At 60.9% G+C, this 57,671-nt stretch carries 45 protein-coding genes (1 of these 45 running past the window's edge); 20 read left to right on the forward strand and 25 right to left on the reverse strand.

Translation table 11 applies throughout. The features are described from left to right. The coding region (locus JJJ17_RS19465) for an exosortase C-terminal domain/associated protein EpsI (RefSeq protein ID WP_200689450.1) at window positions 1-514 on the forward strand (514 nt) is incomplete at its 5' end. Between the two features lie 79 nt (window positions 515-593). Here the strand turns inward: JJJ17_RS19465 and JJJ17_RS19470 are convergent. The 8 genes from JJJ17_RS19470 to JJJ17_RS19505 form a co-directional block, all read right to left on the reverse strand. Then, entirely contained in the window at window positions 594-1,070 is a 477-nt protein-coding gene (locus JJJ17_RS19470) for a serine O-acetyltransferase (protein ID WP_200689451.1), read from the reverse strand. An 8-nt stretch (window positions 1,071-1,078) separates the two neighbouring features. Further along, window positions 1,079-1,993, reverse strand: a complete 915-nt coding sequence (locus JJJ17_RS19475) for a VirK/YbjX family protein (RefSeq protein ID WP_200689453.1) — start codon at window positions 1,991-1,993, stop codon at window positions 1,079-1,081. After that, complete coding sequence (locus JJJ17_RS19480) at window positions 1,990-2,886, reverse strand: hypothetical protein (protein ID WP_200689456.1); 897 nt, start codon at window positions 2,884-2,886, stop codon at window positions 1,990-1,992. Before JJJ17_RS19480 ends, JJJ17_RS19475 begins: the two co-directional genes overlap by 4 nt. Next, window positions 2,883-3,449 carry an acyltransferase gene (locus JJJ17_RS19485; RefSeq protein ID WP_200689457.1) on the reverse strand — a complete coding sequence of 189 codons (567 nt, stop codon included), beginning with the start codon at window positions 3,447-3,449 and terminating at the stop codon, window positions 2,883-2,885. Before JJJ17_RS19485 ends, JJJ17_RS19480 begins: the two co-directional genes overlap by 4 nt. A 9-nt stretch (window positions 3,450-3,458) precedes the next feature. Beyond that, a complete protein-coding gene (gene rffA / locus JJJ17_RS19490) occupies window positions 3,459-4,601 on the reverse strand; it encodes a dTDP-4-amino-4,6-dideoxygalactose transaminase (protein ID WP_200689458.1) in 1,143 nt (380 codons plus the stop codon). Between the two features lie 136 nt (window positions 4,602-4,737). Then, entirely contained in the window at window positions 4,738-5,724 is a 987-nt protein-coding gene (locus tag JJJ17_RS19495; protein ID WP_200689459.1) for a glycosyltransferase family 2 protein, read from the reverse strand. A gap of 100 nt (window positions 5,725-5,824) precedes the next feature. Further along, window positions 5,825-6,406, reverse strand: a complete 582-nt coding sequence (locus tag JJJ17_RS19500; protein WP_200689461.1) for an isopropylmalate isomerase — start codon at window positions 6,404-6,406, stop codon at window positions 5,825-5,827. Then, the gene (locus JJJ17_RS19505; protein WP_234464227.1) at window positions 6,406-7,413 is read right to left on the reverse strand and encodes a replication initiator protein A; all 1,008 of its coding nucleotides are present in this window, start codon (window positions 7,411-7,413) and stop codon (window positions 6,406-6,408) included. The genes JJJ17_RS19500 and JJJ17_RS19505 overlap by 1 nt, the downstream gene beginning before the upstream one ends. A 520-nt stretch (window positions 7,414-7,933) precedes the next feature. Between JJJ17_RS19505 and JJJ17_RS19510 the strand changes: the two genes are divergently transcribed. Further along, window positions 7,934-9,307, forward strand: a complete 1,374-nt coding sequence (locus JJJ17_RS19510) for an AAA family ATPase (RefSeq protein WP_200689462.1) — start codon at window positions 7,934-7,936, stop codon at window positions 9,305-9,307. 42 nt (window positions 9,308-9,349) lie between these two features. Beyond that, window positions 9,350-10,327: a ParB/RepB/Spo0J family partition protein gene (locus JJJ17_RS19515; protein ID WP_200689464.1), complete on the forward strand. Its 978-nt coding sequence runs from the start codon at window positions 9,350-9,352 to the stop codon at window positions 10,325-10,327. A gap of 29 nt (window positions 10,328-10,356) precedes the next feature. Here JJJ17_RS19515 and JJJ17_RS19520 read toward each other — a convergent pair whose 3' ends face one another. Beyond that, window positions 10,357-13,722: a right-handed parallel beta-helix repeat-containing protein gene (locus JJJ17_RS19520; protein ID WP_200689466.1), complete on the reverse strand. Its 3,366-nt coding sequence runs from the start codon at window positions 13,720-13,722 to the stop codon at window positions 10,357-10,359. A 1,446-nt stretch (window positions 13,723-15,168) separates the two neighbouring features. On the opposite strand from JJJ17_RS19520, the gene JJJ17_RS19525 reads away from it, so the two are divergent. Continuing rightward, entirely contained in the window at window positions 15,169-16,191 is a 1,023-nt protein-coding gene (locus JJJ17_RS19525; protein WP_200689468.1) for a hypothetical protein, read from the forward strand. A gap of 514 nt (window positions 16,192-16,705) precedes the next feature. Here the strand turns inward: JJJ17_RS19525 and JJJ17_RS19530 are convergent. Further along, a complete protein-coding gene (locus JJJ17_RS19530) occupies window positions 16,706-17,011 on the reverse strand; it encodes a hypothetical protein (RefSeq protein ID WP_200689469.1) in 306 nt (101 codons plus the stop codon). Window positions 17,012-17,034: 23 nt separating this feature from the next. Here JJJ17_RS19530 and JJJ17_RS19535 point away from each other — a divergent pair, with 23 nt between their 5' ends. From JJJ17_RS19535 to JJJ17_RS19555, 5 genes are all read left to right on the forward strand, one after another. Next, entirely contained in the window at window positions 17,035-20,580 is a 3,546-nt protein-coding gene (locus tag JJJ17_RS19535) for a glycosyltransferase (RefSeq protein ID WP_200689471.1), read from the forward strand. Between the two features lie 16 nt (window positions 20,581-20,596). After that, window positions 20,597-21,661: a capsular polysaccharide export protein, LipB/KpsS family gene (locus JJJ17_RS19540; protein WP_200689473.1), complete on the forward strand. Its 1,065-nt coding sequence runs from the start codon at window positions 20,597-20,599 to the stop codon at window positions 21,659-21,661. Between the two features lie 157 nt (window positions 21,662-21,818). Beyond that, window positions 21,819-22,652 carry a 3-deoxy-8-phosphooctulonate synthase gene (gene kdsA / locus JJJ17_RS19545; RefSeq protein ID WP_200689474.1) on the forward strand — a complete coding sequence of 278 codons (834 nt, stop codon included), beginning with the start codon at window positions 21,819-21,821 and terminating at the stop codon, window positions 22,650-22,652. Next, window positions 22,649-23,464 carry a 3-deoxy-manno-octulosonate cytidylyltransferase gene (locus JJJ17_RS19550; protein WP_200689476.1) on the forward strand — a complete coding sequence of 272 codons (816 nt, stop codon included), beginning with the start codon at window positions 22,649-22,651 and terminating at the stop codon, window positions 23,462-23,464. The genes kdsA and JJJ17_RS19550 overlap by 4 nt, the downstream gene beginning before the upstream one ends. A 71-nt stretch (window positions 23,465-23,535) precedes the next feature. Beyond that, complete coding sequence (locus tag JJJ17_RS19555; RefSeq protein ID WP_200689477.1) at window positions 23,536-24,519, forward strand: KpsF/GutQ family sugar-phosphate isomerase; 984 nt, start codon at window positions 23,536-23,538, stop codon at window positions 24,517-24,519. Between the two features lie 24 nt (window positions 24,520-24,543). Here JJJ17_RS19555 and JJJ17_RS19560 read toward each other — a convergent pair whose 3' ends face one another. The 5 genes from JJJ17_RS19560 to JJJ17_RS19580 all read right to left on the reverse strand — a co-directional run bounded on the left by JJJ17_RS19560 (window position 24,544) and on the right by JJJ17_RS19580 (window position 31,201). After that, complete coding sequence (locus tag JJJ17_RS19560) at window positions 24,544-27,627, reverse strand: efflux RND transporter permease subunit (RefSeq protein ID WP_200689479.1); 3,084 nt, start codon at window positions 27,625-27,627, stop codon at window positions 24,544-24,546. Next, window positions 27,624-28,730 (reverse strand): efflux RND transporter periplasmic adaptor subunit, encoded by a 1,107-nt coding sequence (locus JJJ17_RS19565; RefSeq protein WP_200689480.1) that lies wholly within the window; start codon window positions 28,728-28,730, stop codon window positions 27,624-27,626. The genes JJJ17_RS19560 and JJJ17_RS19565 overlap by 4 nt, the downstream gene beginning before the upstream one ends. 200 nt (window positions 28,731-28,930) lie before the next feature. Continuing rightward, a complete protein-coding gene (locus JJJ17_RS19570; RefSeq protein ID WP_200689481.1) occupies window positions 28,931-29,938 on the reverse strand; it encodes a hypothetical protein in 1,008 nt (335 codons plus the stop codon). Window positions 29,939-30,106: 168 nt separating this feature from the next. Beyond that, window positions 30,107-30,571 carry a carboxymuconolactone decarboxylase family protein gene (locus tag JJJ17_RS19575; protein WP_200689482.1) on the reverse strand — a complete coding sequence of 155 codons (465 nt, stop codon included), beginning with the start codon at window positions 30,569-30,571 and terminating at the stop codon, window positions 30,107-30,109. Window positions 30,572-30,976: 405 nt separating this feature from the next. Beyond that, window positions 30,977-31,201, reverse strand: coding sequence for a hypothetical protein (locus tag JJJ17_RS19580; protein ID WP_200689483.1), 225 nt, complete (start codon window positions 31,199-31,201; stop codon window positions 30,977-30,979). Window positions 31,202-31,691: 490 nt separating this feature from the next. Here JJJ17_RS19580 and JJJ17_RS19585 point away from each other — a divergent pair, with 490 nt between their 5' ends. The 4 genes from JJJ17_RS19585 to JJJ17_RS19600 all read left to right on the forward strand — a co-directional run bounded on the left by JJJ17_RS19585 (window position 31,692) and on the right by JJJ17_RS19600 (window position 37,408). Next, window positions 31,692-34,220 carry an SdrD B-like domain-containing protein gene (locus tag JJJ17_RS19585; protein WP_200689484.1) on the forward strand — a complete coding sequence of 843 codons (2,529 nt, stop codon included), beginning with the start codon at window positions 31,692-31,694 and terminating at the stop codon, window positions 34,218-34,220. A 138-nt stretch (window positions 34,221-34,358) separates the two neighbouring features. After that, on the forward strand, window positions 34,359-34,574 hold the full coding sequence (locus JJJ17_RS19590) for a hypothetical protein (protein ID WP_200689485.1): 216 nt from the start codon (window positions 34,359-34,361) through the stop codon (window positions 34,572-34,574). 101 nt (window positions 34,575-34,675) lie between these two features. Then, window positions 34,676-36,298, forward strand: a complete 1,623-nt coding sequence (gene xrtE / locus JJJ17_RS19595) for an exosortase E/protease, VPEID-CTERM system (protein WP_200689488.1) — start codon at window positions 34,676-34,678, stop codon at window positions 36,296-36,298. A 54-nt stretch (window positions 36,299-36,352) separates the two neighbouring features. Beyond that, entirely contained in the window at window positions 36,353-37,408 is a 1,056-nt protein-coding gene (locus tag JJJ17_RS19600) for a glycosyltransferase family 4 protein (protein WP_200689490.1), read from the forward strand. Here the strand turns inward: JJJ17_RS19600 and JJJ17_RS19605 are convergent. The 4 genes from JJJ17_RS19605 to JJJ17_RS19620 all read right to left on the reverse strand — a co-directional run bounded on the left by JJJ17_RS19605 (window position 37,392) and on the right by JJJ17_RS19620 (window position 42,913). Continuing rightward, window positions 37,392-38,744 carry a PorV/PorQ family protein gene (locus tag JJJ17_RS19605; protein WP_200689492.1) on the reverse strand — a complete coding sequence of 451 codons (1,353 nt, stop codon included), beginning with the start codon at window positions 38,742-38,744 and terminating at the stop codon, window positions 37,392-37,394. The genes JJJ17_RS19600 and JJJ17_RS19605 overlap by 17 nt on opposite strands. A gap of 5 nt (window positions 38,745-38,749) precedes the next feature. Further along, entirely contained in the window at window positions 38,750-39,361 is a 612-nt protein-coding gene (locus tag JJJ17_RS19610) for a polysaccharide biosynthesis/export family protein (protein ID WP_200689494.1), read from the reverse strand. Between the two features lie 198 nt (window positions 39,362-39,559). Continuing rightward, on the reverse strand, window positions 39,560-42,112 hold the full coding sequence (locus JJJ17_RS19615; RefSeq protein WP_200689495.1) for a tetratricopeptide repeat protein: 2,553 nt from the start codon (window positions 42,110-42,112) through the stop codon (window positions 39,560-39,562). 132 nt (window positions 42,113-42,244) lie between these two features. Further along, window positions 42,245-42,913, reverse strand: a complete 669-nt coding sequence (locus JJJ17_RS19620) for a sugar transferase (protein ID WP_325168844.1) — start codon at window positions 42,911-42,913, stop codon at window positions 42,245-42,247. Between the two features lie 406 nt (window positions 42,914-43,319). On the opposite strand from JJJ17_RS19620, the gene JJJ17_RS19625 reads away from it, so the two are divergent. Genes JJJ17_RS19625 through JJJ17_RS19635 form a run of 3 tightly spaced genes read left to right on the forward strand, consistent with a single transcriptional unit; the run spans window position 43,320 to window position 46,648 of the window. Further along, window positions 43,320-44,258 (forward strand): ExeA family protein, encoded by a 939-nt coding sequence (locus JJJ17_RS19625; protein ID WP_325168843.1) that lies wholly within the window; start codon window positions 43,320-43,322, stop codon window positions 44,256-44,258. Beyond that, the gene (locus JJJ17_RS19630; RefSeq protein ID WP_200689499.1) at window positions 44,255-45,769 is read left to right on the forward strand and encodes a GumC family protein; all 1,515 of its coding nucleotides are present in this window, start codon (window positions 44,255-44,257) and stop codon (window positions 45,767-45,769) included. Before JJJ17_RS19625 ends, JJJ17_RS19630 begins: the two co-directional genes overlap by 4 nt. A 27-nt stretch (window positions 45,770-45,796) precedes the next feature. Continuing rightward, window positions 45,797-46,648, forward strand: a complete 852-nt coding sequence (locus tag JJJ17_RS19635; RefSeq protein ID WP_200689501.1) for a CpsD/CapB family tyrosine-protein kinase — start codon at window positions 45,797-45,799, stop codon at window positions 46,646-46,648. 10 nt (window positions 46,649-46,658) lie between these two features. Here JJJ17_RS19635 and JJJ17_RS19640 read toward each other — a convergent pair whose 3' ends face one another. Further along, window positions 46,659-47,483 (reverse strand): glycosyltransferase family 25 protein, encoded by an 825-nt coding sequence (locus tag JJJ17_RS19640; RefSeq protein WP_200689503.1) that lies wholly within the window; start codon window positions 47,481-47,483, stop codon window positions 46,659-46,661. Window position 47,484: 1 nt separating this feature from the next. Next, a complete protein-coding gene (locus JJJ17_RS19645) occupies window positions 47,485-48,669 on the reverse strand; it encodes a glycosyltransferase (RefSeq protein WP_200689504.1) in 1,185 nt (394 codons plus the stop codon). 212 nt (window positions 48,670-48,881) lie between these two features. Between JJJ17_RS19645 and JJJ17_RS19650 the strand changes: the two genes are divergently transcribed. After that, window positions 48,882-50,264: an oligosaccharide flippase family protein gene (locus JJJ17_RS19650; protein WP_200689506.1), complete on the forward strand. Its 1,383-nt coding sequence runs from the start codon at window positions 48,882-48,884 to the stop codon at window positions 50,262-50,264. Window positions 50,265-50,269: 5 nt separating this feature from the next. Here the strand turns inward: JJJ17_RS19650 and JJJ17_RS19655 are convergent, their stop codons facing one another. The 3 genes from JJJ17_RS19655 to JJJ17_RS19665 form a co-directional block, all read right to left on the reverse strand. Next, window positions 50,270-51,289 (reverse strand): glycosyltransferase, encoded by a 1,020-nt coding sequence (locus JJJ17_RS19655; RefSeq protein WP_200689508.1) that lies wholly within the window; start codon window positions 51,287-51,289, stop codon window positions 50,270-50,272. A gap of 45 nt (window positions 51,290-51,334) precedes the next feature. Next, complete coding sequence (locus JJJ17_RS19660; RefSeq protein WP_200689510.1) at window positions 51,335-52,792, reverse strand: hypothetical protein; 1,458 nt, start codon at window positions 52,790-52,792, stop codon at window positions 51,335-51,337. A gap of 241 nt (window positions 52,793-53,033) precedes the next feature. Continuing rightward, window positions 53,034-53,867 (reverse strand): hypothetical protein, encoded by an 834-nt coding sequence (locus JJJ17_RS19665; protein WP_200689511.1) that lies wholly within the window; start codon window positions 53,865-53,867, stop codon window positions 53,034-53,036. Between the two features lie 258 nt (window positions 53,868-54,125). Between JJJ17_RS19665 and JJJ17_RS19670 the strand changes: the two genes are divergently transcribed. Beyond that, the gene (locus JJJ17_RS19670; protein ID WP_200689513.1) at window positions 54,126-55,352 is read left to right on the forward strand and encodes a glycosyltransferase family 4 protein; all 1,227 of its coding nucleotides are present in this window, start codon (window positions 54,126-54,128) and stop codon (window positions 55,350-55,352) included. A gap of 82 nt (window positions 55,353-55,434) precedes the next feature. Here JJJ17_RS19670 and JJJ17_RS19675 read toward each other — a convergent pair whose 3' ends face one another. Continuing rightward, window positions 55,435-56,388 carry a glycosyltransferase gene (locus JJJ17_RS19675; protein ID WP_200689515.1) on the reverse strand — a complete coding sequence of 318 codons (954 nt, stop codon included), beginning with the start codon at window positions 56,386-56,388 and terminating at the stop codon, window positions 55,435-55,437. 314 nt (window positions 56,389-56,702) lie between these two features. Here JJJ17_RS19675 and JJJ17_RS19680 point away from each other — a divergent pair, with 314 nt between their 5' ends. Then, on the forward strand, window positions 56,703-57,299 hold the full coding sequence (locus JJJ17_RS19680) for a VPLPA-CTERM sorting domain-containing protein (protein WP_200689523.1): 597 nt from the start codon (window positions 56,703-56,705) through the stop codon (window positions 57,297-57,299). A gap of 213 nt (window positions 57,300-57,512) precedes the next feature. After that, on the forward strand, window positions 57,513-57,671 hold part of the coding region annotated (gene xrtD, locus JJJ17_RS19685) for a VPLPA-CTERM-specific exosortase XrtD (protein ID WP_200689525.1) (this coding region is incomplete at its 3' end). The annotated region continues 1,056 nt past the right edge of the window; 159 of 1,215 annotated nt are visible.

The following is a 57,671-nucleotide window of genomic DNA, read 5'->3' on the forward strand; positions in this document are numbered from 1 at the left end:
GCGCGGCCCCGAAGAGCGGCTGACCCCCGATATCGCGAAAAGCCTTGGAGCGGACGATTATCGGCAGGTCACGCTGACCCTTGACCGGGAAACCCCGCCAGTGGGGCTGTTCATGGCCTTCTACAACGACCAGTCGCAAGGCGGCGTCCATTCGCCCGAGATCTGCCTACCCTCGTCAGGCTGGGAGATCGCCAAGCTCGAACGGACCGATATCTCGGCGAAACTGGGACAAGATCAGGCCTTCCCGTTGAACCGCGCCATCATCCAGCGCGGTGAACAGCGGATGATGGTCTATTACTGGTTCCAGCAGGGCGAGCGCCGCGTCGCCTGGGATTTCGCTGCCAAGTTCTATCTGCTGGCCGACGGCATCCGCACCGGCCAGACCGATGGCGGGCTGGTACGACTGACCACGCCTATAAATGAAGGTGAATCCGAAGATGCGGCCGAGGCCCGCCTGCTGGAGTTGACCCGGCAGTTAAGTGGCGAGCTCCCGCGCTTCATTCCTGCGGACTGACCGGCAGCGGCCCGGTCAGTCGAAACGACAAGGCGCCGTGGCTATTTCTGTCGGCTGTGTTTGCGGGCGTTCCAGCGCGTTACAAACCGCTTTCGCCCTGCTCTTTCCCGTGGCCAACAATCCGGGCAGGAATGCCGACTGCCGTCGCCCCTGCCGGGACATCCTCCAGCACCACTGCATTGGCACCTATCCGCGCCCCTGCCCCGATCCGGACCGGGCCCAGAACTTTCGCACCCGCACCGATATAGACGTCACGCTCAAGGTAAGGCACGCCGCCATTCGCCAGTTGGCCCAGTGTCACCTGCTGCATGATCAAACAGCCCGGCTCGACCACCACACCGGCATGGATCACTATACCCGAAGGATGCGGCATTCGGGTTCCTGGGTCAATCTTTGCATCACGGCTGATATCGGAAGCCCCGAGCAGCGACCAGATCAGGTGCCCCAGCTTGCCTGACAGGCATTTCAGCCGCGACAAGGGATCGCGACGATCACGGTATCGCTGATAGCGGGCCATCGCGCGCAGCAGTTTCCGGTCACGATCCGCGTTCAGCATTCTGCCCCCTAGCGATCACTGAACCGCACCGGCTGCAGTCGCGGCAGCATATCCGGAATATCCGCCTCAAGCCGATCAAGGAAACGGTATCTGCGCCGGTAAAGAGAGCGTTTGTTCGGTTTCATCTCGGCTTCGTCCCGGCGCTCGGGCGAGATCGGCAGGCGATAGAAATGAGCATCTTCCAGATGCCCGCCGCGATCCTGCCAGATCGCATCATAATCCTGAGGTGCGATCTTCTTGCCGCCGAAATAGGGATGACGGTGATGCCGCTCGCTGTCACGCACCGCCAGAAGGTTGCCGATATTCCAGTGCCGACAGAGAATGCGGCAGATTTCGATCAGCAGGTCGCGCGGGCGCAGGCCATGAGCGGCCTTGGTCAGGTCGCGATACAGTTCTTCAGCCTCGTCGGTATTGCGGCCCTGAATGGCACCGATCAGGCAGGCAGGATCGCCGCTACTGGTCTCGGAGAAGGAAAAGGCCAGCGAATAGGCGCGAAAATCATCGACGAAGAGATTCAGCGTCAATCCACCCTCGCGCATGAACCATTGCGGCTGATCCAGCACCACGCGCAGACCGGGATGGATGTCGTCCAGTTCGGCCAGAACCAGCCGCTCATCGGCGGAAAAGGGAAAGGGCGGGCCAAGGCGGTCCAGCATCCGGTAATGAGCGCGGAGACGGTCCAGGCATTCGTCCGCTGTCCAGCCGGCACAAAGGTAGGGCCAGACCAGCGGGCCCAGAAGAACCTCGGGGCGCTCATCGGCGATCTGGCGCAGCGCGGGCGAAGGCGCAGCCGCGATTGCCGTAACCCGGCCCCGATGACGCAGTGCCGAGGCCAGAACCCGCAGCCGAAGCCGCAGATTTCCGCGTTCAGCGATCCGTGGCATGGCACGGCCCAGCAATCTGGCACCGGCAGCGGACATCATTTCCCACTTCCGAAGCGCTGCCGGGTCAGGCCCACGAAATTGCGGACCGTATCGATCCCCTCCGCCTCGCGTGCCTGCATGTCCCGGATCATCAGCGGCGCGGTGGCGCGGGCATGTTCAAGCTCGGACGGGGCGGTGCCATAGGCGACCCCATAGCGCCCGTTCGGATGTTGCGCCGCCCATTCCTCGCGCGAGGCGAACAACCCCGGCACAACAACGCTGGTGCAGCCCGCAATCGCTGCGAATTGCGAATACATTGTCGCCTCGTCATAGGAATAGAAGGTATGGCAGCGGTTGAAGACCTCGTTCATCTGCTGGTGCTGCATGCCATCGACCTGGATGGCATCGGCCGCCTCGGTCTCGGGGATGCGGGGTTTCGCCTCGCCCTTGCGGACCAGATAGCAGACGCCTTTGCGGTCCGGCCGGTTCTCGTTGCGATAGGCCGGGTTGATCTTCCACAGATACAGATCCGGTGCGCCGCCGGTCAGTTCGGGAAGATCGGCCATTTCCCCGGCCTTGAAGAACATCTCGTCCCGGCCAAATTCATAGGGGTGCCGCAAACCCGGCTTGTAGAGCAGCCAGCGCACGACGTTCCGCCCCTTCAGCGGGTTGCCCGGCACCCGCTCGGGATAGATGATGATCGATTCCGGGGTCAGGTCGCTACGCCGTGCCACAGGGGTGTTCAGATCGGGGTTGGTGGTCATCGGCTCGCGATTGAGGCGATAGCGCAGCCAGCCCCGGGGACCCAATTTGACGATCGGCCCGGTTCGCCACAACAGGGCGCGCTCGCCAAGCTGATTCAGCTCATGCGCCAGATGATGCATGAAGATGATCCCGCCCGAGCCTTCGGACCAGGGCCAGGTGTAGATGATGTAATTCGTCTTGCCCGTCATGCCGGTCCTTCTGCGGCAAGATAGGCCTGTTCCTGCGCCAGCAAATTGCGGGATCTGTCGCGCAACCTGCGCGCCGGGTTTCCGACATAGATCGACCAAGGCTCGGTCGGGCGTGTGATCAGTGCCATTGCCCCGACTGCCGTGCCTTCGCCCAGAACCACGCCGGGGGCGATCACGCTGCCGGTGCCGACGATGGCGTGCCGTCCGATCTCGACCCGTTCGAACCGCTCGGCCTTGTATTCGGCGGGCACGGTCGGGTTGGTCATCGTCTCACCGCTATAATCATCGGATTGGGCAAAGGCCTTCACGCCATAGGCAAAGCCCGAAAAATCCCCGAAGACGATCCCGGGTTTGCCCCCCGCGACGAGGCAGAGCGGTGCGATATGAACGTTCCGCCCGATCTCGACCCGGCCAGAGACGACGCAGAAATCGTCGATCCGGCTGTTATCGCCAATCCGCATCTGTTCGGCACCGTAGATCGCAGCCTTGTCGCTGATCTTCACATTGCGGCCCAGAGCCGCGAAACCCATGCGTCGCAGGTCTTCGTCGCTGAGATAGGCCATGCTTCTTCCTCAAGCGTTGGCGCCAAGCCAGGCACGGGAAACGTCTATGACACGGTCGATCTGGTTGCCAAGCGTATAATAGAGCGGCAGGCGCACCAGCCGTTCATAGGTGTCATCGGTGACGGGCAAGGCCCGCTCGGCCGATCTGCCGAAGCGCTGGCCGCCCGGCGCGCTGTGCAGCGGCACGTAATGGAAGGGCGCGACGATGTCGGACTGACGCAGATGCGAAATGAAGGCGTCGCGGTCGTCGATATCGCGCATCAGCAGATAGAACATGTGACCATTGCCGGTCGTGTCCTTCGGCTGGCGCGGCAAGGTCACCCGCTCGCGTGCGGCCAGATCCGAAAAGGCATCGTTGTAATGATCGAACAGCCCCAACCGGGTCTTTCGGATCTGCGGTTCTTCCTCAAGCTGACCATAGAGGAAAGCCGCCACCAACTCGCCCGGCAGGAAGGACGAACCGATATCGACCCAGGTATATTTGTCCACCTGCCCGCGCAGGAAGCGCGAGCGGTTGGTGCCCTTTTCGCGGATGATCTCGGCCCGCTCGATCAGGTCGGGGCGCATGACCGTCAGCGCGCCGCCTTCGCCGCTGATGATATTCTTGGTCTCGTGGAAGCTGAAGGCTGCCATGTCGCCCAGACTGCCCGCCAGCCGCCCCTTGTATGTCGAGCCAAGCGCCTGCGCCGCATCCTCGACCAGCAGCAGCCCATGGGCGCGGGCGATCTGGGCCAGCGCATCCATGTCAGCAGGAAAGCCCGCATAATGAACGGCGAAGATGGCGCGGGTTTTTGGGGTAATGGCCGCCTCGATCCGGGCAGGGTCGATGTTCAGCGTCTCGGGGTCGATATCGACGAAAACCGGGACCGCACCGCGCAAAGCCACGGCATTGGCGGTCGAGACGAAGGTGAAGGAGGGCATGATCACCTCATCCCCCGGTGCGAGGTCGCACAGGATCGCCGCCATCTCCAGCGCGGCGGTGCAGGAATGGGTCAGAAGCGCGGCAGGTGATTGCGTCATTTCGGCAATCGCGGCGTTGCAAAGCTTGGTGAAATGACCGTCGCCCGAAAGCTGGCCACGCTTCAGCGCCTCTTCCAGAAGGGCGAATTCGCGCCCGACAAGCGACGGTTTGTTGAATGGAATACGATCCATGACCTTAACCTTGCACTCTCAAAATCTGGCGCAGAATAGACCGGCCAGCACTATTTCAACCAGATAACCTATAGAATGCGATACAGAAAGTTGTGCTTATCGCAGGTAGCACGTCTTGCAGGCGATCTATGCCAGTTCATTGTCCGCCCCTCCGCCCGGTCAGCAGCGGCATCATCACCAGCCGGGTGAAATCGCGGAAGAAATGTTTCGGCATCGACATCCGGTTTCGCCGCAGAACCGCAATCGGCGCATTCAGCACTGCCCCCGCCATCCAGCCGAGTCCAGCCATCAGCGCATGCAGACGCCCGCCGGTTTTCAGATGATAGAACCGCCAGGAATCATACCAGTAGGCCGGTTTAGGCTTGCGCAAAGGTTGGCCGCTTTTCACTTGTGTCGCCGCCCCCTCGACATGCTGGATGTGGGCTGCGGGCACATAAAGGATGTCGTATCCCACACGGCGGATACGGTGCATCAGTTCGACCTCTTCGTAATAGAGGAAGAAATCCGGATCGAAGCCGCCCAGCTTCAGCACCACGGCAAGCCGCATCATCACCGCTGCCCCTGAAACCCAATTCACCGGCCCGTCCGGCTGATCGGGCGGCAAAGGGACCACCCGGCTGCGAAAGAGGCGGCTGATCGGGCCGAAATTCACCGCCTGCACGAATTCCCCGAAGGCCGAAGGAAACCGGAACGCAGCAGTGACCCCCTGCCCCGAAGGCAGAGAGATCGCCGCTCCGGCAACGGCAGCCACTGGCGTCCGGTCCAGCCGATCGGCCAGGATCGCCAGCGCATCATTCCGAAGCGCCGCATCGGGATTGAGCAGGAAGATATAATCGGGCGGTATGCCCCGTTGGCCAAGCGCATGGATGACGACATTGTTGCCGCGCCCGAAGCCATGGTTTTCCCGCTCGGGCCACAAGGTCACGCGGTCGCCCCAGTTCCGCTGGGCATGCGCTGCCGCGAAAATCGAGGCGTCATCCCCGGGCGATGCATTGTCCAGAAGGTGGATCTCGACCGGGTGGGTGCCATGATCCCGCGCCAGCACACTTTCAACCGCGGCGATCGACAGATCCGCCGTGCCGTAATTGACGATGATGACCGCGATGGAGGTGTGGCGCGTCACCCTTTATTCTCCGAACTCTGAAACTGTACCGGAATGCGTTCCGGCAGATTGAGAAAAAAGGCAACTCTTATCGTGGTAAAGGGCCGAAAAAGACAGGCGCTCAGCGACGATTTCCACGTCCCAGCCAAAGCGCGCTGCCCATAATCAGCAGCGGTCCGGTCCATTCCAGCGCCGTATTGGCCCGCAGACCGACAACCGGCATTCCCAGAATCCGGTCGAAATGGTGAAAGCCCACTGCCCGCATGAGAACGAAGCCGCAGGTGAAAGCCAGTCCAAGGGCAGGCACGGCGCTGCGCCGCAGGCTGTGGCGCATCAGGGCAAGCATCGCGAGCAGGAAGACCAGCGCCATCCCCGCCAATACGATCAGAAAGGCGAGCTGCACATATCTGCGGTCATTATACCAGCCCTGTGCCCGGGCAAGACAGCGACCAAGCGCGGTCAGGGCCGATTGCAGATCCAGTTGCTTGTTGACGGCCAGCGCCGCCATCAGGACCGCGATCAGCAGCCAGAAAAGCCGCTCCCTGCCCCGGCTGGCCGTCGGGAAAGGCGCCAGCAGGGTCACCCGAAAAGCCAGAATTGAGGTCAGCAGATAAAGCAGCACCGTGCTCCAGCCCTGCCAACCGGGATCGCCGATGACCGGGCGCCAGTATTCGGTCACGCAATGCAGCAACCCAGTCGGCATTACCCTTCCCGCCGGGTGCGGACCCATCCAAGGAAGGCCTTGTCGGCGCTGCGCAATCGGGGCCGCCCGGTGGCCGCCCACCAGCTGCGCCATTCGCCTTCGAGCGCATAGATATCGGCCCCCGGCATCAGGGCACGGGCCTGTTCCAGTGTCTCGGCCCGCAGATGCGGCCCCTCGCCCGGCTCGATCACCGCTGCGCGTGGGGTCACCCGCAGGATATCGCCCGGCTCTTCCGAGAGCAGATAATCGGGCAGACGGTTCTCGCGGATCATCTCGCGCAGCATGGCGCGGAAGACGCGGACCGGACTGGCCGAGCCGGTTTTCTTGGCAAGGACCGCGACGGAGACATTCCATTCCGGCTGCCGCCCGCAATGTTTGCGGGCCAGTTCATAGATCCGCCGTTCAAGCGGTTTGCGCATCTGAAAGTAATCGCGGCTGAGCGTCAGCACCGATCGCGAGACGACCGCATTGAAGAGCCATTCCGACAGGGTGATCGCAACGGCAACCATCCGACCGGCGCGGGTCTTCCTGACGATCTCCCAGCTTTCGATCAGACCAAAGCCCGAGGTGATCTCATGCTCGCCGGTGACGATATTGGTGGTGATCCGCGTGCCGGCAAGACGCTCGAACGCGTCGCGCAGCCGCTTGTAGCCATCGCCCGAAGTCTCGCGATTGGTCGCCTGCAGAAGATCATGCGCGGTCAGGGTCAGACGGCGCGACACCGCCCGGCCGACATTCAGCGCGGCCATCAACTGGCTGATGCAGAAGATCAGAATATCGGCATCAAAGATCGTGGCGCGACCCTTGACGCTGGGCGTCACCGTCAGCGTAGCGCCGTTGTGATCGTAGCTCACCACACGCCGGTCAGGCCGGGTCGAGAGCGAAAAGATCGGATGCTCCATCGACGCCAGGTCGTGCTTGGGCACGGCAGCGAAGAAATCGCACACGAAGAAATCCTGCATCAGCCGCGTCTCACCTGCGGCCATTGCCGGAGATGATGAGACCATCCCCTGCCCTTTCCTGTCCCTCCCCGCCGCCGGTCTTTGCCAGTCTTGTCGGGGCGCTGCTCAACCTCTGATCCGGCTTCCGGGCGTTTTGGCGCCTCGTGCCGGATTCGTCGTTTCATTGACACCCATCCTACTTATCCACAATTCGACCGTCCAGCGATGCCTGCAAAGCGGTGACGGAAGTTTCGGGGGATCAGAGTCATCCAGACGTGGGTTCAGAGTCGCATTATCGTGGGATCAGAGTCGCCTTCTGTTTCACGGCAGGTCATATAATGACATGATATCAACGATCTAAGTCAAAACATAGCGCATGACAGGGTCCCGTAACTATTAAATAACTGGATTCTAACAAGACAGGCTGACCAAAAGGCCACAGAAGCTCCGGGGAAAGCTGCAGAATTTGCTGAGAAAAACAGATAGATGTAGCGCGAACTATCGCATGTAGCGTATTTTATGATATGATACATAAAAGCTGTTACATGAAGACGGCCCAAGAACATCAGGCAAGCGGCAGGCTAGAATGAGCAATCAGGACACTCCTCCCTATTTCAACATCTCGCCGGATCGGGCGCTGTCAATGCTGGGAGATCCGACCAGCACCGTCGGCCTTGCTGAAATCGCCGGAAACTATCGCCGGGGACGTCAGGATCTGGTCGGGCGCGGGCTTGAGGAAGGTGGTGAGCGAAAGCTGCGCCTGTTCTCGACCTGGGAGATCACCAAATACCTGATCCCGATCGCGCCCCAGCATTTCCGCAGAGTGTTGCGCCAGCGGCCGGATCTGCCACAGGGCCTGTCCGAGACCGAGGGCGGGGCCAAGTGGTTCACGCTGGACGAGGTGTTGCGGCTGCGGGCGCATTTCGGGGCGGAAGGGTCGAAGTCAAAGGAATACCTGCCCTACCGGCCGAAAGGTCTGTCGGCAAAGATCGTGGCGGTGGCGAATTTCAAGGGCGGGGTCGGCAAGACCTCGACCTGTGCGCATCTGGCGATGTCGGCGGCGCTGGACGGCTACAAGGTGCTGATGATCGATCTGGACAGTCAGGGGTCGCTGTCGTCGATCTTCGGCGCGCAGGTCGAGGATGAATGGCAGACGATATTCCCGCTCTTGGCACGTCATTATGCCGAGACCTTGCGCAGCGACAACCAGCGCCGCATCGACCGGGGCGACCCGCCGGTCGCGATGGATGACAGCCTTGCCGATGCGCTGAAGATCAAGGCAGGCGATCTGATCCGCCCCACCCATTGGCCGAATATCGATCTGATAGGGGCGCAGCTCAATCTTTACTGGGCCGAGTTTCAGATCCCGGTCTGGCGGATGGCGGCGCGCGGATGGAAGCTGTGGGACGCGCTGACCGAGACACTGGCAGCGGACGGGGTGCTGGACCAGTATGATCTCATCTTCCTCGATACCCCCCCTGCCCTCGGCTATCTGACCATCAACGGACTGGCTGCGGCAGATATTGTGCTGGTGCCCTTTGGCGCATCCTTTCTGGAGTTCGACTCGACCGGGCGTTTCTTCGACATGCTGCATTCGACCTTTGCCAGTATCGAGGACAGCGAGAACATCGCTGCACGCGCCCTTGGCCGGGAAGAGCTTCATTTCGAATGGGATGCCGTTCGTGCGGTGATGACCCGCTATGATGCCAGCCAGCAGGCCGAGATGGCCGGATTGATTCAGTCCTATCTGGGCAGCACGCTGTCGCCGCACAGACAGGATTTCACCGCTTTGATTGGTCAGGCCGGTGAACAGGTCCATGGCATCTATGAGGCGGATTACCGGGATTTTAATCGCGAAACCTATGCCCGCGGACGCGAAACCTTTGATCGGACCTATGCGGCATTCAAGTCGTTGCTTCTGGGGATCTGGCGTCGCGAAGAACGGGAATCTGGTATATGATGTTTCGCATGCGAAAATCATTGAAGCAGAGGAGGGTCGGATATGGCCAAGCGTAAGCGGTTGAGTGCTTTCGGTATGATGGCCGATACAGAGCATGAGACACCGCCTCTGCAGCGGATACCGCCAGTGGCGCGCATTGCCGCAGATGCCGCGGCGCAGGCAGCGCTTGACGATCTGGCGGATGAGTTGCGCCAAGCCCGTGATACGGGGCGGATGGTGGTGGAGTTGCCGCTTTCTGCCATCGATGCGGGGCATCTGCGGCGCGATCGCATGCGCATGGACCCAGAGGAAATGGACGTTCTGAAAGCCAGTATCGCTGATCGGGGTCAGCAGGCCCCGATCGAGGTGGTGGCGCTTGACGAAGGCCGTTTCGGGCTGATTTCCGGCGCTCGTCGTCTTGCAGCGCTTGAGGGGCTGCATCGGGAAACGGGCGATGCGCGCTTCGGGCAGGTCAAGGCGCTGCTGCGCCCCTTTGAGCGGGCGCCCGAGGCCTATCTGGCGATGGTCGAGGAGAACGAGATCCGGGCGGATCTGTCCTTCTATGAACGGGCCAGACTGGCCTATGAGGCGGCACGGATCGGAATTTTTGGCTCTCCCGCTGCGGCGGTCAAGGAACTGTTCGTCCATGCCGCGCCGCCCAAACGATCCAAGATCCTGAATTTTGTTGCTCTGCACAAGGCAATTGGCCCGGCACTGCATTTCCCCGAGGCTATCCCGGAAAAGCTGGGATTGGCGCTTGTCAGGGCACTGGAGCTTGATCCGAAACTGGCCAAAACCGCCTCAACCCGGCTTCGCGAGGCTGCGCCGGCAACTGCCGCCGAAGAACGTGCCGTGCTGGAAGCGATCCTGCGTCCGGCATCGCGGAAGGATGAGGCGCAGGACGGCGCTGATGATCCGGATTTTCAGCTTGGCGATGGATTGCACCTGAAGGGCAGGGCAGGGCGTGCGGTTCTGTCCGGACATGCTGTCACCAATGACTTGCTGCGCGATCTTGCCGAGTGGCTGAAATCGCGCAGCTAGAATTTGGAATGGTGTGAAGGCCTAATGCCTCACAGCATCAGCGGGTCGTTCACGGCAGACAGCGCCTGATCGTGCAGGATATCCCAGAGAGCCTTCAGGCTGGCGTCATGCGTGTAGTTGTCGAAATTCGCATCGCCATTCGTCGCCGAGCGGATCTGCCCGCTGCCTTTGCCTTCTTCTCCAAGGACCAGCACAACCTCGTCCCTGACATAGTCGATCCGGATCAGCGCATCGCGGGTCCGGCCCAGGCCGGTGATCTGGATATTGTCGAATGAACCGATGATCTGATCGGCATCGATCAGCGTCCAGTTCGTCGCCTGCTTGTTGCTGGCCCATGCGCCCAGATCAACGCGCAGGTTGCCGTCCAGCGCAACGCCGGAGGTAACGTTCGACCTTTCACCAAAGGCACCCGAACGGAACTCGGCGATCTGTCCGAAGCCGGTATTGGTGGCGACGAAATTCAGCGTGGCGCCGTCATTCAGACGCAGCACCGCCGCATCGCCATCACGACCGTCAAACCCGACCTTGGCCGCCGTGCCGGTGATATTGATCGTGCTTCCTCGGTTCAGGTCCATGCTGCTGTCTTCGGTTGCAAGCAGGGCCTGACCGTTATTGCTGACGCTGATTTCGGCCTTGCCAACGAAGTCGCCGGTATTGGCAAAGCGTCCGCCTTCTACCGCAATCTTCAGCAGATCGCTGTCGCGATAGCCGGACATCCAGACCTGACCGGCATTTCCGATCTGCAATTGGTTGCCGCTATCGCCGACCGAGGTCTGGCCTGTGATGTCCAACCGCCCCGAAGTGACCTTCAATGCGCCGAAATCACGGAAGATGAAATCGTCGATCGCGACCGTCTGCGCCCCAAGAAGAACCCGGTTGCCGCCCAGATCGACGCTGTCGCCATCCTGCGTTCCCGGCAGATCGCCGGTTGACCAGTTCAGCCGGTTGTCCCAACGGATACCGTCGCCCCGATCGTCTGGCACGAAACGAAGGGTAGTCGCGTCGTCCCGGATCTCGGTTTCCAGACCGAAGCCCGCGCGGAAGAAGGCGTTGATCACATCCGCATCGACGACCTTGTCGAGTTTGCCATTCGCCTGATCGCGCAGGTAGTCGGCCAGATCGGCAATCGTTGCCGTCGGCTTGTCCAGTAACTGAGCGGCATATTTCTGGATCGTGGTTTGGTTCAGGACGTTCGGCGACAGGCCATCGGTATTGGCGTTGGAAACCCCTGATTTGCTTCCTTTCCAATTGTAGATGATAGTGTCGTTGAAGTAGGTGTTTTGGCCGGGGTTGTAGGCGAAATGTACAACGCCTTTAACTGCCTGCTCCGCCGCGTTATTTGGATCAGCCAGATGAGCGACGATATTCTCAATAAGTGAGGCCTGACGCGATCGATCTTCGATTCCGTAGGAGAGAGCTCCCTCCGAATGCGAAACACGCTTGTGCCCTGCGGATGTCACGATGTTGCCCAATAACAGCGTATAATGGCCGACCGGGCCCGCTTGCAGGTAATCACCACCAAGGAAGTTGATTGCCGCATTATTGTCGATGATCGCGTTATCTTCGATATAGCCGCCAGAACGGACCTGCACGCCGAAGGATGCACCCCGCATGGTGATGTTGTCGCGGAAGGTCAGATCTCGATTTCCTGCATCCAGATAGAAATTGTGGCTATACATGCTTGGAGGCATGGGGCTGTCACTGGAAAGATTGTAGTCATAGCCGTCTGCCCAGCCGTTATGGTCGAAGAAGTTGTTTTCGAACAGAAGACCTTCACCGCCATCGACATACATGCCACCTTTGCGATTCAGGTGCGCGTGCCAGACGTCTGAACCGTCGACCGGTGACTCGTAGATAACGTCGTAGACACTGCTGTTGCGCAATGTGAAACGATCGACACCTTGGGCCGCCATCTCGCCATCCGTCGCGATGATGTTGTCGAGCATGATATTTTCGCCCAACAGCGCTAGGAAGCCACCCTCTATATGGATGTCGCGAATGACAACATGTTTGCTTTCTTCTTGGAAGATGCGGATCTGGTCACTGACTGTAGGTGCGGCCCCTTGACCATAAGCACCGATGACTACGGGATGCAGAGCGCTTTCACCATTGGCACCGCGATTGACCAGCTGATTCATCTTGTCGTAGTCGTATCCGCGTTCCATCAATAGCCAGTTCGAGGTTGGGCCATTGCTGCCTTTGGTAACTTCATACCAAAGCTTGATTCCCAGATCCGCAGCCAGTGCCTTGTCCTCTGACCCGCCATATTCCGGGTGCTTTGCCAGCCAGGCCGCTGTGATGGATTCTGCCTTGAGGCCCTCGGCCTGGGCAATTTCCGCAGCGGTCAGGCCATCGTCCGATTGGGTGATATAGACCTTGCGGTGATTGTCGCCATGTTCGATCACCAAACTGCCGTTGTCAGCTTCTTCCAGCATATAGACATTGCCAAGAGACCAGCCGGCTTTCTGCTGACCTTCGGTCACAGCGACTTCGGTATCCACCTTGCGGGTGTCACCGTTTTCATAGGTGATCTCGTAGCTGAACTTGATTGCGCCGGTATTACCGGGTTCTTCCGAAAGGACGAGAGCGAGGCTGTTGTCAGGGTTGACGCTGACATTGCCATGCGACCCCTGCGACAGGATGCGGATACTGGAGATATCGTCGGCATCGGACAGCGAGATGGTTTCAACCCGGCCCGATTCCGCGGTTGCTTTTTCAAGCCGCAGCGGAAGCTCTTCCCCGGCTGGCAAAGTGGGTGGTGTTACCGGAGGCGTCGGATGGGTAGGGACCGGATCGACAGGTGTCGGTTCAGGAGTGGTGCCGGGCGGTTGCGTGAAATGCGCGGGAAGCTCTTTCAGAGCATCCTGAATCGTTTCGACAAATTTTTGTATCGTGGCGCCAGGAACCTGCACGCCGCCGATGATCGTTCCCGGAATGGGCGTGGACGGAGAGCCGCTGCCGGTGTTTCCCGCCCTGTCAGCCCAAAGATTCAGGAACGTCGTGAGCTGGTCAGGCTGAGCGGTCATGTTTTGCTGCGCGGCGGGGCCGCCGGCGGAAGGGAGGCCCTGAGCGGTCCCTGACAGGGGCGCTGCGACAGCGCTGCTGCCTGAAAGGGAGGCTTGTTTTTCAAGAACCAAGGGCCGTGGGTCGCTTTCGGCAGCGCTAGCGGCATGATCACTGACAGACGAGCCGGATCTTACCGACCCGGAAGCTGTCGTTGTCAGCAACAAGGGCATGACCGACGCGCCTGTCTGGATCTCTGGCATGAGCGACGGTTTCGCTGCAGTCACCGGAGCAGAAAGAAGGCTGGCCAGTTCAGAATCATTCGCACGTGAAGGTGACGAGATCGGGCTGATCAGTCCGGGGAGAGCGAGAAGGAAGTCCCGAAACAGCATTCCTGTATCCTTTATACGTCTGAGATCGCCGAAGGTGCGAATGCGCTATCATCGCGGAAATTCTTTAACTTTTTATTGCGCCATTACTCGGACTTTTTGTCCGGTGATAGGCCCAGTGTCCATAACGCCCATTCGTCGGCGGATATGCGCCTCGGATTGTCGCAAGAACAAAGGCAACTATCATTTCGCACGCGAAAAGATGCCGTAAAAACGGTGTGCCGTGAACTGAGAGGGGATTTTAAAAGTGTGGTAGATCGTCCGCCAAAACATTGCCAACGGATACTGGCGGGCTGACAGTCTTACCAAGAACGAAATAAGCGAAAGCTTTTGTCATCAAGGTCTCTTTAGACAAGAACTGTGTCGGCAGACGACGAACATGCTCTCTGATGACACCATCATCTTATAATGGGCGGCGAAAACTGTAAAGCCGCCGCGTGGGAAAGCGGAATAGTGCGCAAAAAATAGACTCTTAAGCCGCGAGGTGAGGCGGCATACACATTCTGAAGTAAGGTAGAAAAACAAAAAATAGAATTTTTACCATTCAAAAGCATATATTTGCATGAATATTTGAGTTTCAGTCCTCGATGAGGAAAAGCCTGCTATCAAGGAAGGCGCGGATTCCGCTGGAATTGATCTTCCTTAGGTTGAGCAAATTTCCGCTAAAACAATCTGAAGCATAATCTCCGCCGATCTTCTCAAGAGCGGAGCGGCGATTCGGTAGATTGGGCTGGTGCTCTAGCAACATTCTCAACCTATTCGATAAGGGAACATTATCGGATAGGTTTGAAAGGAAAAAATTGATCGATGTGAGCCTCAAAATTCTTCCGATATGCGGCCTAATTTGTATATCACATTGATTAAAAGAATTTTTATGACTGCTGCCTGGTCGAGATATGGGTATCTGAGTGAGCGTATACGCTCGGTCCGACCTCATCTCTTGCGATTAGCGTTCACGTTGTCATTGCCGGATTCAGCGACAGTCCGTCTCGTGAGTTCTGATCTCTGTCGTCGCGACAAATGATGTTGCTGAACGATCTAGGCCAGCTTGACGAGCGAGCTTCTGCACTGAGCTGGACGAGGGGTTCGGCATATGCGGCGCCTGAGCAGGCTCTTCGCTCAGGGTAGGCCAGATCCAGAAGTCGAACCGGAGACAGAGATCAGGCAGCGGATGTGAGCGGCGTGGTCATGCTGAGGGGAAGTTGTCGCACGGCAGGAAAGCCGGGCCAGAGCTCTGGGTCGCGCATGAATGACGGAGATCTTCGGTATCTCGAATTTATACTGTAATTGAGCAAGTAATAAAATACCTCGAGTTCGTGCACGTAAAATTATATGCATAGTTTGTTTTGTACTGGTGCGCTTGACAAAAATTAGCATTTCCTGCTATTAAATAAAAATAACATTCGGCGGTGAATTATATGACTGCCGCTCAAGAGAGAACTTCGTATCATGACATCACTGCCCGACACGCCGTTTTTTGTTGTTTCTGGCGGGTCAAATTCTTTGTTAAAAGATGGCTGGGTCGATAGTCTGAAGAAAAAATATTCCGCTGATGGATCTGTTAATAATTTGAGCATTGGCGCCGCTACAACGGCTATGGGAATGTATCGTTTCCTGTCCGCTCCTGCCATGCCAGATAAATCTATCGTTGTTTGGGAATATTCCTTGAACGAATCTAATTACTTTGAGAACGGGCAGTCGGTTGAGCTTCTGCTGTCTCATACGAGATGGTTTTTTGAGGTCTGTGCAAGGAGGGGGTTCAAGGTTATTCCGCTGATTTTATTTAATAAATCAGAAATGGAGGGGGCTAAAAAGAACAGGTATAGAGCGGAATTATTCGATCTTCTGAATGATTTGAAACTTCCGTATCTTGATGCCGAAAAAATATGGAAGGACGAATTTCCTCATATCGACCTGAACGATCTTTATAAGGACAATCCCCACTATTCGACGACCACAGGTTTTTTGGATGCATTGGCCAAAAAGATAGTAGAATTCTCTCCTGTAGCAAAGGTCCCTCGCTCCGATCCGGCATTTGATGGAAAAGATATTGCGGTATTTTATCCGAATTCGGAGGCAGGACGGCCATTCGTCAACAGGATAATTAATTGCAAAATTCATGCGTTGGAAGATGAAATCAGAGTGGATATGAAAGGGCGACTTCTTGCGTGCTTTTTCATATCATCTCGTTGCGAACCCGCCATTACATTCTCGTCTGAGCGAGGTGAGATCGGGCCATATTCCGTTCAGATCAATCCGAAGGACACTGCTCCGGCACGACAGTTGAAGCATTTGTTGCTTTGGTCTCCGCAGTCGCGACCGCTTCAGGTGAACGGTACTTTGAGGGTCGTGCCGTCAAAGCCAACCCGGCAGAAGCCGATCGTGCAGCACACCATGAGCTGGAGGCCCGTCGAAGACACCGAGGGTGACAGGGGAGGATTGATCGCCGTTCTGGCCGAGATCGACACGTGAAAACCACAACAGGTCAATGCTTTTGACAGCTTAATGTTGTCGCTACGTCAATCACAACAGGATCAGACAATGCCGTTCAGCGGCAAGAATCCGCACAACGATAGGCTGCGCATATGCGAAGTCATGCCCTCAGGTGAAGAATGGGCATGAGCGCTTGTCGGATGTTCATGTGCTGATCGTGGTTTTTGTATCTGGCTGATCGACGCAGTCGAAATATTACATAACATATTGAAAAAATTAAATATCTACCGCAGATCAACCTGACCATCCTTGGCGCCTCCGCACTGCTGAGGGGCAGGGGCATTCGTCTGAGAAGGCCAGCGATCAGCTGACCAATGCTTTCCTCCTGATCACAAACGCAAAAACCGCGTTTCTGGTGAGCAACATGAGCAAGTTACTGCGACCCCCATATGCCTACACCCCTTGCGGCCTCGACAAGCCGGTTCTCTAGGGCTATCTGCGACGGAAAATCGGCTCGGTGTCCGAGAAGCGGCATGCCCCGAAAATCATGTGTCTAAGCTGATATGGCGAGAAAAACATACGCTTTATATCTCTTGGCGCTTGATATGATCATGCCAAATTGATGGTCGGGAATTCGATTAAAAACAGGGATCGGCGAGAGTGACGAGCGGAAATAAGAAAAACACGAAAAATGCCGCTGAAGCTGATCTTTATCGGCGTTTTCTGGCTCTGCTGGGACGGCCGGGCAGTCAGGATACGGACGATTTTCGTCAGAACTTGCTGGATCAACGCCTTCAGGCGCATCGGGTAGGCTTTCGGCGACACAATCTGGAAACCGCATTTTCAGCAAACCTGCCACGCCTTTTTCCAAATCTTGTGGCGGTGGATGAAGAGGCGATCGACGACACTACGCCGGTCTTGATGTATGGTGCGATACTTGACGACATGTCGAAGTCTCACGACAGCACCAAAAACCTGCTGCCGCATGTCAATCCCGATGATCCCGTCATCTTTTTCGAAATGGGCTTTCTGGCCTCGACCACAAGCTGGTCCGAGGCCCTGGCATCCCGCGATCCGCGTCAGACCTGTCTGGGTTATATATTCGATGACCGCGCCCAATATTACATGTCGGATTACGAAACCCGGCTGGACGAAAAACTGAATGGCGATTTCGAACTGAGCGACGAAGAGCGTGCCCGCGCCGAACGGGTCATGCGCCGCATCGTCGAGGCCCGGATTTCGAAATACAATTCCCAACCGTTTTTCCGCCCGGTGATTTCCCCCGGCTATAAGCGTCGCGTGCTGGTCGTCGATCAGAATTTCTCGGATGCTTCGACCTTTTATGGCCGCGCGTCCGAGCGTGAATTTTCGGCCATGCTGAATGCGGCGATTGCCGAGAACCCCGACGCGGAAATTCTGGTCAAGACCCACCCCGATCTCAACTGGGTAAAGGGCGGTAAGCGAAGCGGCTATTTCGACCAGATGCAATCCTCGGGGCGTGTCCGCTTGATGCGCGACAGCGTCAATCCGTTCGAACTGTTCGATCTCGTGGACAAGGTTTATGTCGGCACCAGCGGGATGGGGCTCGAGGCCCTGTTGGCCGGAAAGCAGGTCGTGTGCTTTGGCGCGCCTTGCTATGCCGGGTGGGGTTTGACCGATGACCGTGTGCCGGTGCCGCATCGCCGCCGTCAACGCGATCTGGCCGAACTGTTTTACGCTTTCTACATCTGGTACACGATCTATCATCTGCCCGAAGGTGAGGTTCCGGCCGAGATCGAGGATGTTCTCGACTATATCGAGAAATATCGCCCCGTGCGCCCGATCCCCGAAACCGTCTCGCCCGAGCCGCTGCTGTCCATTGTCATCCCGATCCATGGGGTCGAGCGTTATGTGGCCGAATGTCTGGCCTCGATCCAGCGGCAGAGCTTTCAGGATTACGAAGTCATTCTGGTCGATGATGTCAGCCCGGACCGCTCGGCAGAGATCATCGAGGGCTATTGTCAGCGCGACCCGCGTTTTCGGCTAATCCGGTTCACCGAAAATATCGGCCCCGGCTTCTCTCGCAATCACGGTGTCGAAGAGGCCCGTGGCCGCTATGTGCTGTTCATCGACCCCGATGATTACATGCCTGACCCGAACCATCTGGCGCGCGTCGTCGGTATGGCCGAGGAAGACGCCGCCGACATGGTGCGCTACCGCAAGCGTTTCGAGCAGATCGAGAACGAAGACGGCAGCGTCGAACAGATGCGGAAGGACAAGACCGAAAGCTACTTTCCGCAGGAAGTCAGGAAAACCACGGCGGCGGGCTATCCGCAGATCGCCCATTCCCGGCATTTCTGGAACTGGCTCTATCGTCGCGATTTCCTGAACCAGCACAATATTCGTTTCCTGACCACCTATCGCGAAGAGCGTGCCTTCCTTTTGCAGGCCTATATGGCGGACCCGCTGATCTCGGTCTGTGACAGCGATGGTGTGGTCTATCGGATCCGGCAGGACTCTGCCGTCCGCCGCGCGCAATCCATGGCTGATGTGAACGACCAGTTGCAGAACTTCGATCTGGTCGTCCGTCATCTGCAGGACAGTGGCGCGCTTGAACCGGGTTCCTCGCATCGCTGGCTGGCGCGGTTCCAAGTGTCGCAGTTCCTGCACTATCTCTATTTCGGCTTCGCCTGGAAGACCGCCCTGACCGAGGGTGAGGAAGAGCTTTTCATCGACCGCCTGGCCGAGACGCTGAACAGGGCAGGGATGGGGGCGCAGGATCTGATCGATGATCCGTCGCAACTGTCGCGACCGCATCTGCGCGCCGGGGCTTATGGTCTGCTGCTGATGGCGACGCGGATGAAGCGGCGCGATCTGATCGAGGGTGCTTTGGCCCTGAAGCCGATCAATGCCAATGATCTCTATCGCAGCTTCCTGCAGGAGCCTGCGGATATTGCCGAGCAGGATTTTCAGCGGGCGTTGAACCGCTATGCGCGCAACGATCTTGTGGTGTCCACCGGGCATGCGGCGTTGCCGACCGGAACCCGCCCACGTCTGATCATCCATCTTGGCGCGACAAAAACGGGCAGTACCTTCATTCAGCATATTCTGGACGACAGCCGCCCGGCACTGCTGCGCGAGGGGATCTGGTATCCCGAAGTCGGTTTGTTCTGGCAGGCCGACCGGCCGCACAAGCAGGCCGGCCATGCGCATTTCGTCGATGAGGCCCGCAAGGGTGGGCAGGCGTTGCGCAATCACCTGCTGAACGGACTGGCTGCGATGCAGGGGCAGGTTCACACCATCATCCTGTCCTCCGAAGCCTTCTTCCTGAATTCGCAATCGGCCAAGCTGGCCCAGCATTTTCATGATTTCGATGTCGAGATGGTGGTCTATCTGCGCCGGCAGGATGAATGGGCGAATTCCCAATATGCCGAATTCGTTGCCGGAGGGGCGATCAACTCGACCACGCTGACCTTTGCGGAATGGATCGCCACGCCGCGGGTCAAAACCCTGCTGAATTACGATATCCTCGTTCGGGACTGGGAGCAGCATCTGCCGAGAGAGGCGATCCATCTGCGGCGCTATCTGCGCCAGCCGGGCAACCAGTGGGACATTCTGACCGATTTCGCCGAGACGACCGGCCTGCCGCAGATTGCGGAACTGCCTGCGCCGGTTCAGGAAAAGGCCAATAACGCCCGACTGTCGACCATTCATGTCGATCTGATCAGGCTGTTCAACAAACGGTCTTTCCCCAGCAAGAAGGCCTATCTGAACTTCATCGAGAAGGTCGGATCGCGCCTTGGGGCCTGGCGCCGCGACAACGGTCTGCCGATGCATGCGCCGTGGTTCCTGACCGACGGCATTGCCGACAATCTCATGGCAACCGCCGCCGCCAGCAACGACCGGCTTGCGCAGGATTACTTTGGCCTGCAGGGGGACGAGTTGTTCCCGCCCCGCAGCGCGCCGCCTCCGGAATGCACCCTTCACATGGCCGAACTCGATATCGTCGAGGCCGCCTATGCCGAAAGCAAACCGCGCGAGAAATTCAGCAATGACAGCAGCCCATCCGGTCGCAAGCTGGTCAATTACGGCATTTTCGCGTGGCGGCTCTGGATCTCGGTGCCGCTGCTGGCACTGATGTATCGCCGCCGCGGTCGCCCGGATCTGGCCGAGCAGTTGCAAAGCAATCCGGCCGATTTCGCCCGCTCGCATTGGGTCGGGCGGCATCCGCAGTTGCGCTGGCTGGCCTATTCCAAGGGGGGAACACTGGGCCCGCGGCGGATTCTGCGGGTCTGGTTGCCGGTGCTGAAGCCGCTGGTGCGGAAATACCGGGACAATTCCGCCGCAAACAGGTTCGCCAACAATCCGGTGCTGTTCGTGCGCAATCTGCGCAATCCGGTCGCCCGGCTGATCGGCAGATTGCTGTTCCCGATGGGGGAAAAGTGCTGAAGAGGCCGCCCCTGAGATGACCGCCCGCCGGAAGGTCGTCACGCTTGAGGTTCCAGAGGCCTGGTTTTCAAACCCCGAAGACGGGGACCGGCACCGGCTGTTCTACAGCTCGGTTCTGGCCGCGCTGGCAGAGCTTGGGGTTCTGATCGATCCGGTCTGGCTGCCCCGGGGGGCTGAGCGTGCGCCCCGGCCCGGACGTGGCGAGAATTTTACGATCAGCTTTCATTCCTATGGGGATGCTTCGGGCAATGTGCTGCGCTGCAAAGAAGCCTATATTCCGCCCTATTACAGCTTCGATCCGATGGGCTATGCCTGCTTCTCGCAGCTTGCCGCCAGCCCTGATCTTTACCGGCAAGCGATCGAGCGGCAGGACCCCGAGCAGGCGTCCCGCTTTGTCCGGCAATTGTCCGGGGATCTGATCCACGGCAACCGCTCGAAATATGCGCAGCCTGATCCCGGTGAGGAACTGCACGGTCCCTATGTCTTTGTGCCGCTGCAGGTGCAGAACGACTCGGTTGCCGCAGGGAACTGGATCGATACCGAAGAGGCTGTCACCGCCATTGCCGAAGCGGCGGCGGCGCGCGGCCTGAAAACGGTCGTGAAACGCCATCCGCGCTGCAAAAGCGCCAGTGTGGCGCGGTTTCTGGACCGGCTGGGGCAGCGAGACGATGTTCTGTTCTCCAGCGGATCGATCCACACCCTGATCGTCGGGGCCGATCTGGTGGCCGGGGCGAATTCCGGCGTTCTCTTCGAGGCGCTGATCCACGGCAAGCCGGTCGTCAGCTATGCGGCATCGGATTTCGGGGCGGCCACGCAGCAGGTCCGTGATCGCGATGCGCTGATGCGCGCCATCGCCGCGCCTGCGGTGCCCGACCTGGAATGGCGCGACCGATTCCTGTTCTGGTATCTGACCGAATATTGCGTGCGCGCCGACGATGTTCCGGCCATTCGCCGAATGCTTTCCGAGGCTATTCACGCAGCACCAGAGGCTATTTCGGCGGCAGAATGGCGTCGTCCGGCATATATTCGCCGACTCTATCTCTATTCCCTGCTTGATCGGATCAAACGCAGGCTTTTCTGAGTATCAAGATACCGACAGAGGTGTTGCCCATCCCCTATACAACTGCGGGAATTAGTGCCAATGACTGGCTCTCGCAAAGCAACCGTGCTGGCCGGGATCGGGTCGGCATCCGACAGATCTGCCGCCGGCTTTCCGGTGTGCCCGAGGACTGAATTTCATGACGCATATCGTAACCGTCGGCGACTTCCAGATTGGGGGAAACAACCCGATTTCATTGATTCTGGGGCCCTGTCAGCTTGAAAACCGCGATCATGCCCGGATGATGGCCGAGAAAATCGCCGAGGCCTGCGCCCCGACCGGCACGAAATTCATCTTCAAGGCCAGCTATGACAAGGCGAACCGGTCATCCCTGTCCGGCACCCGGGGTCTGGGCATGGAGAAGGGTCTGCAGATCCTCGCCGACATCAAGGCCGAGTTCGGCGTTCCGGTGCTGACCGATGTGCATGAGGCCGCGCATTGCGCCCCGGCGGCCGAGGTCTGCGATATCCTGCAGATCCCTGCCTTCCTCTGCCGTCAGACCGATCTTCTGCTTGCAGCCGGGGAAACCGGGCGGGTGATCAACGTCAAGAAGGGGCAGTTCCTTGCCCCCTGGGACATGGCACATGTCGCCGCCAAGCTGGAATCGACCGGCAACCGCAACATCATGCTGTGCGAGCGCGGCACCTCGTTTGGCTATAACACCCTCGTCACCGATTTTCGCGGCCTACCGGTCATGTCGCAGACCGGCTGGCCGGTCGTCTTCGACGCCACCCATTCCGTGCAGCAGCCGGGGGGGCGTGGCGGCTCTTCGGGCGGGCAGCGGGAATTCGCGCCGGTTCTGGCCCGTGCGGCCTGCGCTGTCGGCGTCTCGGCCCTGTTCATCGAAACGCATGAGGATCCCGACAACGCGCCCTCGGACGGTCCGAACATGATCCCGATCACTCAGATGGCGGCGCTGATCGCCGAGCTTCGCGCCTATGACGCCCTTTCAAAGCAACGGATCGCAGCATGACCGACGCCTGCATCATCATTCCCGCCCGCTACGCCTCGTCGCGCTATCCGGGCAAGCCGCTTGCCACGCTGACCGGGGCCAGCGGCACGCCGCGCAGCCTGCTTGAGCGTTCGGTCATCGCCGCCCGCAAGGCCAGCGAGGATGCCGGTGGCGCAATCCCGGTTTTCGTGGCGACCGATGACGACCGGATCGCCGCCGAGGCGGCGCGGATCGGGGCAGAGGTCATCATGACCGATGCCGCCTGCCGCAACGGGACCGAGCGGGTCGCACAGGCCGTCGAACGCGCGGGCCTGTCCTCCGAGATCGTGGTCAACCTGCAGGGCGACGCGCCGCTGACCCCGCCGGGCTTCGTGACTGCGCTGCTCGACGCCATGCGCAGCAATCCCGAAACCGGCGTTGCTACCCCGATCCTGCGCTGCGATGTCGAGGCGGTCGAGAATTTCATCGAGGATCGCCGCAATGGTCGTGTCGGCGCGACGACGGTGGTGACCAACCGGCTGGGGCAGGCGCTGTATTTCTCGAAAGAAGTGCTGCCCTTCACCAATGGCAAGGGTGTGGTGGACGGGATTGTGCCGGTTTTCCACCATGTCGGGCTTTACGCCTATCGCCAGCCCGCGCTGGCCGCCTATCAGCAATGGGAGCCGGGCCCGCTGGAAGAGCTGGAGGGGCTGGAGCAGTTGCGCTTTCTGGAGAACGGCCATCCGGTCGGTGCCGTCGAGGTCCATGCACCCGGCGCCAAGTTCTGGGAACTGAACAATCCTTCCGACGTGCCGTTGATCGAACGCTATCTCAGCCAGATGGGATGGGACTGACCTTTCTACAGATGCGCCGGGAACAACCCGGCGCATCTGATTTCAAAGACATTAAAAACAGGTATATGATCATGACCGCGCAGACCTCCATCAGGGACGACGCTTTCAGCCCGGAAGCCACCGCCTCTCGCGTTCTTCGTCAGGAAGGCGAGGCGCTGAACCGCTTCGCCGAAAACCTTCCCGCCGATTTCGGACTTGCCGTCCAGACTATTCTGGAGACGCAGGGCCGGGTCGTGCTGTCGGGCATGGGCAAATCCGGCCATATCGCCCGCAAGATCGCGGCGACCCTTGCCTCGACCGGCACACCTGCCTTCTTCGTACACCCGGCCGAGGCCAGCCATGGCGATCTGGGGATGGTGACGCAGGGCGATATCTGCCTGCTGATCTCGAATTCGGGTGAGACTGCGGAACTGTCCGACATGATCGCCCATTGCGCGCGGTTCTCGGTCACGCTGATCGGCGTGTCGAAGCGGCTGGAAAGCACGCTGATGCGGGCGGCGGATATCCGGCTGACCCTGCCGGACCTGCCCGAAGTCTGCTCTATCGGCATGGCGCCGACCACCTCGACCACGCTGACCCTGGGCCTTGGCGATGCGCTGGCCGTGGCGCTGATGGAAGCACGCGGCTTCCGCGCGGATGAATTCCACGTCTTCCATCCGGGTGGCAAGCTGGGCGCCCGTCTGGCCAAGGTGGCGCAACTCATGCACGGGCCGCAATCGCTGCCGCTGATTGCTGAAGATTCATCGATGAGCGAGGCGGTTCTGGAAATCAGCACCCGCGGTTTCGGCATCGTCGGCATCACCAATGCGGCAGGACAACTTGCCGGGGTGATTTCGGACGGTGACCTTCGTCGCAACATGGAAGGCCTGATGGAGCGTCGCGCCGATCAGGTCTGCACCCGCCAGCCGGTCACGGCGACGCCGGACATGCTGGCCGCTGAAGCCCTGGCGATCATGAATGCCCGCAAGATCAGCGCGCTTTTCGTGCTGGATTCGCAGGACAAGCCGGTTGGCGTCCTGCATATCCACGACTGCCTGCGTGCCGGCATCGCCTGATCCGGTCCATCCGGTTGTGACCTCTTATTCCGCCGGCATTCCCTTGGATGCCGGCGTTTCGCTTTCCTCGGGCTGCTCGCGGCGCAGCCGCTCGATCAGCACATAGACAACGGGTGTCAGAAACAGCGTCAGCACGAAGGTCAGGCTGAGACCTCCCACGATCACCCAGCCAATCGCCTGACGGCTTTCCGATCCCGCGCCCGAAGCAATCGCCAGAGGCACCGCGCCCAGCACCATGGCGATCGTCGTCATCGCCACCGGACGCAGCCGGGTCACCGCCCCCTCGCGCGCCGCCAGTTCCAGCGGCCTGCCAGCCTCGCGCAACTGGTTGGAAAATTCCACGATCAGGATGCCGTTCTTGGCCATGATCCCGATCAGCAGGATCATCCCCACCTGCGAGAAGATGTTCACCGTCGCCCCGGTCAAGAGCAGCGTGATCACCGCCCCGGCAAGGCCCAGCGGCACCGTCAGCATGATCGTCAGCGGTGTGCGGAAGCTTTCGAACTGCGCGGCCAGCACCAGAAACACGATGATCAGCGACATGGAAAAGACCGTGGCGATCCCGCCCGAGCTTTCCAGATAATCCGAGGCCTGCCCCTCCCATGCCAGCACCGATCCCGCCGGAAGCTCGGCTGCCGCCGCATCCACCGCCGCCATGCCGCGGGCCAGATCGACGCCCTCGGCCAGATCGGCCTCCATCTGGATCGAGATCAGCCGGTCATAGCGGTTGATCGAGGGCACCGTCGCCCCGGTCTGAACGCTGGCAAAGGCCGAGAGCGGGATCAGATCGCCCCGGTCGTTGCGCAACAGCACCGACAGCATGTCCTGCACCGAATCCCGATCCTCGGCCGAAGCCTGCAGGATCACCGGATATTGCCGCCCGTCGCTGGAATATTCGCCGACATTGCGCGAGGCGAACAGCACCTGCAACGTCTGCGCCACCGTCTCGGCGCTCAGGCCCAGATCCTGCGCGCGGGCGCGGTCAATGGACAGGTTCGCGCCCGGCTGGTTGGCCGCATAGCTGATCTCGACCGAGGCGAGGCGCGGATCTTCCTGCAGGCTATCGGCCAGCACCTGTGCCCATTCGGCGGTGCGTTCGATATCCGGCCCGCCCAGCATCCAGCGGATACTGCCCGAGGCGGCGCTGAGCCCCAATCCCCCGGCCGGACGGATGAAGGTCGCGGCCTCGCTGATCTGGTTCAACTGCGGACGCAGTTCCGAGATGACGTCATCCACGCTCATCTCGCGTTCGGCCCAAGGGGCCAGCGCGACCAGCAGCATCGAGCGGCGCAATTCGCCCCAGCTTCCGACGATGGTGGTGACGTTCTCGATCACCCCTTCCTCGCGCAAGGGGTCCAGCAGCGCTTCGACCTTGCGGGTGACGGCATCGGTATAGGCAAGGTTCGATCCCTGCGGGGCCGAAATCATCACCCGGATCTGGCCGCGATCCTCGCTGGGCGTCAATTGCCGGGGCAGGTTCTGGAAGACGGTAAAGGAACCCGCAACGATGAAGGCGGTGATGGCAAGGATCGGCACGGGCCGGGCGATCATCCGGTCAAGGATCGCGCCATAGCCACGCTCAAAGGCCGCCATCATCCGGTCAACGCTGCGGGTCAGCAGGTTCGGACGTTCGTCCTTTGGCATCAGCCGGACGGCAAGGACCGGCGACAGGGTTAGCGCGACAAAGGCCGACACGGCGACGGCCACGGCCAGAACGATGCCGAATTCGGCGAAAAGCTGGCCGATTTCGCCCTGCATGAAGCTGACCGGGACGAAGACCGCGACCAGAACGGCGGTGGTGGCGATGACGGCGAAGCTGACCTGCGAGGCGCCCTCACGGGCTGCCTGCATCCGCGATTTGCCCATCGCCCGGTGCCGCTGGATGTTTTCCAGAACCACGATGGCGTCATCGACGACCAGCCCGATGGCAAGGATCAGCGCGAAAAGCGTCAGGATATTGATGGAAAAGCCCAAAGCCAGCATCACCAGCCCCGCCCCGAAGGCCGAGATCGGGATGGTCACGACCGGGATCAGCGACAGTCGCGCCGATCCGAGGAACAGGAAGATCACGGCGGTGACCAGTCCCACGGCCTCGGCAAAGACCTTCATCACCTGCGCGATCGAGCTTTCGATGAAGACGGCCTCGTCGGCAGTGATCTGCATGACCATGCCTGCGGGCAATGTCGGACGGATACGATCCAGCTCGGCCCGGACGGCCTCGGAAATGGCGACGGTATTGGCCTGCGCCTGCGGCTGCACGCCAAGGCCCAGCGAAATCACCCCGTTCGAGCGGAAGATCGATTCCCGCTGCTCCGGGCCTTCCTCGACCGTCGCCACATCGCCCAGCCGCAAGGGTCTGCCGCCTTCGTCGCGGATCACCACCTGCCGGAAGGTGTCGGGCGTAGAGAAACGGGTCTGCGACAGCACCTGCAATTGCCGGGCGCCGGTTTCGATCTCGCCTGCGGGCAGTTCGATATTGTTGGACTGAAGCGCGCTGATGATATCGCTGGTGGTGATGCCGTAAGCGGCCATCCGGCTTTGATCCAGCCAGACCCGCATGGCGGGCGAGCGCTGCCCGAAGATCGAGGTATTGGCCACCCCCGGCAGCCGTGCCAGCCGATCGACCAGAAAACGGTCGGCATAATCCGACAATTCCAGCGGCGTCATATTGGGGCTGGACAGACTGAGCCGCAGGACCGGGTCGCCCTCGCTGTCATTCTTGTCCACACGGGGCCGGTCGGCCTCTTCCGGCAACTGGTTTACCACCCGTTCAACGGCATTTCTGACGTCATTGGCGGCGCTGTCGATGTCGCGGCTGGTGGCGAAGGTCAGCACCGTCCGCATCCGCCCGCGCTCAGATTCCGTTGACATCGAGGTGACGCCGGTGATCCCGGCCAGCGCGCCCTCGATCACGGTGGCGATCTGGCTGTCCACCACATCGGGGGCGGCGCCGGTATAGTTGACCCGGACGGTGACCTGCGCGGCCTCGACCCGAGGCAGTTCGCGGACCGGCAATTGCCACATCGCATAGGCGCCGATCAGCACGATCAGCAGGTTCATCACCGTGGCCAGAACCGGCCGCTTCAGGGACAGATCGGGCAGGCTCATCCGCCTGATCCCGTTGTGCCCGCTTCGGCCCGCACATCCTGCGGCACCGCCTCTACGGCCATGCCGGGGGCAAGGCGGTGCAGGTTGGTCACGATGATCCGGGCATCGGCATCCAGCCCCGAGATGACCTCGACCAGATCACCCGCCTGCTGGCCGACGGCGATATCGACCTGCTCCGCAGTGCCGCCATTGGCCACCATGACCAGATTGCGTTCGCCCTCGACGCTCAGCGCGCGTTCGGGAATGGCGGGGCGGCGATATTCGTCCAGCACCAGTTCGACCTGCAGGAACATGCCGCCGGCAAGGGCGCGGTCGTCATTCGGGATATCGGCCCTGAGCGCGACCGAGCGGGTGGCGGCATCGACGCGGCTGTCGATGCGGCTGATATGCCCCTGAAACACCCGGCCCGGCCATGCGGATGACGTCAGATCGATCCGCTGCCCGCGTTTCAACCGGGGCAGCAGGGTTTCGGGGACGCTGAAATCCACCTCGATGACGGAAAGATCGTCCAGCGTGGCGACCTTCGTCGTCGCATCGATCAACTGCCCCTCGACCAGATCGGTCAGGCCCACCACCCCGGCAAAGGGGGCGCGCAGGCTGCGATCCTCCAGCGCGACCATGGCCCGGTCGCGCTCTGCCTCGGCCCGCAGGCGGGCGGCGCGGGCCGTCTGATAGGCTGCATCCGAGGCGCTGCCAGAGCGGTTCAACTGCTCTTGCCGGGCAAAGGCTGCCTCTGCCTCGGCCAAAGTCGCCTCGGCGGCGTTCAGATCGGCCTGCTCGGCCCGGTCGTCCAGTTGCAGAAGCACATCATTCGCCGCAACCTCGTCGCCGGGCTCGAAGGTGATCCGGGCGATGCGACCGCCGGTATCGGGAACCAGATCGACGGCATGACGGGCCCGTGCGGTGCCGACGGCGCGGATACTGTCCGAGAAATCGACCATTTCGACCGGCACCGTCTCGACCCGAAGCGGGGCATGATCGGCGGCGGCAGGACGCGCGATCCCGGCCTCGGGGGCGGCCAGAAGCCGGTCGGACAGATAGAGACCGCCCACAGCGGCGGCAAGGACGACCACCAGTCCAAGGGCTGCCTTCACGGCGCGCATGCCTGTCTCCTTCTGGGGCCCGGCAGTGTAGCGGGCGGAGATGGGTGTTGAGTGGAGATTTTCCTCAATATGCGTCCCGGAACAACTGATATTCATGTGTTTGGGCATCTTATAGGACGACCAAACCCAATGGCAGGTAAACCGCGCTGGCGCGAGCAAACTTGTGAGGCCGGGCTATATCAGGGGGATCGTGCGGCGGGTCAGTCCTGCCCGGTCCAAGTGCCGCCGATCCTGTCGGCATCAGCGGCAAATTCCGCCATCAATCGGCCTGCCAGCCGGTGATGCAGTTGCGCGATACCGGGGGCTGCCTCTGCAAGCGCGGGCGGCAGATGCACCGGCATCGGGCCCATGGCCATGTAATATTCAAACGAACTGTTCACGAACCATGCATATAACGCGGGTTGCCTGTGGCCCGGTTGCCGGTCGAGCCAGCCAATTGCCTGCAGCGCGGCGCCCTGACGTGGCGGGTCGGCGGCGAAAAGATCGACGAATTGCATCTTGCCGCCGCTATATTCCTGCCCGATGGGCGCCGCGCGGGTGATGTCGTCGTGCCCCAACAGCGGCGAGAGACAGGTGCGGATCCCGGTCATCAGCCGGAAAACTGCATAGTCCTCGGGGCCGGTCGGATCGATCCGGTCCGTGATGTCGCGGATCTGGTCCAGCCATGCCATGACCGGCATCACCGCCGTCAGCTCTGCCCCCAGCCGATGGGCGAACTCCCATGATGGTCCGGCCACGCCCGTTCCCCGCAGCGCCTCGATCAACTCGGTCAGCCGCCGGGTCCAGTCCGGATCCGCCCCGACAGGGTCGCCGAGCCGCTGCAGCCATTCCTGCCGACGGCTGGTGCCGGGCAGATTGTCCAGAACCAGCATGGCGGCGAAGGGATCGACAAGGATCGTGTCCACGATTTCAGCATTCAGGGCGGCGGCATTGGTTTCACCGGCGCGATAGCCTGCAATCGCCAGATTCAGGCGGCGTGCGGTCTGGGCGTAATAGGCGGGCTCATGCAGAAGGATCGGACAGGCAGGCACGGCAGGTTCTCTCTGCACTGACGTGGCGGCCAGCCGATCGGCAGCGCTTGTGGAGGGATGATGCTGACGGCGACCCCGACGCATCCTGCGTCGCAGGACAGACAGGATACGGTCAGCCAATCCGGCAGATGTCGGTAGGTCGTCGAAGGGCATGGTGATGTAAATCTGATAAGGCAACACCCGCACTCTGTCCGATGCCTCAAGGCTCGTAAAGCCCGCAGCGTTGCAGCCCGTGTGAGTCCAGCCAAAATGCTCGTTCTGGTTGAATTATTTGCTGAAAACTGCACTGTTGCATGTGGCGCGGCGCAGAATCCGTGCGCCGCGCCCTGTCGGTCGATCCTGGAATCAGGCGGCGTTTTCCTTCTGCCGCAGCTCATGTGTGCTGCGGAAACCGACCACCAGCCGGTTCCAGCCGTTGGTCGCCACGATGATCAGCGACAGCTCGACCTGTTCACGTTCGTCGAACTGCGCCGCGATCGCCGTGTAATCAGCATCGGGAGCGCCGGTCGCCTCGATCCGTGTCAGCGCCTCGGCCCAGCCAAGGGCGGCGCGTTCGCGGGCGTCGAAGGCCGGGCTTTCGCGCCATGCCGCCAGCACGTCCAGTTGTTGTTGCGAAACGCCAGCATGCCGGGCCTCGGGGCTGTGCATGTTCAGACAATAGGCGCAGCCATTGATCTGCGACACGCGGATCTTCACCAATTGCCGGATGGTCGCGGGGATGGTGGACTGACGGCTTTGCTCTTCCAGCGCCAGCATGGCCTGAAACACCGCAGGCGAGGCCTGCTGAAAATTCGGGCGAGGGTCTGACATCGTCTTTCTCCGTCTGATGCTTCCATCATCATGACGAGGCAGAGGCCGGATATGTGACAGGCGGGCGGAGGGAAACGGCTTGCAAAGGCTTGACCGGGTCGGCCCCGCTCCGAAGACGACAAGCGGCCCTGAGGCGGTGCCGGTTTAAGGGGAATAGGTTTATTGGAAGGCGAATTAAAAACGGAACGGGTTTCATTCCGGTTTCTGCGGAAACTTGCTTCAGGAGCCGCAATATATTTCTGGCCATGATTTCGGATAAACTCGGCAGATTATTAAAATGGTCAACCTTATGTCGGCTGGGACAATTAAAAATACAACTTTAACGTGCGGCAATGATCTGCCAGATGCCGGTTTTCCTGATCCGGTCCCGATTTTTTCCGGGAATGTTCCGCAACTCTGAGATGATCAACGACGAGAAGGCTGTGGATCCGGCTGTCCGGATTCCCGCATCATCCTGCGTTGTCGGCGCCATCTGAGGAAGAACAGCGCCGGAAGCCCCGTCAGCAATCCTCCCCAGCCACCGGCCACATAAGAGATCGCAATGAATCCCCATGAGAAATCATGGATGTAGGCCGCCAGTGCCGCAGTAAGGGAACCCAGGACGATCAGGAAAAGGACAACGATGATCATGGCTTCGCTACAGGCTGCAAAAGACCGTCATCGCCGGGACAGTCTTTTGGTAAATCGTTGAATTGTCATTGGCTTGGGCGAATCGTGCCGTGATCGAGGCATAGCCCGGGCAGCGGGGATGCGATCCCTTGCGGAAAGCGACCGGACATTGATTCGATTCTCCTGAAGCAGGAATTGCAGCTTCCGGTTGTATCACGGAACGGCAATTCTTGTAGGCAAAGAATTGCCGGAACCGGCCACAACCAAGGCGGGCGCAAATGTTCCAAAAAAAGCCATTAAGTTGTGGATGCTACACGGAAAAACAGGTCGCGCGACAACGAAATGCGTAGAATTGAACATAAATTAACGATATGGATTTTTCAGGAACGCGGGACAACGAACAGGTTTACCTAACATCTGGAATGACGGGTGGTGTGTATGCCCGTGTTTGTTGTGTCTGCGTGCTTTGTAAGTGGTTTCCCCTCAGGGGGCTGTTACGGGAAAGAGTGCGATGACCTATTATTATGGCGGCAGCAGCAGCAAGAAGTATGAGTGGTGCGCGTTCACCGAGGCCGATCTTCTGGCCAACGGCAAGAACGGCAGCGACTTCGGCAAGGGCGACAGCTTCTATGTCGGCAAGGCCACGGTCAAAATGGCGACCTACGACAATGACGGCACCCTGTCTGGCGGCTCCAGCAGCTGGTGGTCCAGCGGGTCCAGCGACCGCAGCGGTCAGGACGCCTACATCAATGGCAAAAGCGTCGGCGGCAAGGTCTATGCCGAACAGTATCACGTCCTGAAAGGCTCGGACGGCAAGACCTATTACCTGATCGACATGAAGGTCGAATGCCATGACTCGCCCGGCGCGGGCAACGGCTACTTCACCTTCTACGGCGCGCAACCGCCGCAGGGCACCCTTCTGACCGTGACCCAGACCTGCAGCGTCTCGGGGAGCTGGATCGACTACAAATGTCTGGTCAACTGCAACACTGCGCCCCCCAACACCCCGCCCGTCTTCACCAACTGCCCGGAGAACGGCATTCTCTGCGTTGACGAGAACACCAAGTTCGTCATCGACATGAATGCCAGCGACAAGGACGGCGACGCGCTGACCTTCTCGATCGTGGGCGGCAGCGACGGTTCGGCCTTCGTGATCGATCCGCAAACCGGCGTGCTGACCTTCAAGAACGCCCCGGATTACGAAAAGCCGACCGATTCCGACGGCAACAACAGCTACAAGGTCATCGTCTCGGTCAGCGACGGCAAAGGCGGCGTGACCAACAAGGAACTGACCGTCAATGTCTGCGACGTCAAAGAACCCACACCGGGCGACGATTGCGGCTGCGGCGAGAAGAAATGCATCATCATCGAAGCCGAGGACATGAACCTGTCCTGCTTCTCGGTCGGCAAGGCCAGCAGCGCGTCGGACGGCAAATACATCGCCCTGAGCAGCTCGTGGATGAGCTCCTATTTCGGCAGCAGCGGCACCGCCTCGACCAAATTCTCGGGCGACAGCGGCAAATATGACTTCAGCATCCGCTTTTATGACACCGCTGGCGCTGACGGCACCATCAAGATTCTGGTCAATGGCAAACTGGTCGATACGATCAGCCTGAACGCCAAGAAAAGTGGCTGGGTCGAGAAATCGCTTGAGGATCTGAACCTGAAAAAGGGTGACGTGATCAAGCTGGAAGCCTCGGGCAAGGGCTGCGAGAACGTCATCATCGACAAGATCGAGTTCTGTCAGGACAAGGTCGAGCCGGGCGCGCTGGAAGGCCGCGTCTTCTTCGACGTCAACAAGGACGGTCTGGACAACAACGAAGCCGGCGTGTCGGGCGTGATCGTCCAACTGCTGAACGCGGCAGGTCAGGTTGTCGGCACCGCCACCACCGCGGCTGACGGTTCCTACAAGTTCAACAACCTGAACCCCGGCGATTACCGCGTGGTCTTCCCGACCTCGCATGACGGCAAGGTGCTGACCGAAGCCAATGTCGGCAACGACGACCGCATCGACAGCGATGCCAGCCAGACCACCGGCCAGACCGGCATCTACAAGGTCGAAGCCTGCGAGACCGTCAAGGATGTCGATGCCGGCCTCATCATCGACAACAAGGGCCCGGATGCCAAGGACGACGCTGCCAAGACCTGCGTCGGCGTGGACAAGATCGTTGACGTGCTGGCCAATGACACCGATGCCGATGGCGACAGCCTGACCATCACCAAAGTGGCTGGCCAGAACATCGCCGAAGGTCAGACCGTGACCCTGAACGATGGCGTCAAGGTTTCGCTGGTCGCCGGTCAACTGGTCTTCGACTCGGAAGGTTCGGACTATGCGAACCTGCTGGTCGGTCAATCGGCGACTGCCAGCTACAGCTACGAGATCTCGGACGGCAATGGCGGCATCGATACGGCCAATATCAATATGGGCTATTGCGGTTCGCTGAACACGCTGGAAACCATCCGCGACAGCCTGCCGGATAGCGGCGTGATGCGGCTGTCGCTGGATACGACCGGCGGCGAGTTCTACACCGCTCTGGTGACCGGCACCGGCGATGATCGCTTCGACGGCAAGTCCTTCGACGTGGTCTTCTGCGGTAACGCGAACCTGCCGGTGAAGATGGGCGTCAACATCCCGGTGAACATCTATCTGGGCACCGAGGCCGAGGCTCCGGCCTCGATCGCCAACCCGCAGAACCTTGATCTGGTCAACTGGATCCTGAACCAGGATTTCAGCTCGGTGGACAATGGCGACGGCAATGGCCGGACCTATACCGAAGCCGAGATCCAAGGCGCGATCTGGGGTCTGACCGACGACTTCCTGTTCGTCAACGAAGCCAACCCGACTTTCGGCACCATCGCCAATGCGCGGGAAATCTACGATCTGGCCGTTGCCAATGGTGAAGGCTACGAAGCAGGTGCTGGCGATGTCGTCTCGGTCATCCTTGATCCGACGGCAGATGCCATTGCAGCGGGCAACAAGCAGCCGATGATCATCGGTATCCTGTTTGATGACCTTGCTCAGGACTGCCTGTGCTATTGATGGAATGCTGGCTGGCCCGGTAATGGGCCAGCCGAACTTGTTCCGGCAGTCCAAGTGCCGGAACCGGTCTTCCTTTTATGAAGGCCGGACATTCGACGGCAGAGACTTGGACCTCTGTCCTTTGTTAGGAGTAACCACGTGAAGTACTTTACCCTAGCCGGTCTTTCGACCGCCGCATACGGCCTCTTCGCTTCGGTCGCGACTGCTGCGACCTGTGATATCAACCCGACCCTGCCGGGCTGCACCCCGACCACCGCGATCCCGGAAATCAGCGCTCTGGAAGGCACCGCCGCTCTGGCCGCGCTGGCCGCCATCGTGCTGCTGACCTGGGAGCGTCGTCGCCGCGCTCATTAAGCGCTGCGATCGCGACGAACTTGACAGGCCCGCCCCCGGCGGGCCTGCTTATTTGCGCAAATCGCCCGATCATCTTGTAACAAGTGCCCGTAATTCACGCCATGACTGACAGCCGCACCCTTTCCTCTCGTCTGCCGGTGGCGCCGATCCTGCTGGCCGCCGTGCTGATCGTGGCCGAGTTTCTGATCATCGGGCTGCTGTTCAAACACGGGATCAATTTCGACTGCCGCGAGAACTGGGGCGACCGGGCCTGCGGCACGGCCAGCAAAAGCCTTGCGGCGCTTTATTGCGTCATCGCCACGGTCGGCCTTTTCGCGGTGCTGCGCCCGGCGCTGTTTCGCGCCCTGCTGGCCGAGGCGGGTCATGATCCGCGCCCATTGGGGCTGAACCTTGCGGGCTTCGTTCTGGCGATGTCACCGGCGCTCTTCATGCGTGAAGGCGACGGCGCGGCGATGCTGTGGCCTGCCTTTCTGCTCTGGACCGCCGGAATGGGGCTGATCCTGACGGGCATTCTGCTGTGGCTTGCGCCGCGCGCCCTGTGGCGACAGTTTCTGCGACAGGCGGGATTGCCGCTGCTGGTGGCGATGGCTGCTGGCGCGCTTGCACCCGCGTTGGCGGTCAAGCTGCAGCCGATCTGGCAGCTTGAAACCATTGCCGCGCAGACCTTCCACGCCGTCACATGGCTGATCGGGGCCTTAGGCTACGAGATCTATTCGAACCCGGTGCATCGAAATATCGGCGTCGAGGGCTTCGTGGTCTCGGTCGCCCCGGCCTGTTCCGGGGTCGAGGGGATCGCGCTGGTGACGATCTTCGTCACGCTTTACCTGTGGCTCTTCCGCGCCGAACTACGCTTCCCGCGCGCCTTTCTGCTGTATCCGCTGGGCATCGCGGCCAGTGTGGCGCTGAACATCGTTCGCATCGCGGTCCTGCTGATCATCGGCATCGAGGGCCATCCAGAGCTGGCGGTGGGCGGTTTTCACAGCCATGCAGGCTGGGTGATGTTCACGCTGGTCGCGCTTGGCATCATTGCGGTGGCCCGGCGTGTGCCGGCCTTGCACCGTGCGCCCACAGTTTCCACGGCCCCGGTGGCACCGCTGCCGCCGCTGCGGCGCGATCCGGTTGCAGCCCGGATTCTGCCTTTCGCGGTTTTCATGCTGACCGCCGTGATTGCGCCTGCGATCAGCCAGAACCCGGCCATGTTCTATCCGATCCGGGTCATTCTGCTGGCCGCCATCCTGGCGCTGGTCTGGCCCGCCTTGCGCGGCATCGTCTGGCGGGTTTCGCCTGTGGCCTGGGCGGCGGGCGCTGCCATCGGCCTGATGTGGATCGCGATCCCGGTCGCGCCCTCCGAAGGACCGCCCCCCTATGGGGCGCTGACCGGCGGGCTGGTGATCCTGTGGTTCGTCTTCCGCGGCATCGGCACCGTTATTCTGGTGCCACTGGTCGAGGAATTGTTCTTCCGCGACTATCTGGAAAGCCGTCTGCGCGGTGCACCCGTGGATGCACCCGCGCCTTTATGGCGCAATGTGCTGGCCATCGCGATCAGCGCGGGGCTTTTCGCTGCCCTGCATGACCGCTGGATCGAGGCGTTCATCGCCGGTGTCGTCTTTTCGCTGGCGGTGCGCCATCGCGGCCGGATCGCCGACGGGATCGCCGCCCATGCGATGGCCAACCTGATCGTCTTCGCCTTCGCGGCGGCGACGGGAAATCTGGCGATTATCTGATTGGCCGATATGGGCGATCGAAAGTATGTGCGCTACTGGTTTTGAAAGGTGAAGATGAAGATGTCCTCTCGTTTCCAATGGGCTGTTGCCGCGCCATATTTCGACAATCCCCCGGCCAAATGGCTTGATGATCTGATCACAGACGAACGGCTGTCTTTTGAAAAGATCTTCACCCCGCGAAGCCATATGAGCTGGCACAGCCGAAAATCTGCTGTCACCTCGAGCTCGGAATGGCTGACGCATTTGAGACAGGCTTTTCAAGCGTTCAGACGACGCCCTGACGGCGTCATCACGTCGTTTCCGCAATTGGCGATGTGCGCAGGGTTGATCAAGAAATTCGGGCGTTCGAAGCCTGCCATCATTGCCTATAACTACAATCTGGGTGAATTGCGCGCAGGTCGACGGCAGAAGTTGGCCCGGCTGGTGGCGGATCAGATAGACATTTATGTCGTGCATTCACCTCAGGAAGTGGAAAGCTATGCCGAATATCTAGGGCTTCCGCGCGAACGCTTCCGTTTCGTCCCGCTGCAGCGAGGCCAGATCCCTCTCGGCAGACAAGAAGACAGTGAAAAGCCATTTATTCTGGCCATGGGTTCTGCCAAGCGGGATTATCCGACTTTGCTGAAAGCGGTGGACGAGCTTGGAATCCCAACCGTGATTGTTACCAAGGCGGCGGATATACAGGCACTGCCAGCCAGCCCGCATGTCCGCTTTCTGTCGGATCTCAGCCAGATGGAGTGTCTGGAGCTGTTGTCACGCGCACGGATTTCGGTCACGCCGTTGTCAAATCTGCAGACCGCATCGGGACAGATTACCTTCGTGAATGCAATGCAGTTGGGTGTGCCGGTTATTGCCACGCGCAGCCCCGGAACCGACGGCTATATAGATCATGAACATGACGGTCTGCTGGTCGAAGCCGGTAACGTTCAGGACCTGACCGGGCAGATCCGCCGACTATGGAATGATGCGCATTTTCGCGATGTCTTGGGGCAGAACGCACTGCATACCGCCGCCGCGCGGTTCTCGGACAAGGCGGCCGCGCAGAGTTTGCAAGAGATGGTTCTGGGCTTGCAGATTGGCGAAGCCCGCGCCTTCAGGGCAGCCAGTTGAAGGTGCGATTGACGCCCATATAGATACGCTCGTCATCCTCGCGCGTATCATTGTTGCCACCCGACCGGCGCACGACATTCGCCCCGGCCACCAGCGACATCGAGGAATTCAGCGCATGGCTGTAATTGATATCGAAAGAGAAGGTCTCGGCATTGTCGCGATTGCCGGTCTGGATGTCCGAAGCGCGATAGCCCAGAGATGTGTTCAGGCTGGAAAGTTCCGTGATCTGATGGCTGTAGCTGGCCGAGATATCGGTATTAACCGCCTCGTCACCATCGGCGTCGGTGATGGCGCTGCGGCGCAGTGAGGCCTGCATCCGCGATCTGCGGTTCAGTTCCTGACTGTAGCTGATCTGGTAGATCGGATCGTAATTGCCGTCGAAATGCGTGGCGCCGATGGCTGCCGACAGGTTGTAGGTCTGCATTTCCAGACTGCGGCCCAGCATCATATTGTCACGCCGCCCTTCGGTTCCCACGGACGAGCTGTAGGACAAGGTCCAGTCGCCATTCGGTCGCGAGCGGGTCAGATTCAGCCGATAGGCCGGGCCGGTGGTATTCGCGATGCGGCCATCGTTATATTCGCGCCGGATGCGGCTATGGGCGATCTCGACATCCAGATTGGTCAGCTTGTCCACCTGCATCGACGCGCCCACGCCCAGTTCTGAGCTGCGCGTATCGGTGCCGCCATCGCTGTCGGTCCGCGAAGCCGATGCCAGTATCCGGGCGCGGATCAGCGGTGTCGGTTCCAGATAGAAACGGATATCGCCGCTGACGCTGTCATAGTCGTAAAGTGCGGCATCGGTCGTGTCCGAATAGTCGCGGCGGGTATATTGCAGACCGATCTCGCCGCCCAGCTTGGACTGGGTGCCGAAGACATAGCCGACCCGTGCGGTGCTGGTGGCCAGACTGCCGCCATCCACGGTGACAAGCTGGTCGGTCAATTCATCATACAGGATGTCGCGGTCAAGGTCGGACTGGCGATAGCTCAGCTCGGTCTCGAAGGACGAATTGCGGGCGCCGCGCCGATAGAGCAGCCGGGCCTGCGCATCGCCGAAGCTGAAGAAATCGTCGTTGTCGGGATCGCCCTGTTCGATCGGGACCGACATCGAGAATTGCAGGTTCTGCGCCCGCGTGCCGGTCTGAAATTGCAGATCCAGCGGCATGACCCCGATCAGGTTGCCGTTGTCCAGCGCAAGTTGCTGGCCGACGGTCAGCGTGGCGCGACGCGCAAGCTGGTTATCGTCCTGAGCCATGGCGGCAAAGGACAGTGCCCCGGCGGCGCCCAGACCAAGCAGCGCGCCCCCAAGGGAAAGGCGCGCACGTGCCGTGGCGCGCATGACCATTACTCGAACAGTCCCCGCTCGGGCACGATGATCACATCGCCTTCGCGCAGGACCGGATCATGGTTCATGATCGCGCCTTTCATGATCGCGGCATAGTTCACCGTGATCACCTGTCCGGGTGTTCCGGCAGGCCGCAACTGGATGCGCTTGGTCGCGGCGAAGGGGGTCAGCCCGCCCGCCTGCGACAGGGCCTGCAGGAAGGTGGTGCCGGGCTCGACTGCCTTGGCACCGGGAGATGCCGCCTCGCCCATGATGTAGATATTGACGACGGGCTTCTCGACCTCGTCCCCCATGCCGGGGATCGGCTCCAGCGGGATGGCGCTGACGAAGACGGTCGGCGGCGAGGCCAGAACCCCGGCCAGGGCCTGCGAGATGCGATTGCCGACAGAGGTGGGCGACGATCCCGCGACGTTCAGGCTGCCGGCGTAAGGAAAGTTGATGGTGCCGCCCGGCAGGACCGAGACGGAGCGGTTCAGGCTGGTATCTTCAAGCACTTCGATATTCAGCCGGTCGCCCGGCTGGATCCGGTATTCCTGTGCCGAAGCGGCAGAGGTGAAGGCCAGTACCAGCAACAGCACCGGCGCCAGAATGGAGCGCAGCAGGATGTTCATCGATCAGTCCCTTTATCCTGTCGTCCCGCAAGCGATGATCCGATCCGCCGCAGTCCGTTTTATTCAAATAGCACAACACGTTTCCGGTCGATCACGGGGCGGACGACAGGCGCGGATTAATTCCTTTTCTGTCGCCCTGAGACCACATGTTTCGGCGGTCCCGGGGTTATTTTCGACCGAAGCGTGTAATGGTTCGCTTCAATTCACCGGCTGATTGGCCGGTGCGGTTTCTTCAGTCGCCGTCTGGTCTTCGCCTTCCGGGGCGGCTTCGCTGCTTGCGCCTGCCGGATTCTCCAGCCGCTCCAGCGCCGCGCGGGCGCGGATGATGGACGGGCCGGGTTCGTCCGCGGGCAGCATGTCCAGCCCTTTGCGCAACTGCGCACGAGCGGCATCGTTCTGGCCCACGGCCTCCTGCACGACGCCCAGATGGATTTGCACCATCGGATCGTTTTGCAGACGCGCCGCCGCCCCTTCCAGATAGGGCAGCCCGGCCTGACTTGCGCCGTTCAGGTGCTGAATCCAGCCATAGGTGTCCATGAAGGCAGGCTCGCGCGTATCCTTCAGCCGCCGCGCCACGGTCGAGGCGCGTGCCAAGGCTTCGGGGTCATCGGATTTCCATGTCGATAGCAGGCTGGCCAGATTGTTGGCGATGATGATCGACTCGGAATTCCGCTCGTAGAGCTGGTCGAAGATCGCGATGGCGCCGTCGATATCGCCATTCCGCTCGGCGATGCCCGCCTTGGCCCAGAGCAGGTCAGGATTATCGGGCAGCGCCTCGAGCCCCTGTGCAATGGTCGCCTCGGCCGTGGCAAGATCGCCGCTGACGCTGTCCAGCCGGACCAGTGCCAGATAGGGCTGCAGATCGCGCGGCTGGTCGGCGATCATCCCCCGCAGCCTGTCGCGCGCCGCATCGGTCTCGCCCGCGGCGGCCTCGGTCATGGCAACGACCATGTTCACCATACGATCATCGGGCCGGTCGGCTTCCAGTGCCTTCGCGGCTTCCTGCGCCTCGGCGATCTGACCCGAGCTCAGCCGGGCGCGGATCAGTTCGACCCGCGCGCCCAGCCCGGCATCATCCTTGCCAGCCAGATCCTGCAGATAGCTCATCGCGGCCTGCTGACCATCGACGGCGGCAAGGCGGTTCAGTTCCAACTCGTCCGCCATCACCCGCGCCTGCGCATTGCCGGGCTGTTCGCCCAATTCGCGCAGACGTGTCACCACACCTTCGGCACGCGGCAGGTCGGGCATGGCCAGATAGACCCGGCCCAGCAGGTTCAGAAGCTGCAGATTGTCGGGGGCCAGACGCAGGGCCGGCAGGATCGCATCCTCGGCCGGACGATAGCGCCCCTCGGCGAACAGCGATTGCGCCAGCCGCAGCGACTGTTCCGGCGCATTGCCCGAGGCATCCGCCGCCTGGGTCAGGTAGTCGCGGGCCAGATCCATCTCGCCCGCCCGCATATAGGCGTCGGCCATCAGGTTCATCGCCTCGACATCCTCGGGCGACTGGTCCAGCACGCCCCGCAGCGACATGATCGCATCGTCGGTCTTGTCGGCCAGCGTATCCCAGACGGCCTGCATCTTCAGCGCGCCCGGATGGGCGGCATTCTGGGTCAGGACTTCCCCGACCTCTGCGCGTGCGCCCGCATCGTCGCCGGTCGAAACCAGCATCCGCGCCAGTTGCACCTTGGCATCGCGCGAGCGGTCCGAAGGTTCGGTCACGCCTGCCAGCACCTTGCGGAGATCGGCGATCGCCTCATCCGTCTTGCCGGAGCGGAAGTCGAAACCGGACCGCAGAACCTCGAAGACCAGCGGCTCGCCGCCATCGGCGATGATCCGGTCCAGCTCGGTCCGTGCGGCATCGATGCCGCGCTGCTGTTCGATGAAGCGGATCAGATCGACCCGCACCGAGGGATCGTCGGCCGGGCTGGCTGCCGCCATCTCGCGCAGATAGGATTCGGCATCGTTCGGGCGGTTCTGCGACATCAGGAAGCGCAGAAGATCGACCTTCGGTCCCCGGTCGTCGGGGAATTTCGCAATGGTCTGGCGCAGATGCGTCTCGACCGCGGGCATGTCGCCACGCTCGATCAGCAGGGCCAGCCGCTGCTGATAGCGCTGGTAGCGGTCGGGCTGCAGTTCGATCAGCCGCAAGGTCAGCCGGTCGGCCAGATCCAGATCCTTGTCATGGGCGGCCTTGTCGAGTTGCATCCCCAGAAGGATCGGATCGTCGGGACGCGCTTCGATCAGAGGTTCGGCCTCGGTGGCCAAAGCGATGCGGGCGTCGTTGTCATTGGTCCGGGTGGCATCGGCATAACGCTGGGCCAGATCGAGGATCTTCACATCCACATCATCCGGGGCGATCTCCATCGCGCGGGTCACATGGCGGCGGAATTCCTCGGGCTGGGCCTGATCGAAGGCGATGCGGGACAGCGCGATCCGGGTGGGCAGATCGTCAGGATATTGTTCGGCCAGCCGCAGATACTGGCTATAGGCCTCGCGCGGGTTGCCCTGTTCCAGCATCACCTCGGCCAGCTTCTTGCGGGCCTCGTAATGGGTGCCGTCGATATTGAAGACGTTGCGGAACTGGACGACGGCGCGATCGACATCACCTTCGGCCAGAAGATCAAGGCCGGACTGGTAATAATCCGTCGCCTCTTCTTCTGAGCTTTTGCAGGCGGCCAGCGAAAGCGTCAGCCCCGCCGCAAGCGCCATCGGCAACAGGAGGCGCAATCCTTTGCCGCGCACCGCAGTCATGCCAGAGCCTTTCCGGGAGAAAGGGGCGGAGCGCAGGTCATTGTCGGAAATCATGTTCTGTCGTCTCGTCAAAGGCGCAAGGAAAACGGCTGTTTACCGTCCGCCGCGCTAAATTGTTAACCCAACCCGGCCTTAATAACCTGTTCCGCGTAAAACCACGAGAACCGTTTGAGCCAGGACCCGCAAATCTGTCCAAAGAGACAGGCTGCGATGATAGGCGTCATCATAGCGCACTCGCGCAACAAATTCCGACTCATTTCGCTCTGATATTTGCCACAACCCGGTTATTCCGGGCCGGAGGCGGCGATAACTGCGCCCGACATAAAGATGCCGCTGCCCGACCATCATTGGCCGCGGGCCGACCAGAGCCATGGTTCCGTTAAGCACATTCAGCAGTTGCGGCAGTTCGTCCATCGAGGTTTTACGCAGAATCCAGCCGATCCGGGTAATGCGCGGATCCTGCTTCAGCTTCTGGGTCAAATTCCATTGTTCCCGCGCTTCGGGATTCAGCGCCAGATGCCCGGCCAGCCGCGCATCGGCATCCACCACCATGCTGCGCAGCTTCCACAGCCGGAAAATCCGGCCATTCCGGCCGATCCGCTTCTGCACATAGAAAGGATTATGCCCGTCCAGCGCGACCAGCAGCGCCAGCAACAGGATCAGCGGCAGACTGACGGGGGCGGTCAGCAGGATCAGCGAAACCTCGAAGAAACGCTTGCCGCCATTGCGGTAGATGCCGCGCTCGGACGGGGAGCGGCCAACCTCTTCCGCAGGGTTGAACGCGGATGCACGCCAATCGATCACCACAAAATCCCCTTAAAACGGGACACTCTGAAAAAAGACATCCGATCCTCGTGGAACCGTTCCCGGGCGACAGGGCCGCAGGACGATCAACGCTATCATGGCGACTTTCGGATCTGAACAATGCGAATTGAATTCGATTAAAACGCGCGATATTCGGCGCATGAACCGACCGTTCCGGTTCCCTTGCGCAATCCGGGACCGATTGCGCGATATAAAAATGCAACTGATAGTTGAATTTTGGTAGTTGCTTGTCGCAAAAACGAACTCCTCAACGATTCGTGCTTCGCATATCGGTCCGGATTCATCACAATCGCTTCGATCCGTATCCCTGACCGCTCCACAGGCTAGCCAATGAAAATCTTAGCGGTTATATCGGCCCCGTATTTTCGGAGTGTGTTTCAGGGTGAGCCAGTTCTATCTTGATCATTTCGGCCTCTTGATCCGTCCGTTCTCGATCTTACCCGATCCCAATATGATCTTCTGGTCGGACAAGCATCGCAAAGCCTTTGCCGTGCTGGAATACGGGCTGATGACGCGCGCGCCCCTGACAGTGGTCACCGGCGAGGTGGGCGCAGGCAAGACCACCCTGATCCAGGCGCTGCTGTGCAAGGTCGAGGATGACATGTGCGTCGGGCTGATCTCGAATGCGCGTGGCGACCGGGGCGATCTTCTGCGCTGGATCCTCAATGCCTTCGACGTGCCAACCCCGCAAGGCGCGGATTATGTCCAGCTGTTCCAGACATTTCAGGATTTCGTCCTGTCGGAATATGCCGCCGGCCGGCTGGTCGTGCTGATCTTCGACGAGGCGCAGAACCTTGGCGCCGACACGCTCGAGGAATTGCGGATGCTGACCAATATCAATTCCGGCAAGGACGAGCTTTTGCAACTGGTCCTGCTGGGCCAGCCTGAATTGCGCGAAATCATCATGCGTCCCGAATTGCGGCAATTCGCGCAAAGGGTCAGCGCCACCTTTCATCTGGGTAGCTTCGATGCCGAAGGTACGGCCGCCTATATTCGCCACCGGCTGAAACAGGCGGGCGGTTCGGGTGACGAGATCTCGCCCGAGGCGGCCGCCCGGATCCATGCCGAGGCGCGGGGCGTGCCCCGGATGATCAACAAGATCGCCGATCTGACGCTGGTCTATGGCGCCGCCGCGGATGTCGAGGCGGTGACGGTCGAACTGGTGGACGAGGTGATCGGCGACGGGCTGATCTTGATCGCCGCCCCCGAGCCGGTCCTGCCAGAGCGGCGTCTGGTTCTGGCCCATGAATTCCAGACCGTTGAAAACCGGGCATCCGATGACCGGAGCCCTGAAAAAGAGATCAAGCGAGAGCGGCCATGATCGACCTGCGCTTCTACTGGTCGCTGTTGCTGCGACGCCTGCCGATCATGCTGGCCCTGCTGATTATCTGCACGGTCTTCGGACTGGTTTCGGCGGTGCGCGCCCCCTCGACCTACTTTACCGCCGCGCGGCTTCTGGTCGAAGGGGCGCAGATTCCCGAAGGTAGCGGAGACGCCATGGCGGCGGGCGAGATGCTGCAGATCATCGAGCAGCGGCTGATGACCCGCGCCAATATGATCGATGTTGCCAACAAGCTGGACGTGTTCAGCAGCGATTCCTCGCTCAGCGTCGATCAGAAGGTCGCCGAGATGATGACCAGCACGACCGTCCGTCGCTTCGATGGCCGCGATCAGGCGACGCTGATGACGGTTGGTTTCACCTCGACCAATCCACGCATGACGGCGGCGGTGGTCAATGAATTCACCACGCTGATCCTCAGCGCCAATACTCGCACCCGCGTCGGTCTGGCCGAGGACCGGCTGAGCTTCTACCAGCAGGAAGTGGACCGTCTGGGGCAGGATCTGGATGCGCAGACTGCGAGGATCCTCGATTTCAAGCGCGAGAATGCGGATTCCCTGCCGGAAAACCTGCGCTACCGGCAGGACCGGCAATCATTGCTGCAGGAACGGGTTTCGCGGCTGGAAAGCGATCTGGCGGCGTTACAGTCACAGCGCGCCGATATGGTCCGTATCTTCGAACAGACCGGCAGCATCGGTGTCAGTAACGCCCCGCAATCCATGGAGCAGCAGCAGCTTGCCGCGCTTCAGGCCGAACTGAATTCGGTGCTGGGCGTCTATGCCGAGGATAGCGCAAGGGTGAAGGCATTGCGCAACCGCATCGCCCTGGCCGAGCGTAATGTCGGCGTGGCCACCGGCTCGACGACAGAGCAAAGCGGCAATTCGCTGCTGGATCTGAATCTGGCGCAGATCGACAGCCGGGTCAGCGCGATCAATACCGAACTGGCGCAATCCAATCAGGAACTGGACCGGCTTGCCGAGTCGATCAACGCGACCGCGGCGATTGCGATCACGCTGGGCGCGATGGAGCGGGATCAGGCCAATATCCAGACCCGTTACGATGCCGCCGTGTCCAGCCTGGGTCAGGCGCGCACCGCCGAACGGGTCGAGGCCTCATCGCGCGGCGAACGGATCACCGTGATCGAGGCGGCCAGTGTGCCCAGCCTGCCCTCGGGCCCGAACCGCAAGAAGATCGCGCTGATGGGCGTGGCACTTGGCATGGGTCTGGCGGGCGGCTTCTTCGTGCTGATGGAGCTTCTGAACAGCGCCATCCGCCGTCCTGCCGAGATGCGTTCGCGGTTCCAGATCACGCCGCTGGCGGTCATTCCCTATATCGAAAGCAGGCAAGAACGACGGCGGCGACAGAGTGTGGGCATGGCCGCAACCCTGGCCGTGCTGATCATCATACCGCTTGGGCTGTGGGTGCTGCATGTGAATTACATGCCGCTGGATATCCTGACCCAGAAGATCGTCGGCCGCCTGGGTCTGGGTTGATCCGGTTCGCAAGGGAAGGGACCCGTCATGGAAAAGCTGCAAGCCGCCATCGAGACTGCGCGTCGCAAACGTGAGGTAGATGCCTCCGCCGCCGAGGTCGCCTCCCGCCCGGCAGCGCCCGTCGTGCAAAGCACCACCCCGGTGGCGGCCCCCCTGACCGGGCAGGCAGATCGGTGGCTGGCGGTTCCCGAGGTCCAGCTTGATCGGGGTGCGCTGATTCAATCGCGGATCCTGTCGCAAAGCGCGTCGCAGGAATCGACGCCTTTCGATGTGCTGCGCACCAAGATCCTTTACCAGATGCGCCAGAACGGCTGGCGGCGGCTGGCGGTGACCTCGCCCCTGCCGAGATGCGGGAAATCCACGGTTGCGACCAATCTGGCGCTAGCTCTGGGCCGGCAACCGGAATTGCGGTCGATCCTGTTCGATTTTGACCTGCGTTCGCCGACCGTGGCGCAGAAGCTCGGCCTGCCGCAGCCGCCTTCGATCACGCCGCTTTTGCGCGGAGAGCGCAGCTTCGCCGACCATGCCCAGCGGATCGGCCCCAATCTGGCGCTGTGCCTCTCTGGCGTTCCCGATACCGACCCGACGCGTCTGTTGATGGCCGACACAACCAAGGACACGCTGGCCGGCATCCAGCAGGAATATGATCCCGACCTGATGATCTTCGATCTGCCCTCGATCCTGATCGGCGACGACGCGCGGGCCTTCCTGCAGCATGTCGATTGCGCGCTAATCCTGGTCCGGGCCGACCAGACCCGATACGGCGATTTCGACAGCTGCGAGCGCGAGGTTGGCGAATATACCAATGTGCTGGGCGTCGTGCTGAACGGCTATCGCCACGGCGACGGCATGGCCGACGCGGTCGAGCATTCGGCGTAATCCCTGCGGGTCAGAAACCCGGAGTCGTCCGAATGCTTAACCGCTTCATCAGAAAGCGCCGCCATGCGGCAATGCTGACCAGACGTTTCCAGACCTTCGCATAGCCAGCACTGAAGTCGAACCCCGCCGGTATCAGGCTGCCGCGTTCACCGATATAGGATTGCGCCAGTTCCGGAACGGGATGGCGAATGATCGGCGGGATGGTCAGAGCCGCTTTCAGCCTCGTGACGTCGCAGGGCCAATCAGCTCTGGTCGTGATGGGCCTGCCGCCCTCCAGCAAATATGCAGCCCCCTTGTTGGAGACCAGATAACCAGCATTCATGAAGGCATTCTCGGCCAGATACCGCAGCTCGACGCCGCTTTTCGCGACATGCTTCGGCCATCTCCAGTAGCGCGCATCGAAATAACAAAGCTGCACGAAGTCATATCCTGCATAGTCTCGCGCTTTCCAGAAATCCCTGAAGGCCTCCGTCAGGATGGCGTCGTCCTCAAGAACGATCGCGCCCGGCAGGTTCCGGGACAGGATCATATCATAGATCTTCAGATGGCTGAGGGCGCAGCCATATTCCCCGTTGCTCATGGGATAACCATTACGCGCGATCGTACCAGGCCGGTCGATCTGCGGCTCGAATTCAGCAGGGACGCCGTTCCGACAATCAGCCGCTTCGACAAAGGAAAAGGGCAGGCCCATCTCTTGCATCTGCCGGGTGATTTCTGCCTGGCGTTCCGTTGCAACAGACAATGAGACCACGAAGATGGGCCAATCGCTTTCCCCTTCGGGTCGCATGCTGTTGTCCTTTTCTATCCGCCCTGCCTGAGAGTCAGTGTTGGTCAAGCTATCCGCCCTTCTTCATCTGCGCGATTCGCTTGTCGAATTCGGTCTCGAAAAGATGCGCCCCGGCAAAGCTCCATGCCCGTTCGCAGGCATCGGCGAGGTCGCGACGATCGGCGGCCAGCGCGATCAGCCGGTCGGCCAGCGCCTGCCAGTCATCCATCGGCGCCACCCATCCGGCCTTGCTGTCTGCGGCCAGCGCAGTCCACATCCGGTTTCCATAGCCCATCACCGCCAGCCCGCAGCCCATGTTTTCGAGATAGGAGCAGGAAGGGTCGGACTGTCGGTGGCAACTTAGAAACAGGTCACTGTTCTGTCGGGCATAGGGCACCAGTTCGGTGGCAAAATCGACCGAGCCATGCAGGCGGACATGCTGTGACAGCCCGTGATCGGCGATGCCCTGACGGATAGCCCCGTCCAGCGTGCCGTCACCGAAGATGTCGAGACTGAAATCCACGCCGCCATCGCGCAATCTGCGGGCGATCGGGATCAGATCCTGACTGCCCTTCAGCGGCTCCAACCGCCCGGAATGGATCAGCCGCAATCGACCGCCATCCAGAAGATGCGACCGCCGCGCGGCCATTTCCTCAGGGGTGGCCAGCAGCGCGCCATCGATCCGGTTGTCCAGATAAAGCACCGTATTGCCATTGACCGGACGATAAAGATCAGCCGCAGGATAGCCATTTGCCTGCAACCCGTCAGCCAAGGCGAAAGCACACAGGCGCTGACGTTCGGCCCGCCCGATATTCCAGAGCGCCCGCAGCCGCGACGGCAGCGAACGACCGGGATCCAGCAGCACGATCTTGCGGCGGGTCTCGGGGATGTTCTCGATCGAGAAATAGATCGCCTTTCCGGCCTGCCTGCACAATCGGGCGACATGCAGATATTCCTGATTGTCGCCGCTGCACAGAATCACGTCATGGCCGTCCAGATCGGCCGCGGTGACATGATGGCCCGTTGGTCGCAGGCTGACGGCAAAGGGCAGCGCCGCGGGATCGAAACGGCCCAGAAACGGCCCCTCGCGCCGGGGTTCCTGCAACAGACAGGTGGTGCGGCCGGGCCAGGCATTGGCATAGAACCGCATCCCCTCGACGAATTTCTTGTCGAGGATCAGACTGTCGCCATCGGCCCTGCCGGGGGCGGGGGCGATCACCAGAAGATTGTGCAATTCCATGGCCGTCGGGTTCATCAGAACATTACGTGTTACTCATCACGCGCGCACAATATCTGCTGGCATCGCTTTGGCCAATCGCTATCGCTATCAGGCGAGCCGACATCACGCTGACGGGGGGTGACTGAGCGCGCGGAACGATCTATGCCGCAGGAGAAGTTGGGAAATTCATTCCCTCTCGGCGGCGTGGTGTGAATTTGCGTCTTGTAAGATTACTGAGCGGGGACGGGTTGCGCAGCCGGGCCCTGCGGGGAACGGCCATCACCTTAGGCGGCACGGCAGGGCAGCAGCTTCTGCGGCTGATCTCTAATCTGATTCTCACCCGGCTTCTTTTTCCCGAAGCCTTTGGCCTGATGGCGCTGATTCAGACCTTCATGGTCGGGCTTCAGATGTTTTCCGATATCGGGCTGCGCCCCTCGATCATCCAGAACAAGCGCGGTGAGGAGGCCGATTTCCTGAACACGGCCTGGACCATTCAGGTCATCCGCGGCGTCGTGCTGTGGTTGGCTGCCTGTGCCCTGGCTTGGCCATTGTCCATTTTCTATATGGAGCCGCAGATTCTGCAGCTTTTGCCGGTGGTCGGGCTGAACGCCCTTCTCATGGGCTTCGCCACGACCAAGACCTCAACAGCGAACCGTAACTTGCAGCTCGGGCGATTGACCGTGATCGGCATGATCACGCAGGCGCTCGGTATTGTCATCACGATCGCTTGCGCGCTGGTCTGGCCGTCGGTCTGGGCGCTGGTCATCGGATCGCTGATCGGCACGCTCGCCACCGTGATCGCGGGACATTGGTTCATGCCCGGCATCGCCAACCGTTTCCGCTGGGACCGTTCTGCTGCATATGAACTGATCCGCTTCGGTCGCTTCATCTTCGTCAGCACACTGGCCGGGTTCTTCGTCAATCAGGGCGACAAGATCGTTCTGGGCAAGCTGGTCAGCTTCGCCGATCTGGGCATCTATAATATCGGCTTCTTCATGGCATCCTTCCCGCTGATGCTGGGGGCGGCGGTGGCCGAGCGGGTGTTGTTTCCACTGTACCGGCAGGTTCGCCCGTCCGAGAGCCCCGAAAGTCGCACCAAGATCCGCCGTGCCCGCAGTTTGCTGACCGGAAGTCTGATCGTCTTGCTGGGTATATTGGCAGTCATCAGCAATCTGCTGATCGGCCTGCTTTATGATCCGCGCTATGCGGCGGCGGGGCCGATCCTGATCGTGCTGGTGTTGATGCAGCTCCCGGTGGCGCTGACCATTGGCAATTCACAGCTTCTGCTGGCCGAGGGAAATTCGCGCGACTTCTCGAAGCTGGTGCTGCTGCAGGCGGTGCTGAATTTCATCTATATGCTGGCAGGGTTCTGGCTGTTCGGGATCTTCGGTGTTCTGCTGGTTCAGGGGCTGATCACGCTGACGATCTACCCGCTGCAGCAATATTACCTGCGTCGCCATCATGGCACCGATCTGCAAAGAGACGCGCAGTTCGCCCTCATCGGGCTGGCCTTCGCGGTATTGGCGATCTGGTGGAACTGGGAGGTGCTGAGCCAGTTCTTCATCACCTCACGGGCCGCCGCGCCGTTTCTGACCGGAAGCTGGCATCCGGCGACGGTCTTCGGCGGCTGACGGGACTACTTGTATTCGATCAACCGTCCATCACGGCCCACAAGACGCCGGAACCAGTATTCGATCACGCCAAACGCCTCGGGGATCTTGCCAAGGGTCAGGAAGCCCGCATGGGTCAGATCGCCATCGCGCCAGGACAGGCGCAGGATCTGCGCGGGCCAGGCCAGAAACAGCAGCAGGAAGACCGGGTTGATCAGAAATGTCCCCAGCAGCGCCAGAACCGGCAGGCCCAGCCCCCAGGCCAGCGCTCTTCGGGTCTGGGCGACATTGTGGCGCTCGGGCGGTGCGCCATGCAGGGCGGCACCTTCGGCATAGGCATAGCCGGTGCGCCGACGACGGCGCCACCATTGCCCGAAGCGGTGGATCGCCGCGTCATGGCGGGCCATTTCCGCATCCAGCCGCCAGATCTGCCAGCCCGCCCGGCGCAGGCGCACGCAAAGCTCTGGCTCTTCACCGGCGATCAATTCGGGCTTGAAGCCGCCCGCCTCGTGGAAATGCGCCGCGCGCATCATCACGATGCCACCGCAGGCGCGGGTCTGGCCAAGAGGCGTATCCCATTCGTGGTCGATCATCCGGTTATAGATCGAGGCCTCGGGATCGATCTCACGCAGGCGACCGCAAACCGCAGCAACGATGGGATTGTCGGTGAGGAAATCCGCCGCCAGCGGCACCCATTCGGCCTCGATCGTGCAATCGCCGTCGATGAACTGGATATAATCCGCCCCCTGCGGCAGCGCCGCCACCCCCGCATTGCGCGCCCGCGCCGCGGTGAAGGGCTGTGACATATCAAGCTCGACCACGATGGCGCCGCGGGCCTGCGCCTCGGCCAGACTGCCATCGGTCGAGCCGGAATCGACATAGACCACATGCCGCAGCCCCGCCGCCTTCAGACTGTCGAGACAGCCGATCAGCCGTTGCCCCTCATTGCGGCCAATGGCCACCGCATCGATGACCGGGGAAAGGGCCGGACCGGGGTTGGGATCGGTATCGGTATCGGTCGAAGGATCGTGAGGGGTGGAGGACATCTGCAACTTACTCGACGGGAACAGGGGGAAAGACAGGGTTCCGGCTCAGGCCGGATGAACAAGATGAGGCGGGTGCCGCCGGGTCTGACGGCTGTAACGGGTCTGGCGGTCGGGCAGCACGGCATCGGTTTCGGCCACCGCATCGGGTTCGGGCAACCGGCCCAGTTCCAGCCTGCCAGCCAATGCTCCGGCCAGCAGCCATGTCACCGGGGTCAGCGTGGCATTGGGCAGAAGGTCCAGCAGATTGGCGGTCAATGCCAGCGCAATCCCCGCCGTCGCCGGGGTCAGGGCCATTTTTCGCCACCTGAGCGCCAGAAAGATCAGCGGCAGGGTCAGCAGCCCAAGCTCGGCCAGATAGCCGATCCAGCCGCCGGTGCCGATCGACATGACCCAATAGCCGTCGGTCACGCTGATATCCTGTCCGGTCTCGTCATAGACCCGGTTGCGGCCCCAGCCTCCCCAGCCGAAAAGCGGCCGCTCATTGGCTTTCGCCAGCAGGATATCCTCATTCTCGATCCGGAAAGCCAGCGAATCCGCCCGTGCCGTATCAATGCTTTGCGCGATGCTGATCACCTGCCCGACCGGGACCAGCCCGGCCCCGCGCAGCATCGGATAGGTCAGCACGATCCCGGCAAGCACCGCAGCGGTCAGCACCTGCAGACGGACCGGCAGGAAAACGATCACCAGCCCAAGAGCCAGCCCGATCGCCAGCGCGCCCATGCCCTTGGCCAGAACCAGCATCATGAAGAGCCAGGCTGCCGCCAGCATCCATTGCATCCGTGGCTTGCCAGTGCTGGAACGCCACAGGGCCAGCGCCGCAAGAAAGCTGCCGCAGAAGAAGATCGCCAGCCACAAGCCGTGATGCAGGAAGACCACCGGCCGGAAGCCCCCGGCGCGAACATGCTGCAGCCATTGATGCGGGAAATAGCCATAAATCATCCGGCTGAGCTGCGGCGACATCCGCACCTCGTAAAGCGCGGGCAGGGTATAGATCAGCCCGGCCAAGGCCAGTGCTATCAGCAATTGCTTATGCGCGTCGGGATGGGCGATGTATTTGCGCGCCAGCAGGAAGGGCAGCAGCGCAAAAAGCGAGTTTCCCGTCATCGACAGCGCATCATAGACGCGCAGGCTCGACAGGGGGCGGCCGCCATAGTTCAGCGGGTCGCCATTGGTGAAGACGGTGCCGACCACGCCGATCAGCAGCACCGCCAGCAACAGCCGCACGATCCTGTTTCGCGGCACCTGGCCGGTCAGGATCATGCCCTGAGGCATCGCCCGAATGCGTGGCAGGGTCAGCAGCATCGTCGCCGCCAGCAGCGCACAAAGCGCCGAGATCGAGGCCTTGTTCAGTGTCGGCACCGCAGGCAGGTCGATCGAGAAATTTGCCGGCAGGAACAGGTAGCCGCCCAGAACCGACCATGCCACCGCCGTCGCGGGCATACGCTTCGCGAAGAGGTGAAAGATCACCCCGATCCAGATCAGGATGACGATCGGCCCGATCATCCGGCCATGCCCCCCTGCCCCTTGTCCTGCAATCGTCCTGCGGCTCTGTCGATCATCCTGCTTCCGGTCGTCCTGCGGGCCACCCGCCTGCCGCCCGCATAGCAGAGCGGCGCATGGATGTGCGACAAAAACTGCGCGCCCGATGGCCTCCCGGCACCATTCTCGTCTCACAATCCCGCGAAATTGTCGCAGCCGAGGTTAAGGAAGAACCGCAGTTCTTCCTGCCCTGACAGCATTCGTATCAATCTTGCCGGATTGCGGGCCGTCTGCGTCGGATCAGGGCCAATCCGCCAAGCCCGCCCAGCAGCAGCAGCGCCGGTGCCGGCAGCGGCGTCGAGACCAGATCGACCTCTGGCTGTGCTTCCAGCCGATCCGGGTTCATCGTCATTTCCCGCGACGAATAGGCCCCGGTGCCGCTGGAATAGGTAAAGCGGAACACGTCGAAGCTGTCGGCGGTCAGCGTGACGAAGCGGGACCTGTCCAGATCGTAGAAGGTCGGATCGGTCTCATCGATCAGCAGGCCGAAGAAAGCGATATCAAGCCTGAAACTTCCCACCGATGACAGGGCATAGGGGTCGAAATCGGGCCAGAAGACACCATTCCCGGCCCGCACATCCAGCTCGACGCTTGCCAGCGCGTGATCGCCGATGATGTCGCCTGGCATGGACAGCGACGGCACAAGGCTGGTCGCGCCGCCGAAGCGGTCGGTCAGCGGGCCATCGGGCAGATCCTCGGCATTGTTGGTGCCGCCGTCATAGCGATGTTCGCCATAGATCGGCACGGTATTGCCACTACGGTTCATGTCCAGTTCGGCGAAGGCGGATTCGCTGTAGATTTCGCCATTGGTGACGCCCATCGACTGAAAGCGCAGCCAGTAGCGCTCATTCGCGCTCATGCCGATCGCGGTGGCGTCAATGCTGCCCTCGATCTCGGCGGTGCCCAGCAGGAAGCGGTCATCATCGGAGCAGATCGACGGCCAGTCGAGACAGGTGGCGGCAGCAGCGGGGATGGTATGAGCCAGCGAGATCAGCAGGAATGCCGGAACCAGCGCCACGGCCCTTGCAAAAGACTTCATTTCAAATACCTCAGCACCACATTACGATGGGTAAACTAGCGGACCGAAAAGGATTTCGGCAGCGCCAAAAACGACGGCGAGGCATGGACCGGCGAAGAGTCGCCTTCCACGAGAAGATGATACGTTATTTTCACCGTCATGCCCATGAAGCGGCGCCGCTAAAGCAGGCCCTTCATCAGCATTTCCTGACTAAAAGCCGATTGACTTGCAGGCGGTGTCCCGCCCAGAAGCCTTGGGAACGCCCCTGCCGGAAGCATCATGACCAGATCCGCCCGCATCGCCTATCTGACCGGAGAATATCCCGCCGTCTCGCATACCTTCATCCTGCGAGAGGTTCTGGCGCTGAGGGCGCTTGGCCATGACATCCGCACCTGCTCGATCCGGCGCACCGGGCCCGAGCATCATCGCGGCCCGGATGAAAAAGAGGCTGCCGCCACCACCTTCCATGTCCTTGATGCCGCGAAGAATCCCGCGACCCTGCTGGGCGCGCTTGGCTGGGCATTGAAGCGTCCGGGGCGGTTGCTGTCGGCGCTGCGATTAGCGCTGCGGACCCGGTCCGCCGGGATCAAGGCGACGATCTGGCAGGTCTTCTATGTCCTCGAAGCGCTGGTTCTGGCACGACATTGCGACCGCGAGGGGATCACCCGGATCCACAACCATTTCGCCATGGCCTCGTCCACCGTGGCGATGCTGGCGGCAGAGCTTGCAGGCATTCCCTACAGCTTCACCCTGCATGGTCCGGCCGATTTCTGGGATACCGGGCGCTGGCGGCTGGACGAGAAGATCGCGCGGGCCGATTTCGTTGCCTGCATCAGCCAGTTCAGCCGCTCGCAGGGAATGCTGTTTGCCGATCCGCGCCACTGGCCGCGCCTGCATATCATCCATTGCGGCATCGAACCGGACCGCTATGCCCCGGATCCCGCGCGACCAGCGGGGCGCAATGTGCTGTTCATCGGTCGTCTGGCCGCCGCCAAGGGCGTGCCGGTGCTGCTTGAAGCCTTTGCCGGGCTGCATGCGACCTTTCCCGATGCGCGGCTGACGCTGATCGGGGACGGACCGGCGCGCGCCGATCTGACAGCGCGCGCGGCTGAATTGGGTATCGCCGATGCCGTGCGCTTCACCGGCTATCTGAACCAGGACGAGGTCGCGGCGGAACTGGCGCGCTGCGATCTCTTCGCCCTGCCCTCTTTCGCGGAAGGTGTGCCGGTGGTGCTGATGGAGGCCATGGCCAGCCGCCGCCCGGTTCTGGCGACGCGGATTGCGGGCATTCCGGAACTGGTCGAGGATGGCGTCTCGGGCCGGATCGTCGCGCCGGGCGATATTGCGGGTTTTGCCACGGCGATGACCGAGGTTCTGGCCGATCCCGAAGCCGCGCGACGGATGGGTGAGGCCGGGCAGCGGAAGGTGGCAACTGAGTTCAACCAGCGGCTCGAAGCGGAAAAGCTGGGGCGGCTGTTTGAAGGGGGGACTGATCCTCACAGGTGAGGCGAAAGTCCCGCCGGGCAAGGGATCTCGGAGCTTCTGCGTCACCTGCGCTCGGCCAAAACCTTGGGCCGGGGCGTATCGCTCATCTGCTTCCCTGCCACCGGCTGGCCCGCTCGGCCTCGATTTCGGCGACCGCACGGGCCTTGCCGACACGCAGGGCGCGGCGCTGATAGGCGCGGATGAAATCGCGTAGCCCGGCATCGCCATGTTGCGGCACCCGTCGCAGCCATGCGCCCAGATAACCCTGAATGGTCGCCAGACCGCCCAGCACATAGGGCGGATGCGCCATCCGATAGACCCCCGTGGCCACGAAATAGGCCGGGTCCGAGCCCATGTAGTACTGCCCAAAGCCGTGACGGCGGCGGCCGGTGAAAACGCTCTTCTGGCTGGAGCCCATTGGCCGCAGATGTTCGAAGCGCAAATCGTCGCCATTCCAGCTGACCACGATCCAGCCCAATTGCCGCGCCTTGTGGCAGTCGATCGCGTCCCACATGACCTCGCGGACGAAGCCACCGATTTCATTGAAACATTCGCGGCGATAGAACTTGGTCATGCCGACCGACATCTCATCGCCGCATTTCTCGGAAATCCACTGCCCCGCCGGATTACGGAACCACGGTTTGCCCGAGCAGGAACCGATGCGGGGATTGTCCTCCATTCGCTGCATCAGAATCTCGAAATAACGCGGCGGCAAATCGAGATCGAGATCGAGCTTGCAGAGATAGGGAAAGGCGGCGGCATCGATCTGGTCGAGCCCGTAATAGAACGCCTCGATCACCCCCGGCCCGACGGCGCGATGGCCGCGGTCGGGCTTGGTCACAACGCGGATGAAGGGATGGCGGGCGGCATAGTCAGCCAGGATCGCCGGGGTCTCGTCGGTCGAGCCGTCATCGACGATCAGCCACAGCGCCGGAGGCACGCTTTGCGTCACCACGCTGTCCAATGTGCGGCGCATGTATTCGGCCTCGTTCCGGCAGGGCGAGACCAGCAGATAAGCACGCGAATGAGCGGGCGAATCGAGGGGTGAATCGGACATGCAGCACTCACTGGTAAAACTGTTTCCAGCTTCTGGCCGCTCGCGTCGCGAATCGCAAGTCAGCCGTCTGATTCGTCCTTTCTGATCATCGTTCGGGTTGACGTGACCGGTCGGTTTCTCGCGCCGCGTGTGTCGCTTTATTAACCCTCGCCCGGCGCGCGCGGCGGGGTCGATAATTTGGGCGCAGTCCATCAGAAACCAATCAAGGTAAGGGCTTTCGGCCTTGATAATGCTTGTTGCAAATAGGCGGGACTGTTAAAAATTTAATGGAAGGTCGGCCTCCGCCGATAATAAATAGTGAACAGGTGAAAAATATGCACGCTATGAAAATGCTTTTGGCTGGAGCCGTGCTGGCTATCTCGGCCGCGGGGGCGAATGCCGCCACCTATTACGCGAACAAGGTTATCGAGGCGGTTGACGGGACCTGCGGCACGCCGGGCAGCCTTGAGCTTTGCAACCCGGCTCGCAAGGACCCCAACAACGCGCTTCATGCCGCCGATGGTGCCTTCTACTCGCTGGGCCTGGGCGGCTCGCTGACTGTCGGCTTTGCCAAGCCCTTGTTCCAGCCGGTGGACGAAGTCACGGTTTACGAGATCACCTATGACCGCGAATACGGTCATCATCAGGAAGCCGTGGACGTCTATGGGGTTCTGAATGGCGTCGAAACGTTCTTTGGTCGTCTTCTGAATACCACGACTTCGTCCTCGGTGTTCGCCACCTCGGCCTTCGAATACATCAAGCTTGTCGACGCGACAAAGGACCAATTCCCCTTTGGGGGCGGTGTGAAGGGCGACGGCTTTGACGTTGACAGCGTCAAGGTTGCCGCGATCCCCCTGCCGGCCACAGGGCTGCTGCTGCTGGGCGGTCTGGGCGGTCTGGCCGCGCTGCGTCGCCGCAAAAAAGCGGACTGATCATTTTAGTTCGAAAAAACCGAGAACCCGCCTCAGGGCGGGTTTTCTTATTTCCACCTGAAAGCGCCGGTTCATTCTCGCAATGTAATGCGACAAGTTAACCCGGATATGATTTCTTTATCGATCTCGCGAAAAACTGGTTAATGCAGTAAAGTCGCGAACCGGGAAAATTCCGACCGGATGCCGGTGTGACGTGTAAAGGGTGAATATGTGATGGCTTCCAGCGAAACGGTGACGACTTCCTCCCGTGGCATGCTGACTCTGACCGGGATGGCCGGGCTGTTCTGGCTGGGAATTGCCGCCATTGCCGCGGGCTGGTTCTTCATGGACGGTCTGGATGCGCTGCTTCGCGCATGGCAATTGCCGGAATAC

Origin of the sequence: Paracoccus caeni, assembly GCF_016629665.1 — a bacterium.
In the GTDB taxonomy this organism is placed as follows: Bacteria; Pseudomonadota; Alphaproteobacteria; order Rhodobacterales; family Rhodobacteraceae; genus Paracoccus; species Paracoccus caeni.

Bases quoted from the DNA above. Each gene is read 5' to 3' on its own strand.
- JJJ17_RS19470 (WP_200689451.1), bottom strand. From the start codon at position 1,070: ATGCTGAACGCGGATCGTGACCGGAAACTGCTGCGCGCGATGGCCCGC.
- JJJ17_RS19475 (WP_200689453.1), bottom strand. From the start codon at position 1,993: ATGATGTCCGCTGCCGGTGCCAGATTGCTGGGCCGTGCCATGCCACGG.
- JJJ17_RS19480 (WP_200689456.1), bottom strand. From the start codon at position 2,886: ATGACGGGCAAGACGAATTACATCATCTACACCTGGCCCTGGTCCGAA.
- JJJ17_RS19485 (WP_200689457.1), bottom strand. From the start codon at position 3,449: ATGGCCTATCTCAGCGACGAAGACCTGCGACGCATGGGTTTCGCGGCT.
- rffA (WP_200689458.1), bottom strand. From the start codon at position 4,601: ATGGATCGTATTCCATTCAACAAACCGTCGCTTGTCGGGCGCGAATTC.
- JJJ17_RS19500 (WP_200689461.1), bottom strand. From the start codon at position 6,406: ATGCCGACTGGGTTGCTGCATTGCGTGACCGAATACTGGCGCCCGGTC.
- JJJ17_RS19505 (WP_234464227.1), bottom strand. From the start codon at position 7,413: ATGGTCTCATCATCTCCGGCAATGGCCGCAGGTGAGACGCGGCTGATG.
- JJJ17_RS19510 (WP_200689462.1), top strand. From the start codon at position 7,934: ATGAGCAATCAGGACACTCCTCCCTATTTCAACATCTCGCCGGATCGG.
- JJJ17_RS19515 (WP_200689464.1), top strand. From the start codon at position 9,350: ATGGCCAAGCGTAAGCGGTTGAGTGCTTTCGGTATGATGGCCGATACA.
- JJJ17_RS19520 (WP_200689466.1), bottom strand. From the start codon at position 13,722: ATGCTGTTTCGGGACTTCCTTCTCGCTCTCCCCGGACTGATCAGCCCG.
- JJJ17_RS19525 (WP_200689468.1), top strand. From the start codon at position 15,169: ATGACATCACTGCCCGACACGCCGTTTTTTGTTGTTTCTGGCGGGTCA.
- JJJ17_RS19540 (WP_200689473.1), top strand. From the start codon at position 20,597: ATGACCGCCCGCCGGAAGGTCGTCACGCTTGAGGTTCCAGAGGCCTGG.
- kdsA (WP_200689474.1), top strand. From the start codon at position 21,819: ATGACGCATATCGTAACCGTCGGCGACTTCCAGATTGGGGGAAACAAC.
- JJJ17_RS19550 (WP_200689476.1), top strand. From the start codon at position 22,649: ATGACCGACGCCTGCATCATCATTCCCGCCCGCTACGCCTCGTCGCGC.
- JJJ17_RS19555 (WP_200689477.1), top strand. From the start codon at position 23,536: ATGACCGCGCAGACCTCCATCAGGGACGACGCTTTCAGCCCGGAAGCC.
- JJJ17_RS19560 (WP_200689479.1), bottom strand. From the start codon at position 27,627: ATGAGCCTGCCCGATCTGTCCCTGAAGCGGCCGGTTCTGGCCACGGTG.
- JJJ17_RS19565 (WP_200689480.1), bottom strand. From the start codon at position 28,730: ATGCGCGCCGTGAAGGCAGCCCTTGGACTGGTGGTCGTCCTTGCCGCC.
- JJJ17_RS19575 (WP_200689482.1), bottom strand. From the start codon at position 30,571: ATGTCAGACCCTCGCCCGAATTTTCAGCAGGCCTCGCCTGCGGTGTTT.
- JJJ17_RS19580 (WP_200689483.1), bottom strand. From the start codon at position 31,201: ATGATCATCGTTGTCCTTTTCCTGATCGTCCTGGGTTCCCTTACTGCG.
- JJJ17_RS19585 (WP_200689484.1), top strand. From the start codon at position 31,692: ATGACCTATTATTATGGCGGCAGCAGCAGCAAGAAGTATGAGTGGTGC.
- xrtE (WP_200689488.1), top strand. From the start codon at position 34,676: ATGACTGACAGCCGCACCCTTTCCTCTCGTCTGCCGGTGGCGCCGATC.
- JJJ17_RS19600 (WP_200689490.1), top strand. From the start codon at position 36,353: ATGAAGATGTCCTCTCGTTTCCAATGGGCTGTTGCCGCGCCATATTTC.
- JJJ17_RS19605 (WP_200689492.1), bottom strand. From the start codon at position 38,744: ATGCGCGCCACGGCACGTGCGCGCCTTTCCCTTGGGGGCGCGCTGCTT.
- JJJ17_RS19610 (WP_200689494.1), bottom strand. From the start codon at position 39,361: ATGAACATCCTGCTGCGCTCCATTCTGGCGCCGGTGCTGTTGCTGGTA.
- JJJ17_RS19615 (WP_200689495.1), bottom strand. From the start codon at position 42,112: ATGACTGCGGTGCGCGGCAAAGGATTGCGCCTCCTGTTGCCGATGGCG.
- JJJ17_RS19630 (WP_200689499.1), top strand. From the start codon at position 44,255: ATGATCGACCTGCGCTTCTACTGGTCGCTGTTGCTGCGACGCCTGCCG.
- JJJ17_RS19635 (WP_200689501.1), top strand. From the start codon at position 45,797: ATGGAAAAGCTGCAAGCCGCCATCGAGACTGCGCGTCGCAAACGTGAG.
- JJJ17_RS19645 (WP_200689504.1), bottom strand. From the start codon at position 48,669: ATGAACCCGACGGCCATGGAATTGCACAATCTTCTGGTGATCGCCCCC.
- JJJ17_RS19655 (WP_200689508.1), bottom strand. From the start codon at position 51,289: ATGTCCTCCACCCCTCACGATCCTTCGACCGATACCGATACCGATCCC.
- JJJ17_RS19660 (WP_200689510.1), bottom strand. From the start codon at position 52,792: ATGATCGGGCCGATCGTCATCCTGATCTGGATCGGGGTGATCTTTCAC.
- JJJ17_RS19665 (WP_200689511.1), bottom strand. From the start codon at position 53,867: ATGAAGTCTTTTGCAAGGGCCGTGGCGCTGGTTCCGGCATTCCTGCTG.
- JJJ17_RS19670 (WP_200689513.1), top strand. From the start codon at position 54,126: ATGACCAGATCCGCCCGCATCGCCTATCTGACCGGAGAATATCCCGCC.
- JJJ17_RS19675 (WP_200689515.1), bottom strand. From the start codon at position 56,388: ATGTCCGATTCACCCCTCGATTCGCCCGCTCATTCGCGTGCTTATCTG.
- JJJ17_RS19680 (WP_200689523.1), top strand. From the start codon at position 56,703: ATGCACGCTATGAAAATGCTTTTGGCTGGAGCCGTGCTGGCTATCTCG.